This window comes from Amycolatopsis sp. NPDC050768, from assembly GCF_040654155.1.
In the GTDB taxonomy this organism is placed as follows: Bacteria; Actinomycetota; Actinomycetes; order Mycobacteriales; family Pseudonocardiaceae; genus Amycolatopsis.
In genome coordinates this window covers 1-55455 of the sequence record NZ_JBFAHL010000025.1, presented here as the reverse complement: position 1 = coordinate 55455, position 55455 = coordinate 1, and the positions used below count along the sequence as shown (strand labels likewise).

56 protein-coding genes and 2 pseudogenes (1 of these 58 only partly in view) are annotated in these 55455 nt (G+C 71.3%); 26 read left to right on the top strand and 32 right to left on the bottom strand.

The features are described 5' to 3' along the window. On the top strand, positions 1-185 hold the 3' portion of the coding sequence (locus AB0H62_RS45345) for a BTAD domain-containing putative transcriptional regulator (RefSeq protein WP_360592367.1). 2635 nt of this gene lie to the left of the window's left edge; the window shows 185 of its 2820 coding nt (coding positions 2636-2820); the start codon falls outside the window, past its left edge; it ends in the stop codon at positions 183-185. A 373-nt stretch (positions 186-558) separates the two neighbouring features. Here AB0H62_RS45345 and AB0H62_RS45340 read toward each other — a convergent pair whose 3' ends face one another. The 7 genes and pseudogenes from AB0H62_RS45340 to AB0H62_RS45310 all read right to left on the bottom strand — a co-directional run bounded on the left by AB0H62_RS45340 (position 559) and on the right by AB0H62_RS45310 (position 9653). Continuing rightward, complete coding sequence (locus AB0H62_RS45340; RefSeq protein WP_266118357.1) at positions 559-1629, bottom strand: MBL fold metallo-hydrolase; 1071 nt, start codon at positions 1627-1629, stop codon at positions 559-561. A gap of 10 nt (positions 1630-1639) precedes the next feature. After that, the gene (locus AB0H62_RS45335; RefSeq protein WP_220238249.1) at positions 1640-2674 is read right to left on the bottom strand and encodes an acyl-CoA desaturase; all 1035 of its coding nucleotides are present in this window, start codon (positions 2672-2674) and stop codon (positions 1640-1642) included. Positions 2675-2753: 79 nt separating this feature from the next. Further along, the gene (locus tag AB0H62_RS45330; RefSeq protein ID WP_360592366.1) at positions 2754-3875 is read right to left on the bottom strand and encodes an acyl-CoA dehydrogenase family protein; all 1122 of its coding nucleotides are present in this window, start codon (positions 3873-3875) and stop codon (positions 2754-2756) included. After that, a pseudogene (locus tag AB0H62_RS45325) lies at positions 3872-4618 on the bottom strand (acyl-CoA dehydrogenase family protein); the annotation flags it as partial. The pseudogene AB0H62_RS45325 and the gene AB0H62_RS45330, both read right to left, overlap by 4 nt. A 638-nt stretch (positions 4619-5256) precedes the next feature. Next, the gene (locus AB0H62_RS45320) at positions 5257-6390 is read right to left on the bottom strand and encodes an acyl-CoA dehydrogenase family protein (RefSeq protein WP_220238250.1); all 1134 of its coding nucleotides are present in this window, start codon (positions 6388-6390) and stop codon (positions 5257-5259) included. A gap of 473 nt (positions 6391-6863) precedes the next feature. Then, positions 6864-7682: pseudogene (locus tag AB0H62_RS45315) on the bottom strand (enoyl-CoA hydratase); the annotation flags it as partial. 411 nt (positions 7683-8093) lie between these two features. After that, entirely contained in the window at positions 8094-9653 is a 1560-nt protein-coding gene (locus AB0H62_RS45310; protein WP_360592365.1) for a FadD3 family acyl-CoA ligase, read from the bottom strand. A gap of 86 nt (positions 9654-9739) precedes the next feature. Here AB0H62_RS45310 and AB0H62_RS45305 point away from each other — a divergent pair, with 86 nt between their 5' ends. The 4 genes from AB0H62_RS45305 to AB0H62_RS45290 are packed head-to-tail and all read left to right on the top strand — an operon-like array spanning position 9740 to position 13355. Next, a complete protein-coding gene (locus tag AB0H62_RS45305) occupies positions 9740-10840 on the top strand; it encodes an acyl-CoA dehydrogenase family protein (protein WP_220247499.1) in 1101 nt (366 codons plus the stop codon). Then, positions 10837-11601: an SDR family oxidoreductase gene (locus AB0H62_RS45300; protein WP_360592364.1), complete on the top strand. Its 765-nt coding sequence runs from the start codon at positions 10837-10839 to the stop codon at positions 11599-11601. The genes AB0H62_RS45305 and AB0H62_RS45300 overlap by 4 nt, the downstream gene beginning before the upstream one ends. Before the next feature lie 10 nt (positions 11602-11611). After that, on the top strand, positions 11612-12211 hold the full coding sequence (locus AB0H62_RS45295; protein WP_220238253.1) for a TetR/AcrR family transcriptional regulator: 600 nt from the start codon (positions 11612-11614) through the stop codon (positions 12209-12211). After that, positions 12204-13355: an acetyl-CoA C-acetyltransferase gene (locus tag AB0H62_RS45290; protein ID WP_360592363.1), complete on the top strand. Its 1152-nt coding sequence runs from the start codon at positions 12204-12206 to the stop codon at positions 13353-13355. Before AB0H62_RS45295 ends, AB0H62_RS45290 begins: the two co-directional genes overlap by 8 nt. Before the next feature lie 104 nt (positions 13356-13459). On the opposite strand, the gene AB0H62_RS45285 is transcribed toward AB0H62_RS45290, so the two are convergent. The 5 genes from AB0H62_RS45285 to AB0H62_RS45265 are packed head-to-tail and all read right to left on the bottom strand — an operon-like array spanning position 13460 to position 16746. Next, complete coding sequence (locus tag AB0H62_RS45285; protein WP_360592362.1) at positions 13460-14785, bottom strand: NAD(P)/FAD-dependent oxidoreductase; 1326 nt, start codon at positions 14783-14785, stop codon at positions 13460-13462. Then, positions 14778-15002 (bottom strand): ferredoxin, encoded by a 225-nt coding sequence (locus AB0H62_RS45280; RefSeq protein WP_220238256.1) that lies wholly within the window; start codon positions 15000-15002, stop codon positions 14778-14780. The genes AB0H62_RS45285 and AB0H62_RS45280 overlap by 8 nt, the downstream gene beginning before the upstream one ends. Next, positions 14999-15607 carry a ferric reductase-like transmembrane domain-containing protein gene (locus AB0H62_RS45275; RefSeq protein ID WP_220238257.1) on the bottom strand — a complete coding sequence of 203 codons (609 nt, stop codon included), beginning with the start codon at positions 15605-15607 and terminating at the stop codon, positions 14999-15001. Before AB0H62_RS45275 ends, AB0H62_RS45280 begins: the two co-directional genes overlap by 4 nt. Then, a complete protein-coding gene (locus tag AB0H62_RS45270) occupies positions 15600-16337 on the bottom strand; it encodes a DUF4142 domain-containing protein (RefSeq protein WP_220238258.1) in 738 nt (245 codons plus the stop codon). The genes AB0H62_RS45275 and AB0H62_RS45270 overlap by 8 nt, the downstream gene beginning before the upstream one ends. Continuing rightward, complete coding sequence (locus AB0H62_RS45265) at positions 16321-16746, bottom strand: hypothetical protein (protein ID WP_360592361.1); 426 nt, start codon at positions 16744-16746, stop codon at positions 16321-16323. The genes AB0H62_RS45270 and AB0H62_RS45265 overlap by 17 nt, the downstream gene beginning before the upstream one ends. 397 nt (positions 16747-17143) lie before the next feature. Here AB0H62_RS45265 and AB0H62_RS45260 point away from each other — a divergent pair, with 397 nt between their 5' ends. The 4 genes from AB0H62_RS45260 (at position 17144) to AB0H62_RS45245 (ending at position 20657) form a co-directional block, all read left to right on the top strand. Next, positions 17144-17677 carry a sigma-70 family RNA polymerase sigma factor gene (locus AB0H62_RS45260; protein ID WP_360592414.1) on the top strand — a complete coding sequence of 178 codons (534 nt, stop codon included), beginning with the start codon at positions 17144-17146 and terminating at the stop codon, positions 17675-17677. 7 nt (positions 17678-17684) lie between these two features. Next, positions 17685-18434, top strand: coding sequence for a zf-HC2 domain-containing protein (locus AB0H62_RS45255; protein ID WP_360592360.1), 750 nt, complete (start codon positions 17685-17687; stop codon positions 18432-18434). Positions 18435-18675: 241 nt separating this feature from the next. Next, positions 18676-20166, top strand: coding sequence for a DUF1996 domain-containing protein (locus AB0H62_RS45250; RefSeq protein WP_220238261.1), 1491 nt, complete (start codon positions 18676-18678; stop codon positions 20164-20166). Positions 20167-20477: 311 nt separating this feature from the next. Continuing rightward, complete coding sequence (locus AB0H62_RS45245) at positions 20478-20657, top strand: hypothetical protein (protein WP_360592359.1); 180 nt, start codon at positions 20478-20480, stop codon at positions 20655-20657. 128 nt (positions 20658-20785) lie between these two features. On the opposite strand, the gene AB0H62_RS45240 is transcribed toward AB0H62_RS45245, so the two are convergent. Continuing rightward, the gene (locus AB0H62_RS45240; protein WP_220238263.1) at positions 20786-21799 is read right to left on the bottom strand and encodes an Lrp/AsnC ligand binding domain-containing protein; all 1014 of its coding nucleotides are present in this window, start codon (positions 21797-21799) and stop codon (positions 20786-20788) included. Positions 21800-21920: 121 nt separating this feature from the next. On the opposite strand from AB0H62_RS45240, the gene AB0H62_RS45235 reads away from it, so the two are divergent. From AB0H62_RS45235 to AB0H62_RS45220, 4 genes are read left to right on the top strand one after another with little or no spacing between them, the layout of a single operon-like run. Next, complete coding sequence (locus AB0H62_RS45235; RefSeq protein WP_220238264.1) at positions 21921-23120, top strand: M20 family metallopeptidase; 1200 nt, start codon at positions 21921-21923, stop codon at positions 23118-23120. 4 nt (positions 23121-23124) lie between these two features. Continuing rightward, positions 23125-23325 (top strand): hypothetical protein, encoded by a 201-nt coding sequence (locus AB0H62_RS45230; protein ID WP_220238265.1) that lies wholly within the window; start codon positions 23125-23127, stop codon positions 23323-23325. Then, the gene (locus tag AB0H62_RS45225; RefSeq protein WP_360592358.1) at positions 23325-24758 is read left to right on the top strand and encodes a sodium:solute symporter family protein; all 1434 of its coding nucleotides are present in this window, start codon (positions 23325-23327) and stop codon (positions 24756-24758) included. Before AB0H62_RS45230 ends, AB0H62_RS45225 begins: the two co-directional genes overlap by 1 nt. Next, positions 24755-25957 carry an amidohydrolase family protein gene (locus AB0H62_RS45220; RefSeq protein ID WP_360592357.1) on the top strand — a complete coding sequence of 401 codons (1203 nt, stop codon included), beginning with the start codon at positions 24755-24757 and terminating at the stop codon, positions 25955-25957. The genes AB0H62_RS45225 and AB0H62_RS45220 overlap by 4 nt, the downstream gene beginning before the upstream one ends. A 330-nt stretch (positions 25958-26287) precedes the next feature. Here AB0H62_RS45220 and AB0H62_RS45215 read toward each other — a convergent pair whose 3' ends face one another. The 5 genes from AB0H62_RS45215 to AB0H62_RS45195 all read right to left on the bottom strand — a co-directional run bounded on the left by AB0H62_RS45215 (position 26288) and on the right by AB0H62_RS45195 (position 31115). Continuing rightward, complete coding sequence (locus tag AB0H62_RS45215) at positions 26288-27676, bottom strand: S8 family serine peptidase (RefSeq protein WP_220238268.1); 1389 nt, start codon at positions 27674-27676, stop codon at positions 26288-26290. Positions 27677-27770: 94 nt separating this feature from the next. Further along, entirely contained in the window at positions 27771-28346 is a 576-nt protein-coding gene (locus tag AB0H62_RS45210; RefSeq protein ID WP_220238269.1) for a hypothetical protein, read from the bottom strand. Continuing rightward, positions 28343-29320: a squalene cyclase gene (locus AB0H62_RS45205; RefSeq protein ID WP_220238270.1), complete on the bottom strand. Its 978-nt coding sequence runs from the start codon at positions 29318-29320 to the stop codon at positions 28343-28345. Before AB0H62_RS45205 ends, AB0H62_RS45210 begins: the two co-directional genes overlap by 4 nt. A 20-nt stretch (positions 29321-29340) precedes the next feature. Continuing rightward, positions 29341-30000: a response regulator transcription factor gene (locus AB0H62_RS45200; RefSeq protein ID WP_266118359.1), complete on the bottom strand. Its 660-nt coding sequence runs from the start codon at positions 29998-30000 to the stop codon at positions 29341-29343. Then, positions 29985-31115 carry a sensor histidine kinase gene (locus AB0H62_RS45195; RefSeq protein ID WP_360592356.1) on the bottom strand — a complete coding sequence of 377 codons (1131 nt, stop codon included), beginning with the start codon at positions 31113-31115 and terminating at the stop codon, positions 29985-29987. The genes AB0H62_RS45200 and AB0H62_RS45195 overlap by 16 nt, the downstream gene beginning before the upstream one ends. Positions 31116-31196: 81 nt before the next feature. Between AB0H62_RS45195 and AB0H62_RS45190 the strand changes: the two genes are divergently transcribed. From AB0H62_RS45190 to AB0H62_RS45180, 3 genes are all read left to right on the top strand, one after another. Next, positions 31197-32363, top strand: coding sequence for a low temperature requirement protein A (locus AB0H62_RS45190; RefSeq protein WP_360592355.1), 1167 nt, complete (start codon positions 31197-31199; stop codon positions 32361-32363). A gap of 103 nt (positions 32364-32466) precedes the next feature. Further along, entirely contained in the window at positions 32467-33045 is a 579-nt protein-coding gene (locus AB0H62_RS45185) for a VC0807 family protein (RefSeq protein ID WP_220238273.1), read from the top strand. Positions 33046-33052: 7 nt separating this feature from the next. Next, positions 33053-33193 carry a hypothetical protein gene (locus AB0H62_RS45180; protein ID WP_360592354.1) on the top strand — a complete coding sequence of 47 codons (141 nt, stop codon included), beginning with the start codon at positions 33053-33055 and terminating at the stop codon, positions 33191-33193. Positions 33194-33197: 4 nt separating this feature from the next. On the opposite strand, the gene AB0H62_RS45175 is transcribed toward AB0H62_RS45180, so the two are convergent. Genes AB0H62_RS45175 through AB0H62_RS45155 form a run of 5 tightly spaced genes read right to left on the bottom strand, consistent with a single transcriptional unit; the run spans position 33198 to position 37382 of the window. Continuing rightward, positions 33198-33998: an alpha/beta hydrolase gene (locus AB0H62_RS45175; RefSeq protein ID WP_220238275.1), complete on the bottom strand. Its 801-nt coding sequence runs from the start codon at positions 33996-33998 to the stop codon at positions 33198-33200. A gap of 9 nt (positions 33999-34007) precedes the next feature. Beyond that, positions 34008-35060: a nitronate monooxygenase gene (locus AB0H62_RS45170; protein ID WP_360592353.1), complete on the bottom strand. Its 1053-nt coding sequence runs from the start codon at positions 35058-35060 to the stop codon at positions 34008-34010. Continuing rightward, positions 35057-35776: a CoA-transferase gene (locus tag AB0H62_RS45165; RefSeq protein WP_360592352.1), complete on the bottom strand. Its 720-nt coding sequence runs from the start codon at positions 35774-35776 to the stop codon at positions 35057-35059. The genes AB0H62_RS45170 and AB0H62_RS45165 overlap by 4 nt, the downstream gene beginning before the upstream one ends. Then, entirely contained in the window at positions 35773-36633 is an 861-nt protein-coding gene (locus tag AB0H62_RS45160) for a CoA-transferase (protein WP_360592351.1), read from the bottom strand. Before AB0H62_RS45160 ends, AB0H62_RS45165 begins: the two co-directional genes overlap by 4 nt. After that, on the bottom strand, positions 36630-37382 hold the full coding sequence (locus AB0H62_RS45155; RefSeq protein WP_220238279.1) for an enoyl-CoA hydratase family protein: 753 nt from the start codon (positions 37380-37382) through the stop codon (positions 36630-36632). Before AB0H62_RS45155 ends, AB0H62_RS45160 begins: the two co-directional genes overlap by 4 nt. A 79-nt stretch (positions 37383-37461) precedes the next feature. Here AB0H62_RS45155 and AB0H62_RS45150 point away from each other — a divergent pair, with 79 nt between their 5' ends. From AB0H62_RS45150 to AB0H62_RS45135, 4 genes are all read left to right on the top strand, one after another. Then, positions 37462-38190 (top strand): SDR family oxidoreductase, encoded by a 729-nt coding sequence (locus AB0H62_RS45150; RefSeq protein ID WP_220238280.1) that lies wholly within the window; start codon positions 37462-37464, stop codon positions 38188-38190. Position 38191: 1 nt separating this feature from the next. Continuing rightward, positions 38192-39088 carry an SDR family oxidoreductase gene (locus AB0H62_RS45145; RefSeq protein WP_360592350.1) on the top strand — a complete coding sequence of 299 codons (897 nt, stop codon included), beginning with the start codon at positions 38192-38194 and terminating at the stop codon, positions 39086-39088. A gap of 37 nt (positions 39089-39125) precedes the next feature. Then, complete coding sequence (locus tag AB0H62_RS45140; protein WP_220238282.1) at positions 39126-39596, top strand: pyridoxamine 5'-phosphate oxidase family protein; 471 nt, start codon at positions 39126-39128, stop codon at positions 39594-39596. A 193-nt stretch (positions 39597-39789) separates the two neighbouring features. Further along, complete coding sequence (locus tag AB0H62_RS45135; RefSeq protein WP_220238283.1) at positions 39790-40404, top strand: hypothetical protein; 615 nt, start codon at positions 39790-39792, stop codon at positions 40402-40404. Positions 40405-40410: 6 nt separating this feature from the next. Here AB0H62_RS45135 and AB0H62_RS45130 read toward each other — a convergent pair whose 3' ends face one another. After that, on the bottom strand, positions 40411-40773 hold the full coding sequence (locus AB0H62_RS45130; protein WP_220238284.1) for a VOC family protein: 363 nt from the start codon (positions 40771-40773) through the stop codon (positions 40411-40413). A gap of 31 nt (positions 40774-40804) precedes the next feature. Then, the gene (locus tag AB0H62_RS45125) at positions 40805-42001 is read right to left on the bottom strand and encodes a steroid 3-ketoacyl-CoA thiolase (RefSeq protein ID WP_360592349.1); all 1197 of its coding nucleotides are present in this window, start codon (positions 41999-42001) and stop codon (positions 40805-40807) included. Positions 42002-42219: 218 nt separating this feature from the next. Between AB0H62_RS45125 and AB0H62_RS45120 the strand changes: the two genes are divergently transcribed. Genes AB0H62_RS45120 through AB0H62_RS45110 form a run of 3 tightly spaced genes read left to right on the top strand, consistent with a single transcriptional unit; the run spans position 42220 to position 45327 of the window. Further along, positions 42220-43446 (top strand): cytochrome P450, encoded by a 1227-nt coding sequence (locus AB0H62_RS45120; protein ID WP_360592348.1) that lies wholly within the window; start codon positions 42220-42222, stop codon positions 43444-43446. 37 nt (positions 43447-43483) lie between these two features. Continuing rightward, positions 43484-44260 (top strand): transglutaminase family protein, encoded by a 777-nt coding sequence (locus AB0H62_RS45115; RefSeq protein WP_360592347.1) that lies wholly within the window; start codon positions 43484-43486, stop codon positions 44258-44260. A gap of 44 nt (positions 44261-44304) precedes the next feature. Next, positions 44305-45327: a YhjD/YihY/BrkB family envelope integrity protein gene (locus tag AB0H62_RS45110; RefSeq protein ID WP_220238288.1), complete on the top strand. Its 1023-nt coding sequence runs from the start codon at positions 44305-44307 to the stop codon at positions 45325-45327. Here the strand turns inward: AB0H62_RS45110 and AB0H62_RS45105 are convergent. From AB0H62_RS45105 to AB0H62_RS45095, 3 genes are read right to left on the bottom strand one after another with little or no spacing between them, the layout of a single operon-like run. Continuing rightward, on the bottom strand, positions 45322-46488 hold the full coding sequence (locus tag AB0H62_RS45105) for a thiolase domain-containing protein (protein WP_360592346.1): 1167 nt from the start codon (positions 46486-46488) through the stop codon (positions 45322-45324). The two genes, AB0H62_RS45110 and AB0H62_RS45105, sit on opposite strands and share 6 nt — an antisense overlap. Beyond that, on the bottom strand, positions 46485-47537 hold the full coding sequence (locus tag AB0H62_RS45100) for a thiolase domain-containing protein (RefSeq protein ID WP_360592345.1): 1053 nt from the start codon (positions 47535-47537) through the stop codon (positions 46485-46487). Before AB0H62_RS45100 ends, AB0H62_RS45105 begins: the two co-directional genes overlap by 4 nt. 9 nt (positions 47538-47546) lie before the next feature. Further along, positions 47547-48524: an OB-fold domain-containing protein gene (locus AB0H62_RS45095; RefSeq protein ID WP_360592344.1), complete on the bottom strand. Its 978-nt coding sequence runs from the start codon at positions 48522-48524 to the stop codon at positions 47547-47549. An 80-nt stretch (positions 48525-48604) separates the two neighbouring features. Here AB0H62_RS45095 and AB0H62_RS45090 point away from each other — a divergent pair, with 80 nt between their 5' ends. Further along, positions 48605-50128 (top strand): acyl-CoA synthetase, encoded by a 1524-nt coding sequence (locus AB0H62_RS45090; protein ID WP_360592343.1) that lies wholly within the window; start codon positions 48605-48607, stop codon positions 50126-50128. Positions 50129-50166: 38 nt separating this feature from the next. Here the strand turns inward: AB0H62_RS45090 and AB0H62_RS45085 are convergent, their stop codons facing one another. Further along, positions 50167-50955 carry a crotonase/enoyl-CoA hydratase family protein gene (locus AB0H62_RS45085; RefSeq protein WP_220238293.1) on the bottom strand — a complete coding sequence of 263 codons (789 nt, stop codon included), beginning with the start codon at positions 50953-50955 and terminating at the stop codon, positions 50167-50169. A gap of 61 nt (positions 50956-51016) precedes the next feature. Between AB0H62_RS45085 and AB0H62_RS45080 the strand changes: the two genes are divergently transcribed. Both AB0H62_RS45080 and AB0H62_RS45075 read left to right on the top strand, forming a co-directional pair. Further along, positions 51017-52609, top strand: coding sequence for an acyl-CoA synthetase (locus AB0H62_RS45080; RefSeq protein WP_360592342.1), 1593 nt, complete (start codon positions 51017-51019; stop codon positions 52607-52609). A gap of 8 nt (positions 52610-52617) precedes the next feature. Beyond that, positions 52618-53724 (top strand): nitronate monooxygenase family protein, encoded by a 1107-nt coding sequence (locus tag AB0H62_RS45075; RefSeq protein ID WP_220238295.1) that lies wholly within the window; start codon positions 52618-52620, stop codon positions 53722-53724. Positions 53725-53765: 41 nt separating this feature from the next. On the opposite strand, the gene AB0H62_RS45070 is transcribed toward AB0H62_RS45075, so the two are convergent. The 3 genes from AB0H62_RS45070 to AB0H62_RS45060 all read right to left on the bottom strand — a co-directional run bounded on the left by AB0H62_RS45070 (position 53766) and on the right by AB0H62_RS45060 (position 55278). Continuing rightward, on the bottom strand, positions 53766-54212 hold the full coding sequence (locus AB0H62_RS45070) for a hypothetical protein (protein ID WP_360592341.1): 447 nt from the start codon (positions 54210-54212) through the stop codon (positions 53766-53768). A gap of 120 nt (positions 54213-54332) precedes the next feature. After that, complete coding sequence (locus AB0H62_RS45065; RefSeq protein WP_360592340.1) at positions 54333-54497, bottom strand: LuxR C-terminal-related transcriptional regulator; 165 nt, start codon at positions 54495-54497, stop codon at positions 54333-54335. A 262-nt stretch (positions 54498-54759) separates the two neighbouring features. Further along, a complete protein-coding gene (locus AB0H62_RS45060) occupies positions 54760-55278 on the bottom strand; it encodes a hypothetical protein (RefSeq protein ID WP_360592339.1) in 519 nt (172 codons plus the stop codon). Positions 55279-55455: the final 177 nt, after the last annotated feature.

Genomic DNA, 55455 nt, shown 5'->3' with positions numbered 1-55455 from the left:
GGCTCTGGCTGGCGTCGCGGGGCCGGATTCCGTGGGGATTCATGGCTTTCCTCGCCGACGCGCACCGGCGCGGGGTGTTGCGTCAGGTCGGCGAGGTGTACCAGTTCCGGCACGCGAGGCTGCAGGAGCGGCTTGCCGACGCGGGATCCACAGCCGGTGGGCACCCAGTCATGAGTGACGAGTAAGGATCACTGGAGCAGCACCGTTCCATCATGCCCACGGTGATTCGCAGATGTCATCGATTCGAACACATGTTCGCACGATCGGGTGGTCACTCGGGTGAAGGGCGGCAATCGCCGCCTGGGGCGCGCTAACCTCGGATTCATCAAAGCAGCCGGACGCGGTGCGACTCCGCCCCGTCCTCATCGGCGCGGAAATCCTTCAGCAGCAACAATTTCTGCACTCGAGCAGCACATCTCGAGCAGGACACCGACACATTCACGTGAGAACGGATCAGCGATGTACCCAGCAGAGGTCGATTCGGCGGCGCGCAAGAAAGCTCGTCCCCGCTGGAGACCGGAGCGCCGCCTCACGGACGGCGAGCGAAGACCCAGGGCGTCACCCCAGGGTCTGCCACCAACCGTCCACAGCGGGCGGGTTCGCCACGTCGATCCGCTGGCCAGGCTTCGGCACGGCGAGGGCGAGGTCGTTCGCCTTGGCCTCGCGCCATACGCGGTCCGCGGGCTCGCCCCAGGGGTGCATGGCGAGGGAGAACGTCGCCCAGTGCACGGGCACGAGCAGGCCGCCGCGAACGTCGATGTGCGCGGCGATGCCCTCTTCGGGCGTCATGTGGATGTCCGGCCAGTGCGGGGCGTACGCACCGACCTGGATGAGCGTGGCGTCGAACGGGCCGTACTCCTCGCCGATCTTGGCGAAGCCGTCGAAGTAGCCGGTGTCCCCGCTGTAGAACACCTTGTGCTGCGGCCCGGAGATCACCCACGACGTCCACAGGGTGCTGTCGTTGCCGATGCCGCGGCCGGAGAAGTGCTGGGCCGGCGTGGCCACGAACCGGATGCCGGCGACCTCGGCTTCTTCGTGCCAGTCGAGCTCCACGATCCGCGAAGCCGGCACGTGCCACCGCTCCAGGTGCGCGCCGACCCCCAGTGGCACGAGGAACGGCGCGTCGTGCGCCTCGAGCAGGGCGCGCACGGTGGCGAGGTCGAGGTGGTCGTAGTGGTCGTGCGAGATCACGATCGCGTCGACCCGGCCGACCGCGTCCAGTGGCACCGGTGCGGCGTGCAGGCGGCGCGGGCCCGCGAAAGCGGCGGGCGACACCCGGTCGCTCCACACCGGATCGCACAGCACGCGGGCGCCGTCGATCTCGACGAGCGTCGAGGCGTGGCCGAACCAGGTGAGGAACAGGCCTTCGGCGGAGTCGGCGGCGGCGTCGGCCACGAGCGGGATCTCCCCGGCGGGCTTGCGGCGGTCGCGGTCGTCGCCGAAGAGCAGCTCGCGCAGGATGCCGCCCGCGGCCGAGGGCGGAGGGGTCGAGCGCGTGGGTGAGGCATTGTGGAAGACGCCGTCGGCGTACTGCGGCGAGCGGCGCATCCTCTCGGCACGCGCGCCGGTGGCCTTCGCGCCGAAGGCCACCGGGAGGTCACCGAGTGCCGAGACAGTTTTCCTGAGCATGCCCCCGAGTCTACGAACGCTTCCTGAGAGGAGCCCCAGCTTCGTGGAGGTGGGTCAGCGCCTGCCGGTAGGACTCCACGAGGCTCGTCTGCAGGTAGGGAATGCCGAGCTCGGCGCAGTAGCCCTGCACGATCGGCTGCGCGCGTCGCAAGTGCACCGATGGCATGCTCGGGAAGAGGTGGTGCTCGATCTGGTAGTTGAGGCCGCCGAGGGCGACGTCCACGACGGTGCCACCACGGACGTTGCGCGACGTGAGCACCTGCTTGCGGAGGAAGTCGAGCTGGGGGCGGCCGGTCAGCGTTGGCATGCCCTTGTGGTTCGGCGCGAAGATCGATCCCATGTAGACACCCCACAGCCCCTGGTGGACGGCGAAGAAGACCAGAGCCAGGCCCGGCGGGAGGACCACGAACAACGCGGTGAGGTAGGCCGCGAAGTGCAGCGCCAGGAGAGTGGCCTCGAGGCCACGGCGGCGCAGGCCGGGTCGGGCGACCGCGCGGATGCCGGACCAGTGCAGGTTCAGGCCTTCGAGTGTGAGCAGCGGGAAGAACAGGAACGCCTGGTGCCGCCCGATGAACCGGGGCACGCCGCGGCTGGCGCGGGCCTGGTCTTGCGACCACACGAGGATGTCGGGGTCGACGTCGGGATCCAGCTCCTCGTGGTTGGGGTTCGCGTGGTGGCGGGTGTGCTTGTCCATCCACCAGCCGTAGCTCATGCCCACGCCCAGGTTGCCGGCGAGGAGCCCGGCGGCTTCGGTCGGGCGTCGCGTGCGGAACACCTGGCGGTGGGCAAGATCGTGGGAGAGCAGGGCGATCTGGCCGAACATGAAGGCCTGGAACGCGGCGACGGCGAGCTGCCACCACGAGTCTCCGAGGAGAGCGAAGGCGAGCCAGCCGCCGGCGAACAGCGTGGTCACCACGGCGATCCTGGCCGTGTAGTAGCCGGGGCGCCGCGCGAGCAGCCCCGCGTCGGTGATGCGGCGGGAGAGGCGGGCGAAGTCGCTGCCGGGACCGGCCGCGGCCGGGAGAACGAGATTGTCTGTGGTCACCTCGTCGAGTTTTTCGGGGAAGCCGGCCGAGCAGAACCCGGCAGACCCCAGAACCCGTGCGGGGGGTGGCCCCACCCCGCTAGGGGTGGACGCGCGAAAGGTGGTGATGGGGTGCGCCGAATAGCTGCGCGGCCGCGTGTGCTCGTTTGAAGTACCGGTGCGCGGGATGGTCCCAGGTGATGGCGATGCCGCCGTGCAGCTGGATCATCTCGGCGGCGACCTCGGCGAACGCTTCGCTGCAGTGCACCTTCGCCACTGCCGCGAGCCGGGACGACGCCGGCGCAGCGTAGGCGGCGGAGCGCGCGGTCTCCACCAGCACGTGGAGGTCGGCCATCCGGTGCTTGAGCGCCTGGAAGCTCCCGATCGGGCGGCCGAACTGCACCCGGTGGCGCGTGTACTCCACGGTGAGCTCCAGCGCCCGTGACGCTGCCCCTACCTGTTCGGCGGCCAGTACGGCGCAGGCGACGTCGCGGACCCGTGCGAGGTCGACACGTCCTAGCGGACGCGCGCGGACGCGGTCGAGCGTCACGTTGGCGAGGTGGCGAGTCTCGTCCATCGTCGGCACGGGTTCGCAGCGGACGCCGGGGTGTGCGGGATCGACCTCGAAGAGAGCGGGGCCGTCAGGGGTCCTGGCGGCGGCCAGGAGGACGTCGGCTCCGGCGGCGTCGAGGACGTAGTGGGCGGTTCCGTCCACTGTGGACTCCTTGGCGGTGAAGGCGGGCTGCAGCGGGTCCCAGCGTCCGTCGGCGGTCCAGGCGAGAGCGCCGACGGTGCCCTCGGCCAAGGCCGGGAGCAGGCGGGCCAGGCCAGGGGCCTCGGTGTTGGTGGCGTTGGTGTTGGTGGTGGCGAGAAGGGAGGTGACGGCGAGGACGGAGGAACCGAGGAACGGCACGTCGGTGAGGTTGCGGCCGAGCTCTTCCGCGACGATCTGCACCTCGGTGAGGCCGATGGACTGGTCCGGATGGGCTCGGTCGGCCGAGTCGGTGGAACTGGACGGGCGGATCGGGCCGGCGCGGTGGGTTGGGTCGGCCGGATCGGCCGGCTGGGTCGTCGGTTCGGTGGCGAACCCGCCGAACCGCTCGGGCACCGTGAGGGCGGTGACGCCGACCTGAGCGCAGAGGGCGGGCCACGGCTCGGCCTCACGGTCGAGGAGCTTGCGGACGCTGGCACGGAGCTCGTCCTGCTCGGACGTGAACGTCACGGTGCGATCGCCGCCAGGACACGTCGGCGGTGTTCGGCTGGGGTGCCCCATGCGCCGACGAGGGCGCGGACGCGCGTGAGGCGCAGGCCGAGCGGGTGTTCGGCGGTGTAGCCGATGGCGCCGTGGACCTGGAGGGCCGTCCGGGCGGCGAGGTGGGCGGCGTCGCCGCAGGCGGTCTTGGCGGCGGAGACGTCGGCGGGATCGCCGGTGACTGCGGCGCCGTAGAGGAGGGGTGTCGCGAGTTCGAGGGCCGTGGCGACGTCGGCGAGGAGGTGCTGCACGGCCTGGTAGCGGCCGATCTCGCGGCCGAACTGGCGGCGGGTGAGGGCGTGGGTGACCGAGGCTTCGAGAAGCCACCGGCCGGCGCCGAGGAGCTGGGCCGCGGTGAGAAGGGCTCCGAGGTCGAACGCGCGCGCCGGTGCGAGCGCAGGGCCGACGTCGGCGCCGGGCACGGGCTCGAACAGGCGGCGTGCTGCGTCGAGAGAGGAGAGGGCATCGCCGGGTGTGAAGCGGCGGAGGCGGGTGCCGTCGACGAAGTAGCGGGCGTCGGCGATGTCGGCGTCGAGGGCATAGGGAACGTAGGGAGGGAAGGCGAGCGATACGAGGGTTTCGCCGGCGGCCACCGAGGCCAGCACGTCGCTGTCGAGCAGCAGCGGCAGTACCGCGGCGTCGGTCCACGGGCCGGGCGGGCAGAAGCGGCCGAGCACCTCGAAGGCGACGACGGCATCCACGACGTTCGCGCCTGAGTCGCCGACGTTGGCTGGAGTGTGATCATCGGCTGAGCCGCTGTCGCGGGTCGGGGTGAGATCGCCGGGTGACCCGTTGTCGCGGGCGGAAGCGCTGAGCTTGAGCGAAGCGCCGGCGCTGGCCGAACCGTGGTCGGTTGCCGAGGAGCGAGCGGCGCGCGAGGCGACATGGTTGGCTGAACGGCCGTCGGTGGCTGAAGTGCGCTCGTCGGCCGAGCGGCCGAGGTCGGTTGAAGCGGTGTGGTGGGTCGAGTGCCTGTGGGCGGTTGAAGCGAGGTGGTCGGCTGAGTGGCTGTGCGCGGTTGAAGCGACGTTATCGGCGGGACGGTCGTTGGCGGCCGAAGCGCGATCGCTGGGCCGACGGGCGCTGGTGGCTGAAGTGCGATCGCTGGGTCGAGGGGCGCTGGTGGCTGAAGCGCGATCGCTGGGCGGAAGTGCGCCCGCGGCTAGCCCGCCGTGGTGGGTGGGGATGGTGAGGGATTGGAGGCCCTGGTCGGCGAGGCGGCGCCAGATCTTCAGGCCCGGGCCGGGGTTGCCGGTGGACCAGGCGCGGGTGGCGGCGTCGCAGTCGAGGGTGTTGAGCAGGGCCGTGAGGGAGGTGGCGAAGTCGCGGTGGTCGGGGGAGAGGGTGAACCTCATCGGTCTCCTCTCGGGAGGCCGAGCAGGCGCTCGGCGATGATGCCGCGCTGGATTTGGTCGGTGCCGCCGTAGAGGGGGCCGGCGAGGGAGAAGAGCCAGCCGTCGGGCCAGGGGCCGCGGAGTTCGGCGGACGGGCCGAGGAGGTCGAGAGCCGTTTCGTGGAGGGAGAGGTCGAGGTGTGACCAGAAGAGCTTGGTGACGCTGGCTTCCGGGCCGGGTGGGGTGCCGTCGGCGAGTCGGGTGACGGTCGCGAACGTGTGGAGCTGGTAGGCGCGGGCGCCGATCCAGGCGTCGGCGACGCGGGCGGCCGTGGCGTCGGGGCGGCCCGACGTGGACCACAGGTCGGCCAGACGTCGCGCGGCGGCGAGGAAGCGGCCGGGGCTGCGGAGGGAGAGGCCGCGTTCGTTGGCGGCGGTGGTCATGGCGACGCGCCAGCCGTCGCCGGGGGTGCCGATGATGTCGGCGTCCGGGACGAAGGCGTTGTCGAAGAAAATCTCGGCGAAGGCGGGCTCGCCGTCGAGCTGGGGGATGGGGCGCACGGTGACGCCGGGCGCGCGCAGGTCGGCCATGAGGTAGGTGAGGCCGCGGTGGCGCGCCGAGCCGGGTTCGCTGCGGAACAGGCCGAAAGCCCGGTCCGCGAAGGCCGCGCGGGAGCTCCAGGTCTTCTGGCCGTTGAGGAGCCAGCCGTCGTCGGTGCGGGTGGCGTTGCTGCGCAGGGAGGCGAGGTCGCTGCCGGCCTCCGGTTCGGACCACGCCTGCGCCCACACTTCTTGTGAGCGCGCCATTCTGGGCAGGATCCGGGCGAGCTGCTCGGGGGTGCCGTGGGAGAAGAGGGTGGGGGCGAGCATGAAGATGCCGTTCTGGTTCACCCTTGCGGGTGCGCCGGCGGCGTAGTACTCCTCCTCGAACAGGACCCACTCGAGCAGGCTCGCGTCGCGGCCGCCGAACTCGCGGGGCCAGGAGACGACGGACCACCGGGCGTCGGCGAGCTTCTCTTCCCAAGCCCGGTGTGCTGCGAAGCCCTCGGCGGTGTCGAACGAGGGCAAAGCCTCGCGGGGCACGTGGGTGGCCAGCCACTCGCGGGCCTCGTCGCGGAATGCCTCGGCGGCAGGCCCTAGTTCGAGATCCACCGGGCTCACGCTCGGCTTTCGGCCGCGCCGCCGGCAGGCTCGGGTCCGGGACCGACCGAGCTGCCGCGGGTCGCGGGGCGGCCGGCGGATGCGGGACCGGTGTTGCTCGCGGTGCCGTGATCTGTGGGGCGGTCGGCGGATGCGGGACCGGTGTTGCCTGTGGTGCCGTGATCTGTGGGGCAGCCAGAGGGTTCGGGATTGGTGTTACTTGGGTTGCGGCGATCCGTGAGGTGGCCGTCGGGTTCTGGGCTATCGAGGGCTGAGGTCGGGTGGTCGCCGGGTTCGGGGCTGCTGTTGCTTGTCGTACCGTGATCTGTCGCGTGGTCGGCGGACGCGGGGCTGGTGTTGCTTGTGCTGCCCTGATTTGTGAGGTGGTCGGCGGGTTCGGGACTGGGGACGCCCGAAGCGTGGCGGTCCGTGGCGTGGTGGGCGGCGGTGGTCGGCTCTGGATGGGGCGGCGGCGGTGCGGGGTGGCGCATGGAGCGGGCGGTGTGGCCGCCGAGGGAGTCGCCGGAGGTTTCGGCGTTGTGGGCGTGGGCGAGGTGGTGGAGGGCGAATGCGGAGTCCATGCCGTTGCGCAGGCCCATAAGGTCTTCGGCTTGGTTGACGGCTTTTTTGGCGAGCGCGAGGCCGAAGCGGGGCATCTCGGCGATCTGCGCGGCCAGTGAAAGGGTCTCGGATTCCAGGGAGTCGCGGGGGACGACGCGGTTGACCATGCCCCACGCCAGCGCTTGGTCGGCGGAGAAGCGTGCGCCCGTGAAGAGGACTTCCTTGGCGGTGCGCGGGCCCAGGACCCAAGGGTGGGCGAAGTACTCGACGCCGGGAATTCCCATGCGTACCACGGGGTCGGCGAAGAAGGCGTCGTCGGAGGCGACGATGAGGTCGCACGTCCAGGCGAGCATGAGGGCGCCGGCGATGCAGGCGCCCTGGACGGCGGCGATTGTGGGCTTCGGCAGGTCCCGCCAGCGGCGGCACATGCCGAGGTAGACCTCCGATTCGCGCGCGAAGCGCTGGTCGGCGCCGGGGGCGTCGACGTGGTCCCACCAGGTGACGGCGCGGCGGGGGAACGACAAGTCGGCATCACGGCCGGGGGAGCCGATGTCGTGGCCGGCGGAGAAGTGCTTGCCCGCGCCGGCCAGGACGATGACCTTCACCTCGAAGTCCTCGACGGCGCGGGTGAAGGCATCGTCGAGGGCGTAGGTCATCGCGGAGTTCTGGGCGTTGCGGTACTCCGGCCGGTTCATGGTCACGACGGCGGTCGGGCCGCGGCGCTCGTAGAGGACTTCAGGCATCGGTGTGTTCTCCCCGGTTGCGGTGCTCCGGCCGGTTGACGGTGAGAATGGCAGTCGGGTCATGGCGTTCGTGCTCGACTTCAGACATCGCTGTGTTCTCCCCGGTTGCGGTGGTCGGGCCGGTTCACGGTGAGAATGGCGGTCGGGTCATGGCGTTCGTGCTCGACTTCAGGCATCGGTGGGTTCTCACCCGTTGCGGTGGTCGGGCTGGTCCGTGATGACGAGGGTGATGGGGCCGCAGCGTTCGTGGGGAACTTCAGGCGTCGGTGCGCTCGCCGGGGTTCCAGCGCGGGCCGATTCGCGGAGTCGGTGGGGCCGCGGTGGTTGTGCGGCAGTTCGCGCATGCCTGCGCTGCGGCTGGATGCGGTCGGGTCTGCGCGGCGTGATGGCGGGGCCGCCACGTCCAGGAACTCAGGCATGTGGGCGCTCCTGCGGTGGGGACGGGCCGGCGGTCGCTTTGTCGACGGGGTCGGGCATGGGGGTCTCGCGGAGAAGGCGTTTGAGGACTTTGCCTGACGGGTTGCGCGGGAGCGCAGGGACGAACTCGACTGAGCGCGGCACCTTGTAATTGGCCAGATTCTCCTTGCAGTACGCCAAAACAGCCTCGGCGGTCAGACCGGCGCCGGGGTGGGGGACGATGTAGGCGCGGCCCACTTCGCCCAAACGGGTGTCGGGGAGGCCGACGACGGCGGAGTCGGCGATGGCGGGGTGGGTGGCGAGCACCTGTTCGACTTCGGCGGGGTAGACGTTGAAGCCGCCGCTGACGTAGATGTCCTTGAGGCGGTCGGTGATGCGGAGGTGGCCGTCGGCGGACAAGGACCCGACGTCGCCGGTGTGGAGCCAGCCGGCGGGGTCGATGGCGGCCGCGGTGGCGGCGGGGTCGTCGAGGTAGCCGAGCATGACGTTGGGGCCGCGCAGGAGAATCTCGTCGTGGTCGCCGAGGCGGATTTCGAAGCCGGCGGTGGGGCGGCCGGAGAAGTGGGAGACGACGTCGAGGGAATCGGTCGGGCTGCTCATGGTGGCGACGACGGCTTCGGTCAGGCCGTAGGCCGTCAGCACCGTGTCGAAGCCAAGGTCGGAGTGCATGCGGGCCACTAGAGGTGCCGGGACCGACGCCGCGCCCGTGACGGCCAGGCGCAACGAGGACAGGTCCCGGCGTGAACGGTCCGGGGCGTCGAGCAGCATCCGGTAGACGGTCGGGGCGGCGGGCAGCACGGTGATGCGTTCCTGCTCGATCAAGCGCAACGTCGAGGAAGCGTCGAAGACGCGCTGCGGAACGATCGTGGCGCCCGTCAAGACGCAGGCCAGGATGCCTGCCTTGTAGCCGAAACTGTGGAAGAACGGGTTCACCACCAGGTAGCGGTCCCCAGGAGACAACCCGGCGCACGACGCCCAAGCGGCCGCGACACCGAGGGCCTGACGGTGTGCGCTCATCGCGCCCTTGCTGCGGCCGGTGGTGCCGGAAGTGAAGAGGATGTCACTCACGTCGTCCGGGGTCACCGCTGCCGAACCGAAAGTACCGTCCACATCGGACCATTCGACGACGCCCGGCACCGGCGGCTCCGCGGCTTCGACCGGCACGCGCACCACCAGGGGTGGCAAGGAGTCCAACGCAGCGAGCCGCGAAGTCCCCAGGAAACGGCCCGTGATCACCAAACCCGAGAGCCGCGCCCGCGAGAGCACATCCAGGGTTTCCCGCGCGGTGAACCGGGTGCTCACCGGAACGAGTGTCGCGCCCGCGTAGAGAATGCCCAGGCCCGCCACGACCCAGTGCCACGTGTTGGGAGAGCACACCGCGACGCGCGCGCCGGTGCCCACGCCGTGCGAAGACAAGAAGCCCGCGAAAGCCCGCACGCGTGAGCGCAGGGCGGCCCACGTCAGCCGGACGTCGCCGTCGGCCACGGCTTCGCCCGTGGGGTCCCGCTCCGCGGCCGCGTCGAGCGCTGCGGGAACGGTCAGCGGCAGCGTCATCGCAGACCTCCCTAGCAAGTGCTTGGTAGGGTAACCTACGGACGAGCCCCGGGGCCAGAGAGGAGAACGCGGTGGACGAGTTCCGGATGCGGATCCGCTCCTGGCTGGCCGAGCACCTCGACCCCGCGCTCAAGGGTCTCGGCGGGCCGGGCCGGGAGCATGAAGCGTTCGAGGAACGCCGGGCCTGGGAACGGAAACTCGGCGCCGCCGGGTGGAACGGGTTGGGCTGGCCCCCAGGGCACGGCGGGCGCGGCGCGACGATCGAGCAGCAGGTCGCGTTCCACGAGGAGTACGCCTGCGCAGACGCGCCCGCGCGGGTGGGTCACCTCGGGCAGGAGCTGCTGGGGCCGGCGCTCATCGCGTTCGGCACCGAAGCCCAGCAACGCCGGTTCCTGCCGAAGATCCTCGCGGTCGACGAGCTGTGGTGCCAGGGCTACTCCGAACCCGGCGCCGGGTCCGATCTCGCCGCGGTCGCCACGAAAGCGCGACTCCGCAACGACGAATGGGTGATCACCGGCCAAAAAGTCTGGACGTCGCTGGCCCACGTCGCCGATTGGTGCTTCGCGCTCGTCCGCACCGAGCCGGACAGCAAGCGCCACCACGGGTTGTCCTTCTTGCTCATCCCGATGCACCAGGACGGCGTGGAAGTCCGGCCGATCCGCCAGCTCACCGGCACCGCCGAGTTCAACGAGGTCTTCTTCACCGAAGCCCGCACCGCCAAGGATCTCGTGATCGGCGCGCCCGGCGACGGCTGGCGGGTCGCGATGGGCGTGCTCGGGTTCGAACGCGGCGTCGCCACGCTCGGTCAGCAGGTCGGATTCCGGCGGGAGCTGGAGGCGATCACGGAACTCGCCGAAACGTCCGGCGTGGCAAGGGATCCGCACGTCGCCGAGGCCATCGCGCGGGCGTGGGTGGGCCTCGAGGTCATGCACGCGCACGCGCTGCGCGCCCCCGGCGGACCCGGCGCCGCCTCCGTTGCGAAGCTGGTCTGGGCCGGCTGGCACCGCAAGCTGGGCGAGCTGGCCATGCTCGTGCGCGGCGCCGCGGGCCTGGTCGCGACCGAAGACCGCTGGCAACGCTTGTTCCTCTTCTCCCGCGCCGACACGATCTACGGCGGCTCCGACGAGATCCAGCGCACCGTGATCGCCGAGCGCGTGCTCGGCCTGCCCCGGGAGGCGCGGCCGTGATCACCATCCCGAAGTACCCCAGTGGCAACAACCTGCTCAAGGACAAGGTCGTCGTGGTCACCGCGGCCGCCGGCACAGGCATCGGCTCGGCCGCCGCGAAACGCTGTCTCGAAGAAGGCGCGCACGTCCTCATCAGCGACCGCCACGAACGCCGCCTCAAGCAGACCGCGCAAGCCCTCGGCGTCCCCGGCGTGCCCTGCGACGTCACCCGCGAAGAAGACGTGCAGCACCTCATCGACGCGGCCGTCGAGCACTACGGCCGCCTCGACGTGCTCGTCAACAACGCCGGCCTCGGCGGTACCGCCTCCATCCTCGACATGACCGACGACGAGTGGTCCCGCGTGCTCGACGTGACGCTCACCGGCACCTTCCGCGCCACGCGCGCCGCCCTGCGCCGGTTCGCGCAACAGGGCACCGGCGGCGCCATCGTCAACAACGCGAGTGTGCTCGGCTGGCGCGCGCAGGAGGGCCAAGCCCACTACGCCGCCGCCAAAGCCGGGGTGATGGCCCTGACACGTTGCGCCGCCGTGGACGCCGCGCCGTACGACGTGCGCGTGAACGCCGTCGCGCCCAGCCTCGCGATGCACGCCAACCTCGCGAAGGTGACCAGCGACGAGCTGCTCGCCGAGCTCACCGCGCGCGAGATCTCGGGGAGGGCGGCGCAGCCGTGGGAGGTCGCGAATGTGATGGTGTTCCTGGCCAGTGAGTACGCCTCGTACCTCACCGGCGAGGTGGTGTCGGTCAGTGCCCAGCACGCGTGAGGTGGAACGAGTGAAGAACGCCCCCGGATCCCGGCGAGCCGAGCTGCTCGCGCTCGCCGCGAAGCTGTTCGCCGAGCGCGGGTACGTGTCCACTACGGTCCGCGACATCGCCGACGCCGCGGGCATCCTGTCCGGCAGCCTCTACCACCACTTCGACTCGAAGGAGTCGATGGCCGACGAGATCCTGTCCGGCTTCCTCGACGAGCTGTTCGGGGCCTACGCGGAGATCGTCGCGGAGCGAAAAGGCCCGCGCGAGACGCTGGAAGCCGTGGTCGTCGCCTCGTTCGACTCGATCCACCGCCGTCCCGCCGAGGTCGCGATCTACCAGAACGAAGCCCAGCACCTCATGCAGCTGCCGCGCTTCGCGTACCTCAACGACCGCAACGCCGAGTTCCGCAAGCTCTGGAACGGCATCCTCACCGACGGCGTCGAGGCCGGCGTCTTCCGCCCCGACCTCGACGTGGAGCTCGTCTACCGCTTCATCCGCGACACGGTGTGGGTCGCCGTGCGCTGGTACAACCCCGAAGGCGCGCTGAGCGCTCACGACGTCGCCGACCAGTACCTCGGCATCCTGCTCGACGGCATCGCGAAACGGAGACGCCGTGGCTGAGGCCTACGTGCTCGACGCCGTGCGCACGCCCGTCGGCCGGCGCGGCGGCGCGCTCGCCGCGGTGCACCCGGCCGACCTCGGCGCGCACGTCATCAAAGCGGTCGTCGGTCGCACCGGCGTGGACCCCGCACTGGTCGACGACGTGATCCTCGGCTGCGTCGACACGCTAGGGCCGCAGGCCGGCAACCTCGCGCGCACCGCGTGGCTCGCCGCAGGGTTCCCCGACCACGTGCCGGGAGTGACGGTCGACCGCCAGTGCGGTTCGAGCCAGCAGGCTGTGCACTTCGCCGCGCAGGCCGTGCTCAGCGGCACCGCCGACCTCGTGCTCGCGGGCGGGGTGCAGAACATGTCGGCCGTGCCGATCGGCTCGGCGATGCTCGCCGGGCGCGAGCTGGGGTTCCCCGACCCGTTCTCGGGCTCGAAAGGCTGGCAGGAGCGCTACGGCGCCGAGGAGGTGTCGCAGTTCCGCAGCGCCGACCTCATCGCGCGCCACTGGGACCTCTCACGCGCACAGCTGGAGGAGTTCGCGCTGCGCAGCCACGAACGCGCGGCCGCCGCCATCGACGAAGGGCGCTTCGACGCCGAACTCGTGGCCTACGGTGACTTTCGCGTGGACGAAGGTCCCCGCCGCGACACCAGCCTCGAGAAGATGGCCTCGCTGAAGCCACTCTCCGACGGCTCCCGCATCACGGCCGCCGTCTCCAGCCAGCTCTCCGACGGCGCGAGCGCGACGCTGCTGGCCTCGGAAGCGTTCGTGCGGGAGCACAAGCTCAAGCCCCGAGCGCGCATTCACCACCTTTCGGTGCGCGCCGCCGATCCGGTCTGGATGCTCACCGGACCGATCCCCGCGACCGCGCACGCGCTGTGCAAGACCGGCCTCACGATCGGTGAGATCGACCTGTTCGAGGTCAACGAGGCGTTCGCCAGCGTGGTGCTCGCGTGGCTCGACGAGACCGGCGCGGACCCGGACCGCGTGAACGTGAACGGCGGCGCCATCGCGCTCGGCCACCCGATCGGCGCGTCGGGCACGAAACTGTTCGCCACGCTCCTGCACGAGCTCGAACGCCGGGACGCGCGGTTCGGCCTGCAGACGATGTGCGAAGGCGGCGGCACCGCCAACGTCACCATCGTCGAACGGCTGTAGCCGCGTCTGAAAACCGGAGGGCCGGTCACCACACCGCCCAGCCGCTGGGACGGTGTGGTGACCGGTGGAAGGGGGCGGCCGCCGCGCGCGGCCACCCCCGGCTCTCACCGAGCGAAGTCCTCCGCGGCGTCGAACTCGTCGGCGAACTGCGCGTAGAACTCCTGGGTGTCAAACCTCTCGTCGGGGTAGAACCGCTCATCGGTGTCGAACTGCTCGTCGGGCCAGGTCTCGACGGGCTCGGGTGCGGCCAAGGACGGCGTGTACTCCGGCACCGGCAGCCGCCGGTCGAGCTCGGCTGTCCAGTCGAGCATCGCGCGCGGCTTGTCCCACGCCGTGATGCCCACGAGCTGCCCCGCGCGGATGAACCCGGTGATGCCGTCGGCGAGCGACACGGTGTCCTCGCCGAGCGAGGGCATGCCCGCCATCTGCAGCCGTACGTCGTAGAGCGTCGACCACGCCCGCGGCAGCGGCGCGAACGGCGTGGCCGCCGACCGGCCCGCGATCAGGTTCTCCGCGGCCGCGCGCGACGACTCCACGGCGTTGATCCAGTGCTCGACGCGGCGCGGCACCTCGTCGAAGCGCAGGTTGGGCCAGCGCGCGAGGTCACCCGCCACCACCACGTCGTCGGCGCCCTCGGCGAACAGCGTCGGCTCGCACAGGACACCGTCCTCGACGTCGAGCCCTGAGCCGCGCAGGTAGTCGACCGCGGGGACGCTGCCGATCGCGAGCACCACGCAGCTGGCCACGAGCAGCTTGTTGTTCGTCAGGTGCAGCCCGACGGTGTCGTCGGTGCTGATCCAGTGCCGCACCTCCGAGCCCATCGCCAGCTTCGTCCGGTGCTCCTTGTGCAGCTTCACCACCGCGTCGGAGATCCGGCTGCCGAAGCGGTGCAGCGGCGCCTTCGCGTGGCCGACGAGCGTGACGTCGCGGCCGAGGTGGCGCATGCTCGCGGCGAACTCGTTGCCGATCAGGCCGCCGCCGATCACCACGGCCGGCTTGTTGCTCGCGTGCAGGCAGTGCCGTACGGCCAGCGCGTCGTCGATCGTGCGCAGCACCCGCACGCGCGGGTCGTGGCGCGGCGAGCCGGGCAGGTGCCGCGGCACGACGCCGGTGGCCAGCACGAGCCCGTCGTACCAAAGCGATTCACCGCCGGGCAGGTGCACGACGCGCTCGACGGTGTCGAGGTGCGTCGCGCGCGTGCCGAGGCGCCAGTGGACGTCGAGGTCGCCGTAGGCACGCAGCGTGGTGTCCGGCGGTCGCGCCGCTCCCATCACGAGCTGCTTCGAGATCATCGGCCGGTGGTACGGGCGGCGGGCCTCGTCGCCCACCACCACGATCTCGCCGTCGAAGCCGAGCTCACGCAGTCGTTCCGCCGCGCGCAGGCCGGCGACACCTGCGCCGACGATGACGATCCGGTCGCCGTCAGCCATCAAGTTCCCCTCTCAGCACGACCGCCTGCATCGGGCACACCCGGGCCGCGGCGATCGCTTGGGTCATGTCTTCGGGCTCGAGCAGGCGCTTGCGGAAGCGCAGGCGCCCGTCCCGGCCGAGGTCGAAGAGGCCGGGGGCCTCCATCGCACAGATTCCGTAGAGCTCGCACCGGTCGTTGTCGACACTCACGCGCGGCCCGCTGCCGGGGAGTTTCACGCCACCTGCTCCTCGACGAGCCCGATCCGCTCGAGCGTCCGCGGCGGCAGGAACCGCAGCAGCGCCAGCGTGACCGGGGGGACGAGCAGGGTGATGCCGACGAGCCACATCGCGGCGAGGTGACCGTTGGCGATCGCGCCCAGGAACGCGTGCAGCGCGGTAAGCGCGACGGCCGGGTACGCCAGCCGGTGCAGCCAAAGCCAACGCCGGTACGACGTCCAGCGCTGCACGCAGGTGGTGAGCGCGATGGCCAGCATCAGCTCCAGCCCGACGATGCCGAACGTGTGGCGCGCGAGCGTCCCCGGCATGAACGGGACCGTGATGTAGGCCAGCGAGAACGGGTTCACGGTGAGGTAGAGGAACCCCAGTGCGTGGAGACAGCCGAACGCGAGCGCGAGCGTCGACAGCGTCAGGTGGCCGCTGCGCAGCGCCTTGCGACCAGTGACCGAGCGCACCCAGCCCGTGGCGGTGAGCACGCCCCAGCACAGCGTGAGGCACATGAACGCGTAGGACAGCCTCGCCGAGAGCGCCGCGATGCCGCGTGCGGCCGGATCGGTGGACTGCTGAGCGAGGGTGGTCACCGCCTCGTGGACGGTGTCAACCATGGGTTTCTCCTGAGTTCGGACGGAGCCGGCCGCCGCGCAGGCGGCCCGACTTCGCGTAGCGGACTCCGAGCAGCGTCGCGCCGCCGACCAGCACGAAGAGCAGTGCGGCGGTGAGCACGTCGGAGGTCCGGAGGTCGAGCGCGCTGCCGGCGGGCGCCGCGGAATCGGCCACCGCGCTCGACGGCAGCGCGGAGAAGTCCACGTAACCGGTGCTCTCCAGCAGCGTCATGTGCCGCAGCACGGCCTGGTTCGCGACGGTCGCGTACGCGCGGATCTCGGGGTTGCGGGTGCCGGCGCGGACCTGGGCGATCACGGAGAACACCTGGCCGTGGGCCGCGCGCAGCAGGTTGGCGAAGAGGCGGTCGAAGTCCTGCGGGGTGGGGGCCTTCTGCAGTTGGTCGAGCCAGCCCATCTGCTGGGCCGACGGCTCGGCGGGCAGCACGACGCCGAGCTTCGCGGCGAGCTGGCGGGTGAGCACGTCGAGCCGGCCGTGGTCGACCATGATCGCCGCGCCGACTTCGCGCACCTTCGGGTCCGCGCCGCGGGTTTCGGCCCACGTGCCGGCCGGCATCTCCCACAGCCCGGCTTGGCGCACCTTCACGAGCAGCAGCTGGTCCCCGGCGTCGACGCTCGTCTGGGCCGACGCGGGGGCCGGCACCATCACGAGCGCGGCGAACACGACAAGCACGAGACGCAGGGCCTTGCGGAGGCGATCAGATCCGGAACGCATCGGCCCGCCAGGTATCGGTGGTGGTCTCGATCTTGCCGCCCTCGGGCGTCAGCGGGAACCACGCGCGGCCGGTGCCCTGCCCGGCGGTCTGCCCCGGCATCTCGTCGCCGGTGTAGCGGTAGAGCGGCCAGCCGGCGAGAGTGACCTGATCCGTGCCGTCGGGGCGAGTGACGCTGCCCACGAGATCACGGTCGATGCCGGTGAGTTTCACATCACCACTGGCACGCACAGGCAGCCACTTCTCGGCGCACTCGTCGGTGCAGCGCGAACGCGAGGGCTTCGCGCTGTCGCGGTCGTAGCGGTAGACGGCGAAACCGCTACCGTCCACGACAACGTCTCCGAGGTCGAACGCGCGGGCGGCCCGCAGCTCGGCTTTCGCCGGGTCGGTCTGGTCGGCCGGCATCTGCATCGGCATGCTCATCGGGCCCGCGGGGCTCGGGAGATAGCCACCGGGAGCGGTTCCGGACTGACATGCGGTCAATACTGTGAATGCGGCCAGGCACACAGCGGGGGGTGCCGCTGTGCGGAACAAGCGGTTCACGGCTTCCTCCAGGGGGCGGAACTGCGCGCCGTCGCGGGGGAACGACGGGAAAAGGGCGCAATTGATCCACTGTGGACAGTAAGCCCAGGGTGAATGCGGTGCGTCGCGGGGGGAACGGCGCGTTGTCGGGGTCTTCGACGGGGGATACGGACACAGGTTCGACACGGTTCAAAAAACTTTCGTGACCAAAGCCTGTGATTTTGGTACTGGACGAAATGGCGTCGTTGCCACAAAGATGTCCCGCGTGGGACGGCACAATCGAACGCTGAGCCCGACGGACGATCATGAAACCGAAACCCCCGGAGTTCATGACGACCTGGCCAAAGCGTTGTACCAAGAGTTCGGCGGAGCCTTGATGGGCTTCGCGCTGCGCCTGACCGGTCACGACCGGCAGTGGGCGGAGGACGTGGTGCAGGAGACGTTGATCAAGGCTTGGCGCAACGCCGACAAGCTCGACCGGAGGCCGGCGATGCTGCGCGCGTGGCTGTTCACCGTCGCTCGGCGCATCGTCATCGACGGCTGGCGCAGCCGCAGTGTCCGTCCGCAGGAGCTCGAGGAGATCGAGTCCGACTCCGTGTTCGTGTCCGACGAGTCGGACAAGACGGTGGCGGCCATGATCCTCTACGAGGCGCTGCAAGGGCTTTCGCCCGAGCACCGGGAGGCGGTGCAGCAGACGTACCTGGCCGACCGGACCGTGAACGAGGTCGCCGCCACCCTGGGGGTGCCGCCCGGCACCGTCAAATCGCGAATCCACCACGCCGTCCGCGCCCTGCGGAAGGCCATGCGCGAGCGGGGGTGAGGTGACCGTGCCCGGGCCCCCGCACACCGACCTCGCCGCGTACGTGCTCGGCGTGCTCAGTGAAGCCGACAACACGCGGTTCGAGGAACACCTGCTCGACTGCCCGCATTGCCAGCTCGACCTCGTCGAGCTTCACCAGCTGCCCGACGTGCTCGACCTCGTGAAGAAGAACTGGCCGGAGCCGCCGGTACCGGTCACGCCGGGGCGCACGCTGGCGCCCGGCCCTCGCGTGCTGCGCGCGCTGATGGCCGAGGCGACGGTGAAGCGCAAGCGGCGCCGGCGCATCGGGCTCGTCGCCGCGGCGGCCGCGGCCGCGCTCGTGGTGGCGGGTCCGCTCGTGACGCTCGCGGTGCGCCCAGCCGACGCCGCGGGTCCCACCGTGAGTCTGGCAGCGCCGACTTCGGTCCCGCCGGCGCCGTCTTCCTCGCTGTCCGCGCCCGGTGGTGGCACGTCGTCTGGTCAGGGCGCTTCGGCCGTGACAGCGCGCGTGTCCGTGACGCCGCGCGAGTGGGGCAGTTCCGTGGACCTCGAGCTGAGCGGGGTCGCGGGACCGATGAACTACCAGCTGCTCGCCATCTCCTCAGCCGGAGACATCCGCACGGTCACGGGCTGGTCCGTGCCCGCGAAGGGCTACGGGATCCCCGGCTCGCCGGGCCCGCTGAAGGTGACGGGCGGCACGTCGCTGCCTGCCGGCCAGATCACGCGATTCGAGGTCCGGGCCGACGACGGCACGCTGCTCGTGGTCGTCGACCGCTGACCCTCCCCGCTGGGGAAATACTCTGTCCTTTATGGATTTTCGGGGCTGACCTGCCGATCACGTGCGGATAACGCGGCGATTTCTTTTTGAACCACTTCGCCTTCCCGTCCGTATTCCCCAGTGCCGGCACCGGATTCCCCCGCATCCGAGCTGCCGAGCGTCTCGACTCCAAGTAGTTCACACCCGGGCCGCGGCCGTAGTTCGGCGCGCCCGGAGGATCGAACGAGGTGAGCACAGCACCATGACCAGGAACCATCCCCGTCACCGGTCGGCGAAGCGCGTCACGATCGTCACCGGTGCGCTCGGCCTGGCCCTCGCGGTCGGCGCGCTGGCCGTGAACGCGACGTCCGGCCAGCCCGACCGCGCCGGCGCCGACCCGGCCGACAAGTCGTTCTTCCTGGACATCACCAAGGTCCCGAAGGGCTCGAACGTGAGCCGGACGCAGAACCGCGGCGCGCGCGGCACGTTCACCGTCGACTGTGGACGCAACGAGAACGGCCACTTCAACCCCGACAACTTCATCGCGCAGCCGGGTGTGCGCAACGGCGCCCAGCACCTGCACGACTACGTCGGCAACCTTTCCACGAACGCCGACTCGACCAACCGCAGCCTCGCCCGCGCCGGCACGACGTGCAAAAACGGCGACAAGTCCACCTACTACTGGCCGGTGGTCCGCATCGACACCGACGACGAGGAGGAGGAAGCCCCGGCGTCTTCGGAAGCCGCCGCCCCGGCCGAGGGTGACGACGTGGCCGCGGACCGCGCCGACGCGGCCAAGGACGCCGCCGAGCCGCAGGTCGAGTGCCCCGACGTGGCGAGCGAGCTGCCCGATGTGCCCGACGCGGCCATGGACGCGGTCAACACCGAGCTCGACGCGATGGACTCGCAGGTCGACCAGGCCGACAAGCAGGTCGAGGCCGGGCAGGACGCCGATGCGGTGCTGAAGTCGTTGAAGGGCAAGCGGTCCGCGTCGCTGAAGAAGATCTCGGACACGATGTCCGCGCAGGGCGCGAAGCCGGAAGACTCGGACTCGCTGGCCGGCTGCGCCGTGCAGGACTCCGACAGCACGGGCCTCGACAACGGCGGCGCCAACAGCGATCCGGACGCCGGCGAGAGCGCCAGTGACCAGAAGCAGAAGCAGGACAACGGCGCGGCCGCTGAGCTCCCGGGCGTGAACGGCGAGAACGAGGTCGCCGGCAACGACGGCGAAATCCAGCGCGTGGTGTCCGCGACGCTGTCCTTCGGCAGCGGTGGCGCTCGCAAGGTCGTGGCGATGCCGCGGTTCCTGCGTGTGCTCTACGGTGACGCGAAGGAAGGCGCCAACGGTCCCGCCAACGCCCGCGCGAGCTGGACATGCTCCGGCTTCGAGGACCGGCTGACCGACCACTACCCGATCTGCCCCGACGGCAGCAAGGTCGAGCGCATCCACGCCTTCCCGAACTGCTGGGACGGCAAGAACATCGACAGCGCCAACCACCGCACCCACATCGTCTTCTCCGACGCGAACGGCAACTGCAAGCGCGGCTTCAAGGCCGTGCCGCAGCTGAAGATCACCCTGGTCTACAACATCCCACACGACGTGCAGGTCAAGGGCCAGTACAAAGTGGACGCGTTCCCCGAGGAGAAGCACAACCCCCGCTCGGATCACGACGACTTCGCCAACGTCATGACGCAGTCCCAGATGAACCGCGTGGTCTCCTGCATCAACACGGGCAAGCGCTGCAAGGAATGACCCGGGACCGGCGGCCCGGTGCGGTGCCTCGCTCGGGCACCGCTGGGACCCGGGCCGCCCCCGCCCGGCGCCACACCCCCTCACGGCACCCGTGGCGCCGGCCGATGCAGACCCGACCAGACTGGAAAAGGAGTTTCGATGCGGATCTCCCCGAGCCACGCGGAGTTCACGGCCCGACGGGGTCGGCATTGGGTGGGAACCCGGGTGCTGCGCTTCCGCCGCCCGGACCGGCGGCGCGGTGTGGTGCCTCGCTCGGTTTCTGAGCGAGCACCCTTGGCGTTGACGGAACACGGAAACATCCAGGAGCAGTCATGAATTTCCCTTACCACGCCGAGGATTTCGACCGCGACGGTCGCGAGGATCCGGCCGGCGCGGTGCGCGACACCGCTGCCGAGCTGCCGTGGCGTGAGGGCAGCGGAAGGGCAGCAGGTTCCGGGCGGTTCTCCGGTGTGTTGCCGGTGTCGCAGGTGTCCACATCGGAAACCGGCTGACCCCTCCCCAAAAAGCTCCGATTCGGCGAGGTTCCCTCTCCTTCACCCACCCCCCACTCGCCGGGTCGGGTTCCTTACCGGTCCGGCGGGCGCTTCCCTCCCACATCCCCCCGCACCCGCCGGACCGGTCAAGGGTTTTTCGTCACCGCGGACCAGAAGTCCAGGGGGAGGTGGCCGGCGGCGAGGCCCTCGTCGTCGAGCAGGTGGCCCATGAGCTTGATCCCGCGCAGTGTCACGGCGCGGTCGACGATCTCCAGCCACGGCAGCTTGGCCGCGAGCGAACCCTCCAGCGGCAGCAGGTCGTGCTGGGAACCCAGCCACACCACCAGCATCAGGTTCGCCGCCCCGCTGAGGGCGGCGCACATGCGTACCTCCGGCAGCATCGCGAGCGAGCGCGCGGTCGTCTCTAGCTTGTCGGGCGGAACGCGCAGCCAGAGCATCGCCGTGACGGGCGCGGGGGACAAGGGCCGCGCGATCTCGCAGCGCAGCCGGACGGCGCCGCGGGCCAGCAGGGCGTCGAGACGGCGCCGGACGGTGCTCGCGCCCACGCCCAGCTCCACCGCCAGCGAAGCGGCCGACGCCCGGGCGTCCTCCCCGAGCGCCAGGATCAGTGCCCGGTCCAGCTCGCCGAAGCGCAAAGGTCCGGACGTCCGCGCCGAGGGCGACACCAGAGCCTCCCGCTCGCCCGGTGAGATCGCGCGGACGCGCCACCGGCTGCCCTCGGTGAACAAGCGCGGCGACACCACCGTGCGCGTCGCCGTGACGCCCGGCAGCGCCGACAGCCGGTGCAGCACGTAGTCGGAGATCGCGCGCAGCGTTGGCGCCACCAGGTGGATGTGCAGGTCGCAGTGCCCGGCCAGGTACTCCACCGTCGCCACGTGCGGGTCGGCCGCGAGGCGCTGGGCCACCGCCAAAGCCGAACCCGGCGCGCAGTCGATCTCCACGAACGCCAGCGCCAGCTGCGCCACCAGCTCGCCGCCCGGGTACGCGGTGAGCCAGGCCTGCCCGCGCGCCACCAGCGCCTCCCAACGCCGCGCGGCCGTCACCGCCCCGATGCCCAGCGCCTGGCCCAGTACGGCCCACGTTGCGCGCGGCCGGGTCTGCAGCGCGTCGAGGAGTTTGAGGTCGCTCTCGCTCAACATGGCCGATCCTTCGTCCGCGCGGCGCCGATTTGGCGGATTCCTGCGATCCGGCCGGCAGGAGCGTTCCACACTCGCATCATCTTCGGGCCAGCATATGTCGATGTTCCAGCGAGGGAGACCCATGTCCTTGCGCTCCGACGCCACAGCGCTCCGCCCCGACCTCATCGCGCTCCGCCGATCGCTGCACCGAACCCCCGAGATCGGTCTCGACCTGCCCCGCACCCAGGAAAAGGTGCTCCAGGCCCTCGACGGCCTCGGCCTCGAGATCAGCCTCGGCCGCGACCTGTCGTCGGTGACCGCCGTGCTGCGCGGTGGCGGCGGACCCGGCGGCACCGTGCTGCTGCGCGGCGACATGGACGCGCTGCCCGTCACGGAAGCCTCCGGCGAGGAGTTCTCCTCCGAGATCGACGGCGCCATGCACGCCTGCGGCCACGACCTGCACACGGCCGGGCTCGTCGGCGCCGCGCAGCTGCTCGTCTGCCGCCGCGACCAGCTGGCCGGCGACGTCGTGTTCATGTTCCAGCCCGGCGAAGAAGGCTGCGACGGCGCGAGCTACATGATCGACGAGGGCGTGCTCACCGCGTCCGGCCGCCAGGTCGACGCCGCCTACGGGCTGCACGTTTCGTCTTCGCGCCACGCGCGGGGCCTGTTCACCTGCCGGCCCGGGCCGCTCATGGCCGCGTCCGACGCGGTGAAGGTGCGCGTGGTCGGCGCCGGCGGCCACGGTTCGGCGCCGGAGGCTTCGCGTGACCCCATCCCGGCCGCGTGCGAGATGGTCACCGCTCTCCAGACGCGCATGACCCGGGCGTTCGGCGCGTTCGAGCCGGTGGTGCTCACCGTCGGCAGCTTCCACGCCGGCACGCGGCGCAACGTGATCCCGGACGACGCCGTGTTCGAGGCGACCGTGCGCTCGTTCGACCCGGAGGTGCGCGAGCGCATCCGCGCGCAGGTCGTGCGCGTGTGCGAGGGCATCGCCGCCGCGCACGGCCTGGACGTCGAGATCACCTATGACGCCGAGTACCCCGTGCTGGTGAACCACGACTCCGGCCACGAGTTCATCGCCGGCACGGTGCGTGAGGTCTTCGGCGAGGAACGGTTCGAGCTGCTGGAAGATCCGATGACGGGGTCGGAGGACTTCTCCCGGGTGCTCGGGAAGGTGCCGGGCGCGTTCGTGTTCCTCGGCGCGTCGCGGTCGGACGATCCAGTCGGCGCGCCGAACAACCACTCGCCGCGCGCCGCGTTCGACGACTCGGTGCTCGCCGACGGCGCGACCCTGCTCGCCGCGCTGGCGTGCCGGCAGCTCGCGGTCCTGGCAGCGTGATCACATGCGCAGCTACCACCTCCCGCCGATCATCCCGGTGATCGCGCTGGTCCTCATGCCGTTCCTGCCGTTCGTCAACTCCACCGGGCTGTGGCTCGGCCTGCCGAAGATGCTGGTGTGGGGCGCTTTCTGGTGCCTCATGTTCACCCCGGCCCTGCTGCTGAGCGAGCGCATGATGGCGCGCGCGGGGGCGGGTGACGACTGATGATCCTGACCTTCACGCTCATCGGCATCGTCCTCATCGGCGTGCTCGGCTTCGTCGGGCGGCGCAAGCCCGCGGCGGATCTCAGCGAGTGGACCGTCGGCGGCCGCAAGTTCGGCGCGCTCACGATGTGGTTCCTGCAGGCCGGCGAGGTGTTCACCACCTTCACCTTCCTCGGCATGGCGGGGCTCGCCTTCTCCGGCGGCGTCGCGGCGATGTACGCGCTGCCGTACGTGCCGATCGCCTACGTGGTCCTGTTCTTCCTGGCCAAACGCCTGTGGCGGATGGGCAAGGACCGCGGGTACCTCACGCAGGGCGATTTCCTCGAGGACCGCTTCTCCAGCAAGTTCCTCGGCACGCTCTCGGCCGTGCTCGGCGTGATCTTCGTGCTGCCCTACCTGCAGCTGCAGATCACCGGGCTCGGCCTGATCGTGCGGCTCGTGACCGGCGACGCGGCGTCGGGCAACCTGAGCATGGTGCTCGGCAGCGTGCTGATCGTCGCGTTCGTGCTGTGGGCCGGGCTGCGGGGCGTGGCGGCGACGTCGTACTTCAAGGACGCGATCATGCTCGTGGTCCTCGTGGTGCTGATCATCGCGGTGCCCGCGCACTTCGCCGGCGGCGTCTCGGGCGTGTTCCACAAGATCGAGCAGCTGCACCCGGAGAAGCTGTTCATCCACGCCGGCAGCAACGACCACACGTGGTTCATCACCAGCATGATCGTGAGCGCGATCGGCGTCGGCCTGATGACGCTGCCGCACTCGTGGCCCGCGCTGATGGCCGCGCGCGACCCGAAGGTGCTGCGGCGCAACTACACGTGGATGCCGATCTACGAGCTGTGCCTGCTGCTGCCGATGATCATCGGTTTCGCCGCGATCCTCGTGGTGGACAAGACCAGCGACCCCAACGGCGTGCTCCTGACCCTGAGCAAGGACGCGCTGCCGGGCTGGGTCACGGGGCTGGTCGTCGTGGCGGCCACGGCCACCGCGATGGTGCCCGCGGCCGGCATCCTCATCGGGATCTCGTCGCTGGTGGCCCGCAACATCGTGCGGGTGCGCGGGGAGCGCAGGCAGTTCTGGATCAACCACGGCACGGTCGTGCTCGCGAGCGCGCTCGCGTTGGTGCTCGGCATCTTCCGGCCCGACCTGCTCGCGAACCTGCTCCTGCTCACGTACTCCGGCTCGGTGCAGCTCGCGCCGGCCAACCTGCTGGGCTTCCTCAAGAAGGTGCCGGTCGGTAAGGGCCCGGTGCTCGCCGGGCTGATCGCCGGCGAGATCGTGGTCATCTGGCTGACCTTCTTCGACACGGAGTTCGCGGGCACCGTGAACGTCGGCCTGATCGGGCTCGCGGCCAACGTCGTGGTGCTCGCCGTGGCCACCGGCATCGAGCGGGCCGTGACGCGGCCCGGTGTTCCCGTGAAGACAGGAGAACCGGTATGACCCGCACGGTGTTCAGCGGCGGCTCGGTGTTCGACGGCACCGGCAGCGCCCCCGCTCCGGCCGACGTCGTGGTGGAAGACGGCCGGATCGTCGAGCTCGGCACCGGCCTCGACGGCGACCGTTCGGTCGACTGCACCGGCGCGACGCTGTTGCCCGGTTTGTTCGACTGCCACGTGCACGTGACGGTGTCGGACCTCGGGTTGCTGCCGCGCGTGCAGAAGCCGTTCTCGTACCAGTTCTACGAGGCCGCCCGCAACCTCTGGACCACGCTCAAGCTCGGCATCACGACCGTGCGCGACGCGGCCGGCGCCGACCTCGGCATCAAGCAGGCCGTGGCCGACGGGCTGATCCCCGGGCCGCGGCTGCAGATCGCCATCGGCCTGATCAGCCCCACCGGCGGCCACGGCGACGGCTGGATGCCCTCGGGCCACTGCCTTCCGCTGTCGCTGCCCCACCCCGGCCGCCCCGACGCGACGGCCGACGGCCCGGACGAGATGCGCCGCGTCGCGCGGACGTTGCTGCGCGCCGGCGCGGACGTGCTGAAGGTCTGCACCACCGGCGGCGTCCTGTCACCCCGCGACGACCCGCGGCACTCGCAGTTCACACTGGAGGAGCTCGACGTCCTCGTCACCGAGGCCCAGATGCAGGGCCGCGCCGTGATGGCCCACGCTCAGGGCGCGGAGGGCATCAAGAACGCCGTGCGCGCCGGCATCCGCTCCATCGAGCACGGCATCTACCTCGACGACGAGGCCATCGAGCTCATGCTGGCCCGCGGCACCTGGCTTGTGCCGACGCTGGTGGCGCCGGTCAACGTCATCCGCGCGGCCGCGGCGGGTGCTTCGCTGCCGGACGCCGTGGTGCAGAAGGCCAAGGAGGTCGCGGAGGTCCACGCCGACTCGGTGCGCCGGGCGGTCGCCGCGGGCGTGCGGATCGCGATGGGGACGGACAGCGGGGTGGGTCCCCACGGGACGAACCTGGAGGAGCTGGAGCTGATGCGCTCGTGCGGTATGAGCCCGGCCGACGTGCTCGTGGCGACCACGTCGTCGGCCGCCCGGTTGCTCGGCATGGAGGGCGAGCTGGGCCGGCTCGCTCCCGGTCATCGCGCGGACATCGTGGTGGTGGCCGGGGATCCGTACGACTTCGCCGACCTGGCGGCCAACGTCCGCGAGGTCTGGCAGGACGGCGTGCGGGCGGTGTGACGCTTCGCGGTGCTTCGGCTCGTCCGGGGCCGAGGCACCGCGGTGTCGTCGCCGGCATGCTCGGCTGATGGGCATGAGCAGAGTCCCGAAGTGCGCCCGGGCGCCCAAATCACCGCCCAGGAAATCTGCTGCTGCCGGTTCTCCGGCGCCATCGCCGAGGACTGCGAGCTCTCTGCACAGGCGCGGCCACCGCTGTCAGCCGCGCTGGGTGCCGGGGATCAGGGCTGATCATCCGCGGATGCTCGCGAATCGGGGCACCACAACGAAAGCCGCCCTCTTGCCGATGCTCGACGGGTTCGCCGTCGAGCGGTGCCTCCTCATCTCGTCCGGCTAGAACGCGCCGAGTCCCACCGGGACGCCCAGACCGGTCGGGCCGTCCCAGCCGAGGCCGGCGGAGCAGACGACGGGCTTGAACTGCGCGCAGTCGGCGGGGCCGTGCTGGGCGTTGGAGCCGGAGGAGACGTCGGCGATCGTGCCGGGAGGGGCGCTGTACAAGGTGTTCGGACCGTCCACACCGGACAGCCGACCGCCGCGGGCGTAGAGGCCGGCGACGAAGGGCGAGGCGGCGCTGGTGCCGCCGACGATGAGCCAGCCGGCTTTGCCGCCGTTGGGCGCGTAGGAGCGGTAGACGGCGACGCCGGTGAGCGGGTCGGCGACCGCGGAGACGTCGGAGCCCGCGCGGTGGCCCGAGCAGTTGGCGGCGATGGCGGCCGGCTGGCCTTGCGCGGGACCGAGGTCGAGGGCGCAGCCGCTGCCGGCGCCGACCCAGCGCTGCTGCTCGCCGTGTGGGGTGAACAGGCTGCCCCAGGCCTTCTGCACGAACGAGCCGCCGGAGCCGCTCAGCGACGTGCCGCCGACCGACGTGACCCACGGCAGTTCTTGCGGCCACAGCTGCGGCCCGCCGAGATAACCCTTGTCGCCGGACGCGGCGACCACTGCCATGCCCGGGTGGTGCAGCGCCACGGCGGGCGCGCCGGCGCCGAGGTAGTCGCCCTGCAGTCCGGTGGGCACGCCGTAGCTCATGCTCACGGCGCTCGAACGCAGGCTCGCCGCGTAGCTCACGGCGGTGCCGAAGTCGTCGGCGAGCTGGCCGGGCAGCTGCAGCAGCACGGCGTTGAGCAGGCGCCCGACGTCCATCGGGATCTGGACCATGGTGATGCGGCACATCGGGCACGCGGCGGAGGCGAGGTCGACGTCGAGCGCGGTCTCGGTGGCGTAGGCCTCCTCGATCTCGCCGAGCCCGTCGACGGGCTTGAGCGCCGGCCCGCCGTGGTAGTCGGTGATCTTGAGGCAGCCGTCGGCCGTGGTGCACTCGGGCAGGCCGAACTGGCCGCGGTAGGTCGTGAGGTCGGCCTCCAGCGTCGGGTACGCGCCGATGCCGACGATCGTCACCATGCCGCGTTCGCCGGTCTTCGCGTCCGGCAGGTGGTAGGCGCGCGCCAGATCGGCGGGCGAGAACCCGGCCGGCGCGGGGGTGGTGAGGGGATCGGCCGACGCCTTGTCGCGCGTGACGACGTTCGTCAGGCAGCCGAGATCCACCTGGTGCCCCTGTACGACCCCGGTGCACGAGTCGGCGACGCCGTGGTCCTGGCCCAGCGTGCCCGCGCGCACCGCCTGCGCGACCTGGGCCGTGGCGGCGTCCGGCGGCGTGGCTGTGGCAGGTGCGGCGAGCGGAACAGCGACGACAACGGCCAGTACGAGCGCCCGACCCAGCTTCATGCTCACTCCCCTCGGCGGCGACCTCCTCAGGCCTACACCGCCGAGCCGGGCGCGGCAGGGGCGGACGCGTCCTCGCACCCGCACGAGTGAACAGTCACCGGCCGAACGTGACCGCCGCCCGAACCGCGGCGGGGACTTTCGCGCGCAGCTCGGGGTCCGGAGCCGCGCCGAGGGCGTCGTTGACCGTCGCGAACGCCAGCCGCAGCGCGATCCACGTGGTGGCCTCGAAGATCTCGCGGTCGTCCAGACCGGCGGCGCGCAGCGCGGCCACGTCCTCGGCAGTCGTCGCATTCGGGTCGCCGAGGACTTTTCGGGCCCACCCCGCGAGCGCCGACTCCCGTTCGGACACCTGCGCCGGCTCGCCGCGCAGCACGGCCGCCGCGGTGGCGTCGTCGGTCAGGCTCGCCAGCCGGGCGCCCCACGCGAGTGCGCAGTAGGAGTCGCCGCGCGCGGCCGCAGTGGCGGCCACCAGCACCGCCGCCTCCCGCGCGGACAGGCCCGAGGAACCCATGAGTGTCGCGCGCAGTTCGCTGAACGCGACGAGCACATCGGGCCGCCAGGCCCACACGCGCGTGAGGTTGTTGACGTACCCGTCGGAACCGAGGTCCTCGCCGTACACCGCTTCGACGGCGAGGCCCGGGGGAGGTTCGGTGAGGAAGGAGTGTCTCATCGAGTCAGTGTGCGCGCGTCCGTCCGGTCGCGACAGTCCCACCAATCCAGCACCCGCATCGCATGAAAGGTCAGCCACTTCGACGGTTCCCCGCCCGGCACGTCGATCTCGAACCAGACTTCACCAGGATGACGCCGGGCCTGCAGCCATGTTCCGTCGGGCTGCCGTTCCGTGCGGATGATCTCGACGGCTTCGGCCATCCGCGGATCCGGGGCGGTGCCGTCGAACAGCGCGGCGGCGCGGAAGTAGTCCGCCGCGTTGAGGAGGTTGTAGAACCAGCGGAACGGGTAGCCGAAGTGCCGGACCCACGGCGCGATCGGCTCACCCGTCGACAGCCGCCGGAACAGGCTGCGGGACAACAGGTACTCCTCGCCGCCGCGGCGCGCGTCGTCGACAGAGCCCACCGGACCGCCGGCTTTCTCGTAGTCCAGCAAGGCCTTCAGCGCGTTGAGGGTCGAGTGGACGGACGAGCGCTCGGCTCCCTCGACCCAGAGGCAGTTCCAGCCGCCGTCGACCAACCGGTGCTCCATGAACCACCTAGCGATGCCGTGGACGTCGGCGCCCAGCCACAGGCCGTTGGACAGCGTCCACGAGTTGATGCAGACGTCGACCTCGCCGTCCCAGTACGGCAGGTTCTCGTACTCCCACCGGCTGTTGCGCGCCAGCAGTTCGGCCGTGCCGTTGAGCACCGACGCGTCGAGGCCCCAGTCGCGCAGCGAGTTGAGCGACCACGTGGTCGCGGTCCACGGCTGGCCGTCTTCCGGCGAGCCCTGGAACTCGGCGGGGAAGAACGCGCCGCCGGCCCACTGGCCGTCCGGGTCCTGCAGGGCGAGCAGCCGCGCGCCGAACCCCTCCGTGGCGACGCGGGCGCGCGTCGCCTCCCAGACCTCCGGTGGCGAGCCCGCGAGGTCGCGTTCGACCTGCCAGCGCAGCGCCGGGTCGGAGTCGAGCAGCCACGGAAGCACCTCAGCCATGGGCCGACTCTACGGCGGCCTCAGCCCGAAGTCAGCCCGTGGCGGTAGGCGTATCCGACGGCCTGCGCCCGATCACGTGCGCCGATCTTGCCGAGGATGCGGTTGATGTGGCTCTTCACCGTGGCTTCGGCCACGAAGAGCCGGTGCGCGATCTCGGTGTTGGACAGGCCGTCGGCGATCAACGTCAGCACGTCCACCTCGCGTGGCGTCAGGCCGTCGGGCGCTTCGGCGGACGGCGGGCGGGGCGCGCCGGCCGTGAGCGCGTCCACGAGGTGGTGCTGCACCGCGGGGTCGATCACGGCCGCGCCGCGCGTCACCTGGCCCAGGGCGCGGCGGATGTCGTCGGCCCCGGCGTCTTTCGTGAGGTAGCCGCGGGCGCCGGCCTGCAACGCGTCGAGCACGGACTTGTCGTCGGCGTACGTGGTGAGCGCGACGACCTGCACGTCGTGGTCGCGGGCGCGGATGCGGCGCGTGGCCTCGATGCCGTCGCAGCGCGGCATGCGCAGGTCCATCAGCACGACGTCCGGCTTCAGCTGCCCGGCCAGCTCGGCTGCCTGGTCGCCGTCGGCCGCCGTGCCGACGACCTCGACGCCCGGGAGCAGCCCGAGCAGCATCGACAGGCCGTCGCGCACCACGCGCTGGTCGTCGGCCACCAGCACGCGGATCACGCCGGTGCCCACAGGCTCACCCGGAACCCCGTGCCGGTCGGCGCGGCCTCGAGCTGCCCGCCCAGCAGCTCGGCGCGCTCGCGCATGCCGCTCACGCCGTAACCGTGGTCGCCGGGTGCCGCACCCGGGCTGCCGAGATCCTCGACGGTCAGCAGCGTGCCGCCCGGTTCGTAGCTCAGCCGCAGGTCCACGCGCTCGGCGTCGGCGTGCTTGCGGACGTTGGTCAGCGCCTCCTGCGCCACCCGGTACAGCGTCAGCCGCGTCTGCGCGGCCAGCTCCGGCGCCTGCCCGCTCACGGTGACCTCGCACGGGATCCCGGTGTCGCGTTCGAACTCCGCCGCCAGCACCGGCAGCCGCTCCGGGCCCGGCAGGTCCTCGCCGCGCAGCGCGCCGATCGCCTGGCGCGCCTCGGCGAGCCCGCTCTGCGCGAGCTGGTGGGCGCGTTCCACGGTGTCGGTCAGCCGCGGGTCCGCTCCACTGTGGACGGACAGCAGCCGGGCTCCTTCGAGGTGCAGCAGCAGACCGGACAGCGAGTGGGCGAGCACGTCGTGCATCTCTCGCGCGAGCCGCTGCCGCTCGGCCAGCGCCGCCGCCCGGACCTGGGCCGCGCGGGTCTGTTCGAGCTCCTCCGTGCGTTCACGCAGCTTCCGCATGTAGACGCCCAGGCGGTAGAACGCCAGCACGCCGAACGCGCTCAGCAGCGTCGGAACGGCCTCGTGGCGCGCGCCGAACAGGCTCGCCGCCACGAGCGTCGCCACGACCAGGCCGGCGACGATCCCGCCCCTGCGCGGAGTCAGCCGCGCCGACGCCGTGGCCGCCAGCAGGAACCCGCCGAAGAACCCCGTGCCGTTGGGCTCGAGCCACACCAGCGTCACGGAGCTGGCCAGCACGAGGAGGAACAAGCCGATCTCGACCGGCACCGGCAGCCGCCACTGCTGCACGCCGTACATCAGCATCGCCCCGCCGAGCAGCACGCCGAGCAGGCCGAGCAGCACCCCGAGCCCCTGGCCGTGCAGCGCGGGGCGTGGTTCGGACTTCGCCGCGAGCCACGTGAGCAGCACCAGGATGAGCACCGAGACCAGCCGCTGGACGCGGTGGTCGGCGCTGTTCACGTGTGCGTCGGACACCCGGCCGACGATATCGGCGGTGTACGCGGGAGTCGTCAACCCTCGGGTGTAGATCCGCGGGCCGCGGCCATACTGTCGGCCATGACCACGATCGAGAAGAGCGAGGAGCGGCACGCCTCCTGGCTCGAACTGTTCTTCGACCTGGTGGCTGTGGCCGGGGTCGCGCAGCTGGCGCACCTGGTGCACGGCAGCACGTCCTGGGGCGACGTCGGACTGTATGTGGTGTGCTTCCTGGCTTTCTGGACGGCGTGGATGTGCTTCACCGTCTACGGCAACGTCGCGAAGGGCGCCGCCCGCACGATGCCCGTGCTGCTGGCGATGGCCGGGCTCGCGTTCATGGCCGCGTCCGTGGAGGGCATCCACGGCGAGCACGCGAAGGTGTTCGCCATCGCCTACATCGCCGTGCGCGCCCTGGCCGACCGCGTGTGGGAGAGCCGCCGCGGCGGTGTGCGCGTGATCGTCGACTGGCCGGTGGCTCAGCTGGGGTTCGGCGTGGTGCCGTGGGTGGCCTCGCTCTGGGTCGACTCGCCGTGGCGCTACGGGCTGTGGGCGCTGGGGCTGGCGCTCGACCTGGTGATCACGTTCGCGGTTTCCGGCGACCGGCTCGTCGCCAACATCACCGGGAAGCTCGCGCACCGCGACGGCCCCCGCCCGCGCCCGACGCTCGCCCGCCTCGACACCGTGCACTTCGGCGAACGGCTGGGCCTGTTCACGATCATCGTGCTCGGCGAAGGCGTCCTCAACGTCACCGACGCGATGGCCGCAATCCCCGAATGGAACCACTCCCGCGTGTTCCTGACGGTGATCGCCGCGCTGGCCCTGCTCGCGACCCTCTGGGGAACCTCGCTCAACCAGGGCTTCGGTGGCATTCCGTACCTGGCCGCCGACGCTCTCGGGCCGCGCCTGTTGCTGCCCCTGCACTGCCTGGTGGCCGGCTTGCTGGCCGCGTTCGCGGGGGCGCTGGGCGACGCCGTCGAGTCGGTCTCCGAGGGCCATCTCCCCACGTCCACGCGCTGGCTCCTGTGCGGCAGCATCGCGGCGTTCGCGGTGATCGGCTCCCTCGCCGGGCTGGCGGCGGGCCGCGGGGTCCAGTGGGCCGTGGTGACGGTGATCCCGGGCCTGGCGATCCCGCTGACGCTGGGACTGGCGGGTCAGACGCTGGCCCCGGGGGTGTTCCTGTGGCTGCTGGTCGTGGCCGCGGGCGCGGGCCTGCTGCGACGCCGTTCCGCGGAGCCGGCGGCCGCGTAGACCCGTGGGTGGAGAAGGATTTCCCACCCTGGAGCCGACGCGGTGAGGGGGCGCCGAAAGCCACGCTGAGCAGGTCCGAATCACCGAAGGGGAGGACCTGCTCGTGAAACCCGAACTGCTGCGCCGGCTGCTGCCGAGCCTGGTGCTGAACATCGCGCTGCCGCTGGTGGTGTACGTGGTGCTGAAGCCTGTCGTGGCGAGCGAGGTGGTGGCGCTGGCGATCTCCGCGGCCATCCCGCTGCTCGTCACGGTCGGCGAGTTCGCCGTCCGGCGGCGGCTGGATCCGGTCGGGGTGGTGGCGATCGCGGGGTTCGTGGTGATGCTCGTGGTCCTGGGGCTCACGGGCGGCAACGAGCTCGTGCTGAAGCTGCAGGACGCCGTGCTGACCGGGCCGGTGGGGATCGTGCTGATCGGCTCGGCGGTGGTCGGGAAGCCCTTGCTGCTCCTGGGTCTCCGGTTCACGGGCCGCCCCACGCCCGCACCGGCTCAGCGCAGGGGGATCACCGTGATGACGGCTCTGCTCGGCGGGGTCCTCGCCCTCCACGCGGCGGTGCTGCTGGTGCTGGCGATCTCCCTGCCGACCACGACGTTCCTGGCCGTGGGCAAGCCCGTCGGCTGGGCCGTGATCGGCGCCGGCTTGCTGGCAATGTTCGTCTACCGCAACCGGCTGCGTGCGGCGTGAGTGAGCCGTGGGTCGTGCGGAGGTCAAGCGGCTCTTCGCCGACCCACGGCTCGAGCCGGACCTGCGCCTCGCCGTGCCGGCCGACGACCCGCGGTTGCGCGCCGACGTCGGGCACACGGCGTTCGCCGAGCTGCCCGTGACGTGGTGAGCGGTCAGGCCTGCGCCGACGCGAGCAGCTCGCGCAGGGCGGCCGCGAACTTCGGCGCGTTGCGTTGCGGCGCCAGGTGCGCGCCGGGGACCTCGACGAACGGCAGGCCCAGCTCGAGCGCCAGGATCTTCGCCGGCTGGTAGTGGTAGCGGCCGCGGCTGGCTTCGCCGGCGACGGGAACGATCTCGGTGCTCGCGCGGCGCAGGGCGCGCAGGTCCGGCAGGTAGTCGAAGAACTCGGCGAGCTCGCGGTCGAACAGGCGCAGCCAGTCGGCCTCGTGCGGCAGACGAAGATTGGGCAGATCGGGCAGCGCCGCGCCAGCGATGCCGTCGGAGAAGCGCGTGACGGCGCCCATCAGATCACCCGAACGGGCCAGCCGGATCTGGTCGTTCGCGGCCTCGAGCCAGCCCGTGGCGTCGGGCATCAGCTGCACCGCGGGCGGTTCGTGCGCGACGAGCACGGAAACCCGGTCGGGGTGGCGCCCCACGAGGTCGAGGCCGATCTGCGCGCCGGCGCTGGTGCCGAACACAGGGACCGGGCCGGCGCCGACATGGTCGAGCACGGCGAGCGCGTCGTCCGAATGCAGCGAAACCGGCACCGGGCCCGTGGTGGTGTCGGTGCTGGCGAAGTGGCCGCGCCGGTCGTAGGTGACCACGGTGTGGTCCGTCTGCAGTTGCTTGACGAGCGCGCGCAGCGAGTCCGCGCCGCCGGTGCCCCCGGGGATGAGCAGCAGCATCGGGCCCTCGCCACCGATGCGGACGGCGAGCTCGCCCTCCGCGACCGGGCAGCGGCTTTCCGAGATCATGCCTTGAAGTCAAGCACAACCGCCGTCGCCGAGGCGGCGCAGGATCGCCTCCGCGTCGGCCACGATTCCCCCGATCAGGTCCGCCACCGACGGCAGGTCGTGCAGCAGCCCGACGACCTGCCCGGACGCCAGCACACCGGCCGCCGGGTCGCCGTCGACGAGGCCCGCGCGCAGCAGCATCGGCGTGTTGGCGGCCATCAGCACTTGCGCCCGCGTTCGCCCGCTTGTGCGCAGCCGCAGGCCCTCGCGCACGAGCGCGGCCCACGAAAGCCCGCTCGACCGGCGGAACCGGGCGGCGTTCCCGGCGGCGCGCGCGAACCCGGCGAGCGGACCGGACTTCTCCAGCGCGTCGACGAGTTCGGTGCGCAGGACGCGGTGCGCGACGCCGTCGACCTTGCGCGTGACGACGGTGCCGGCGAGGTCGTGGTCCAGGTACAGCTGCTTCACCGCGTCGGGCACCGTGCTTTCGCGCGTGAGCAGGAACCGGGTGCCCATCGCGATCCCTGCCGCGCCGTAGGCGAGCGCGGCCGCCAGGCCCCGGCCGTCGAAGAAACCGCCCGCGGCGACCACGGGGATGTCGACGGCGTCGAGCACAGCGGGCAGTAGCAGCGTCGTGGCGACGCCGCCGGTGTGCCCGCCGCCTTCGCCGCCCTGCACGACGACGGCGTCGGCGCCCCAGGCCGCGACCTTCTCCGCGTGCCGTGTCGCGCCGACCGACGGCACGACGACCACGCCGTGGTCCTTGAGCTTGGTGAGCAGCTCCCGCCTTGGAGCCAGCGCGAAGGACGCGACTTTCACGCCTTCGGTGATCAGCAGATCGACGCGCCGGGCGGCGTCTTCGGCGTCGGCGCGGAGGTTGACGCCGAACGGGTTTTCGGTGCGGGACCGGGTTTCCTTGATCGCGGCGGCCAGCTCGTCGTAGGTCATGGTGGCCGAGGCGAGGATGCCGAGGCCCCCTGCTTCGGCGGTCGCGGACACGAGCCGGGGGCCCGCGACCCAGCCCATGCCGGTCTGGACGACGGGGTGGCGGACGCCGACGAGGTCGGTCAGCGCGGTTCTCACGACGGAACTTCCTTGTCGCGCAGGAACTTCGGGTCCAGGACTTCTCGGATCAGCCGTAGTTCGTCGTCGCCGGGTGCGCGGGTCTGTCCGGTGCCGGAGGTGTCGAGCGGGAACGACGTCGCCGCGGTGGCGTCCTCGACGGAAACCCCGGGGTGCACGGAAAGCAGCCGCGGCGCGTGGTCCGCGCCGCCGAAGTCGAGTAGGCCGAGGTTGGTCACCACGCGGTACACGTCGTGGTACGGAAGGGAAGCCGCCCGCGCGTAGCCGACGCCGGACACCACGTCCACGCGGTCGACGAACACCCGCCGGCTGTGGCGTGGCACCCAGTAGCTCGTGCGGTGGTTCACGGTGTTGCCGGGTCCGCCGCGTACGCCGAGAAGCTGCTTCGCGGGCTTCGCGTGCGAGCCGATGGCGGAGATGTTCTGGTTGCCCTCGCGGTCGATTTGGTTCGCACCCATCACGACGTGCCGTTTTCCGTGCGGCACCACGGTGTCGAGCACCTTGCGGAACGGCTGCCAGCCTTCGACGACGCCGTCGGCCGTCACGAGGGACGCCTCGCCGTCGGTGAGCAGCAGATCAGGCTCGAACGTCAGCCGGGCGAGTTCCGCACCCAACGCCGGGACGAAACCCATGGGGCTGACCACGATCTCGCCGTCGCCGCGGAACAGCTCGGCGCACGCGATCACGGCGTACTCGGCGCGCGTCACGTCGGTCATGCCGCCTCCTCGGCGAAGCGGGCCACTTCGCGTTGGTATCGGGCTTCGTCGCCCGACAGGAACCGGTCCGCGAAACTCGGCCACCTGCCCGTGTCCTTGGCCGAGGCCGCGTAGTGGCGCTGGAAGTTCTCGTCGCGGCCGTAGTCGGGCACGGCGCTGGTGAAGTGCGCGCCGTGCGGGGTTTCGACGACGCCGTGCACGCTCGCGCGGTTGAGCAGCAGGCTCTGCAGGGGCGCGGCGGACAGTTCCGCAGTGGGGACAACGCGTTCGACGGAGACGTAACAGCGGTCGGCGGCGAGGGCGAACAGCTCGTCGAAGTACGGGTCGGGGCCGAGGTACTGGGCGTTGCCGCGGGCGTCGGCGCGGTTGAGGTGGACGAGCGCCGCGTCGAGCTTGAGCGCGGGGACGGCCAGGAACTCCTCGCCGTCGGCGTAGGGGGAGCGGATCGTGCGCAGGTGCGGGTTCAGCGTCACGACGTCGGAGCCGAGGCCGGCGCGGGTCGGGAGGAACGGAAGCCGTTGGGCCGCGGCCGATAGGCCGGTGCCGAGCACGCCCTCGTCGTACTCCGTGACCTCGAACGCGCCGGCTTCGCGGGCGCGGGTGAACCACGGGTCGTACGGGATCGAGTCGAGCGTGACGAACCCGAAGACCAGCCGGCGGATCTTGCCCGCGGCGGCGAGGAGGCCGACGTCCGGGCCGCCGTAGGAGACGACGGTGAGGTCCTTCAGCGGGGAGCGCAGAATCGCGCGGACGAAGGCCATCGGCTTGCGCCGCGAACCCCAGCCGCCGAGGCCGACGGTCATGCCGTCGCGCAGCTCGGCGACCACCTCGTCGGCTGTCATCCGCTTGTCGCTCAAGGCTTCACCCCTCCGTCGAGGAACTGCTGCCGGGCGGCGCCGGACACGCCGGCGAGGTTGAGCTGGAAAGTGAAGCCCTGCTCGAAGCGGTAGCTGCGGTGCACGGGCTGCACGTCGATGCCGTTGATCGCTTGTTTGGCCGCGCGGATCACGCGGGTGTCCTTCGCGGCGATCCTGCGCGCGAGGGCCAGGGCTGTCGCGTCGAGCTCTTCGCGGGGTACGACCGCGTACACGGAACCGTGGTGGTGAAGCTGCTTCGCGGAGATCGTTTCGGCTGTGTAATACAGCGCGCGCATGAGGTGCTGCGGGACGAGCCGCGCGAGGTGTGTGGCCGCACCGAGCGCGCCGCGGTCGACCTCGGGCAGGCCGAACTCGGCGTCTTCGCTGGCCACGACGACGTCGGCGTTGCCGGCCAGCCCGACCCCGCCGCCGAGGCAGAACCCTTGCACGGCCGCGATCACCGGGACCGCGCAGTCGTACACGGCGGAGAAGGCGGCGGCGCAGCCCTCGTTCGCGCCGATGAGTGCGGTGTGACCGGGGTCGTGCTGGATCTCCTTGATGTCGACGCCGGCGTTGAAGCCGCGGCCCTCGGCGCGCAGCACCACGACGTGGGTTTCGGGGTCGCGGCCCGCGTTCGTGACGGCTTCGGCGAGGGCGAACCAGCCGTCCGCGGTGAGCGCGTTGACCGGCGGAGCGGCCACCGTCACCACGGCGACGCCGGGCTCCGGGGAGTGCGTGGACACGGTCATGGTCACCTCTGACGGGTTACAAACCTAGCACTTGCTTGGTACGTTAGCACGGCAACGGCGACGCGGCGGGAGGGCGTGAGTGGCACTGGATCTACAGCTCGACGGCGCCGTCGTGCTGGTCACCGGCGGGACGCGCGGGGTCGGGGCAGGGATCGCCGCGGTGTTCCGCGACGCGGGTGCACGGGTGGTCGTGTGCGCGCGAAGTGGTGCCGGCGCGGATTTCGTGCGGTGCGACGTGCGTGAGCCGGCGGAGGTCGCGCGGCTGGTTTCTTTGGTGGTGACGGAGTACGGACGGCTGGACGTGCTGGTGAACAACGCCGGAGGAGCGCCGTTCGCGGACACAGCCACGGCGTCGGCGCGGTTCCACGAGAAGGTGGTCGCGTTGAACCTGCTGGCGCCGCTGGGGGTTGCGCAGGCGGCGAACGCCGTGATGCAGCAGCAGGAAGGTGGCGGGGTGATCGTGAACGTGAGCAGTGTCAGTGCGACGCGGCCTTCGCCCCGGACGGCGGCGTATGGGGCGGCCAAGGCGGGGCTCGACAACTTGACGGCGACCTTGGCGGTGGAGTGGGCGCCGAAGGTGCGGGTGAACGCGCTCGACGTGGGGATGGTCGGGACCTCGCCCGAGTTGTATGACTCCTCGGTTGCCGCGACCGTGCCGTTGGGACGGTTGGCGACGCCGGCGGAGGTGGGGGCGTGTGCGGTGTTTTTGGCTTCTCCGTTGGCTTCGTACGTGAGTGGTGCGCGGCTGGCGGTGCACGGCGGTGGTGAGGCGCCGGCGTATCTGCGGGCCGGTTCGGAAGGGGTGTGACGTGGGGCTGGTCGACGGTCGGGTCGTGGTGGTCACCGGTGCGGGGCGCGGGATCGGGCGGGCGCACGCGCTGGCGTTCGCGGCCGAGGGCGCGCGGGTGGTGGTGAACGACGGCGGGGCTTCGCCGGACGGCAGCGGGGGTACGGCGGGTCCGGCGGGGCTGGTGGTGTCGGAGATTCGCGCTCTCGGCGGGGAAGCGGTGGCGAACACGGACGACGTCGCCGATTGGGACGGTGCGGCGCGGCTGGTGTCGGCGGCGGTGGACTCGTTCGGTGGGCTGGACGTGCTCGTGGCCAACGCCGGGTTCCTGAGGGACCGGATGCTGGTGAACCTGTCGGAGGAGGAGTGGGACGCCGTCGTGCGGGTGCATCTGAAGGGGCACTTCGCGCCGTTGCGGCATGCTGCCGCGTACTGGCGCGCGGAGGCGAAGGCGGGGCGCGCGCGGTCGGCGCGGGTGGTGCTGACGAGCTCGGGCGCGGGCCTGTTGGGGAGTGTCGGGCAGGGCAATTATTCGGCGGCGAAGGCGGGGATCCTGGGGCTCGCTTCTGTCGCCGCGGCCGAGCTGGCGCGGTACGGGGTGCTGGTCAACGCGATCGCGCCGGCCGCGCGGACGCGGATGACGGAGGGGACGTTCGACATGACGGCGCCGGCGTCGGGGTTCGACGCGATGGCGCCGGAGAACGTGTCGCCTTTGGTGGTGTGGCTGGGTTCCGTCGAGTCGGCCGGCGTCACGGGGCGGGTGTTCGAAGTGGACGGTGGCCGCGTGTCCCTCGCGGACGGCTGGCGCCACGGCCCGTCGCGCGACAAGGGCACACGCTGGGAGCCGGCCGAACTGGGCCCGGTGGTGGCGTCGTTGCTCGCTTCCGCGCCTTCACCTGAACCGGTGTACGGCGCTTGAGCTTGTTTTGTCGGTGGCGCGTGCTTGACTCGTTCGCATGACCACCTGGCAGACCTTCGCGGCGGCCGCCCCCTCGCTGGCCGAGCGCATCCACGAACGCTTCCTCAGCGGCGAGTCCCACGTCCTGGCCACCCTGCGCCGCGACGGCTCACCTCGCGTGAGCGGCTCCGAAGTCTCCTTCCGCGACGACGGCTCCCTGTACGTCGGCTCGATGCTCGACGCCCGCAAAGCCCGCGACCTCCAACACGACGGCCGCTTCGCCCTCCACGCCTTCCCCGGCATCGAAGAAAACGGCCCAGGCGATGCGAAACTCGCCGGTGTCGCCCGGGAAATCACCGACGACCGCGCCGACTCCGGCAGCCACCTCTTCGAACTGGACATCGACGAAGCGGTCTACACGTGGGTCGCGGACAACACGCTGTTCGTCGAGTCTTGGCACGCGGGGGGTGCTTGGGTGCGTTTCGCGCGACCGGACAACGGCCCGGTGGAGCGCACGGTGCTGGGTTGAGTGTTGCGCGGTTGCGCGAGGGCTGCCGCGGCGGTCGTTCGGGACAGGCGGTGCCGGGGTGCTTGAGCCCGATCGGTTTTGGCTGAGTGCGTTGGGGTGTCTTCCGGTGGCCTTGGGTAACGCCGGGTTCGGCCTGTCCGCCGGTGGATCACGCGTGCGGTGACGGCGCTGGGCCGGGTGGTTGAATGCGGGGATGCGTCTGGTGGAGGACCTGGTCGACGAGCCCGGCACGCTGCTGATCATCGGGCCGTCGAAGGCCAAGGTCACCGGCGGCAGTCCCAGTCCGGCGGCTCGTGCGGACTGGCCCGAGGAACTGCTCCGGGCTCGTGAGGAACTCCTGCCCCGGTCCGCTGTCGACGACCGGACGCGGCTGCCGGCGTGGCAGCGCTACAACGGTCACTTCTACCGGCACGTCGGCGACGCGCTGCCCGACGCCGCGGCGTCCGGACGACTGCTCATCCTCAGCGGTGGCTACGGCGTCGCGAGGGCGGACGAGCCGATCGCGTTCTACGACCGGAAACTCCGCCTGCGCGACTGGCCGCCCGGCACGCTCGAGGCCGCGATCCAGTACGAGGTGCACCGGCTCGGTGCCCGGCGGGTCCTCGGGTTCGGGTCCGCGAGCGCGGACTACGCGAAGCTGCTGCGCCGCGTGCCCTGGGAGGTCGAGGCGACGTTGGTGACCGTCGACTTCCACGGAGGCGGCGCGCAGGTCGAAGTTCCGAAGCGGCTCGCCCACGCCTTCGCCGCGGCGTGGCGGCGTGAGCCTGGGCGGAGGCCGCCGGGGGTCGTCGCCGTGCCGCTGTCGTGAGCCGGTTCAGGCCCGGACCCACAGGCAGAACGGGTGCCCGGCCGGATCGAGGTACACGCGGACGTGCTTCTGCGGCTGGAACGGCGCGAGCCGCGCCCCGGCCGCGACGGCTTTCGCGCCTGCCTGCGCCAGATCGTCGACTTCGATGTCCAGGTGCAGCATCATCTGCTGGTACCCGGGCTCCTGCGGCCACCTCGGCGGCACCAGCTCACGTTCCAGCTGGAAGGACAGGCCGGGCCCACCCTCGGGCGGCCGCAGCGTGACCCAGTCCGGCTCGTCCACGCCGAGGGGCCACCGCAGCAGCGCCTGGTAGAACTTCGCCAGCGCCCGCGGGTCGGGCGCGCCGAGCACGGTCGCGGTCAGTTTCATCGCCCCAGCGTAAGCCGATCCGCGCGCGGGATCAGAGGCGTTCGATGATCGTCGCGGTCGACATCGCGCCGCCGGCGCACATGGTGATGAGGGCGGTTGCGGTGTCGCGGCGTTCGAGTTCGTGCAGCGCCGTGGTGAGGAGGCGGGCGCCGGTGCTGCCGACGGGGTGGCCGAGGGCGATGGCGCCGCCGTTGACGTTCACGCGCGTGGGGTCGGGGGAGTGAGTGCGTTGCCAGGAGAGGACGACGGAGGCGAACGCTTCGTTGACTTCGAACAGGTCCGGGTCGCCGATGGTCATGCCGGCCTGGGCCAGCACGCGGTCGGTGGCCTGGATGGGGCCGTCGAGGTGGTAGTACGGTTCGGCGCCGACCAGGGCCTGGGCCAGGATGCGCGCACGGGAGCGCAGGCCGAGGGAGCGCGCCAGCGTGGCGTCCATGAGCAGGAGCGCGGCGGCGCCGTCGGAGATCTGGGAGGACGTGCCGGCGGTGTGGACGCCGTCGGGCAGCACGGGTTTCAACCGTGCCAGACCGTCCACAGTGGTCTCTCGAAGGCCCTGGTCCCGGCTGATCAGGCGGGGTTCCCCGGATGCCGGGTCGGGGGCCTTCACCGGGACAATCTCGCGGTCGAACCGACCGGCCGCCCACGCGGCTGCGGCCTTCTGCTGCGAAGAAGCACCGAACTCATCGACGTCCGCGCGCGTGAGGCCGCGCCGCACCGCGATGCGTTCGGCCGCGCGGTACTGGTCCGGCATGTCGATCGACCACGACTCCGGCCGCGGCGATCCGGTGGAGACGCCGGAGCCGGCGGGGGCATCCGCCCCGGCCCGCCGGTTCGCCCCCAACGGCACCCGGCTCATCGACTCCACCCCACACGCCACTCCGGCCGAAATGGCACCAGCCGAGATCAGCCCGGCGATCAGGTGCGTGGCCTGCTGAGCCGAGCCGCACTGCGCGTCGATGGTGGTGGCGCCGGTGGTCGGCGGCAGGCCGGCGTGGAGCCAGGCCGTGCGGGTGACGTTGCCGGCCTGTTCGCCGGCCTGGGTCACGGCGCCGCCGATGACCTGCTCGACCAGTGCGGGGTCGATGCCGCTGCGGTCGAGCACCGCGAGGTGCGCCGCGCCCAGCAGTTCGGCCGCGTGCAGGCCCGAGAGCCAGCCGCCGCGTTTGCCGATCGGCGTGCGCACCGCCGCCACGATCACGGGCTCGCCGGGAGAGCTAACAGTGTTCACCCACCCAAAATTAGAACATGTTCCAGTTAAACACAAGAACTCCCAGCTGCCGGACAATCTTGATCTTCACCAACTGAGCGCTCGTTCACCAGCGCAGAATCGGTAAAGTAAACGGGTATTACCAAACGGGGTTCCGTAAGTTAACACCGTATGCTCCAATGATCCATAGAACGTGTTGCAGTGCGCGAATCATCGCCGATCCCGTGCAGGAGGCAGCCGTGGCCGCTCCGCTTTTGCCCGCCGGTTTCGACTTCACGGACCCGGACCTCTACGCGAACCGCCTGCCGCTGGAGGAGTTCGCCGAGCTCCGGCGCACGGCGCCCGTGTGGTGGAACCCGCAGCGCCGCAACACCGCCGGCTTCGGCGACGACGGCTACTGGGTTGTCACGCGCCACGCCGACGTCAAGGAGGTCTCGCGCGACAGCCAGCTGTACTCGTCGTGGGAGAAAACCGCCATCATCCGCTTCGACGACCAGATGACGTCGGAGAACCTCGACGCCAACCGCCTCGTGCTGCTCAACATGGACGCCCCGCAGCACACGAAGCTGCGTCGCATCGTCTCGAAGGGCTTCACCCCGAAGTCCATCGCCAAGCTCGAGGACACTCTGCGCGAACGCGCCGAGCGCATCGTCGCCGAAGCCCGCAGCAAGGGAGAAGGCGACTTCGTCACCGACGTCGCGTGCGAGCTGCCCCTGCAGGCCATCGCCGAGCTCATCGGCGTGCCGCAGGAGGACCGCATGAAGATCTTCGACTGGTCCAACCAGATGGTGGCCTACGACGACCCCGAGTACGAGCTCGAACCCCTCACCGCGAGCGCCGAGCTCGTCGGCTACGCCTGGAACATGGCCGAGGAACGCCGCCGCTGCCCGGTCGACGACATCGTCACCAAGCTCGTGCAGGCCGACGTCGACGGCGAAGCGCTCGGCTCCGACGAGTTCGGCTTCTTCGTGATCCTGCTGGCCGTCGCGGGCAACGAGACCACACGCAACGCCATCACCCACGGCATGAAGGCCTTCCTCGACCACCCCGACCAGTGGGCGCGCTACCGCGCGGAAAAGCCCAAGACCGCGCCCGATGAAATTGTCCGCTGGGCCACGCCCGTGGTCGCGTTCCAGCGCACCGCCACGCGCGACACCGAGCTCGGCGGCGCGCACATCCGCCGCGGCGACCGCGTCGGCATGTTCTACAGCTCCGCCAACTTCGACCCCGACGCGTTCGACGAGCCCGAGCGCTTCGACGTCTTCCGCGAGGACAACCCCCACGTCGGCTTCGGCGGCACCGGCTCGCACTACTGCCTCGGCGCCAACCTCGCCCGCCTCGAGATCGACCTCATCTTCTCCGCGATCGCCGACGTCATGCCCGGCATCGCCGAGGTCGCGCCCCCGCGGCGCCTGCGCTCCGGGTGGCTCAACGGCATCAAGCACTACCCGGTCCGCTACGCCTGAGCAGGCCTGATCCGCCCAAAACCGGCATGATGGCCAGGTGGCGCAACGCGTGACGGTCGACGTCGAGTTCGGCGTCCGGGTGGCGAAGCCCGGTCTCGCCGCGATCTCGGTCGCCGCCGTCCACGCCGACACCGACGAGCTCACCGTCTCCGCCGCCGGCGCACCCCGCACCGTCGAGCTCGACCACGGCACGCGCGCCGAGGTGTTCGACCTCCCCACCGGCGAGCACCGCGTGACCTACCACGGCGAACGCACGCTCTGCCGCGCCAGCGCCGAGTCCGTCACGCTCGCCGACCTCGCGCGCTACACCCGCCCGAGCCGCTTCTGCCCGTCCGACCGCATGGCCGCCCTGAAACCGGACCACGGCGACGACCGCGTCCGCGTCCGCGCCATCGCCGACCACGTCCACGAGCGGCTGAGCTACCTCCCCGCCACCCCCGAAGGCCGCGACGCCGCCGCCACCCTGAAAGCCGGCGAAGGCGCCTGCCGCGACTTCGCCCACGCCTGCATCGCGCTCTGCCGGGCCGTGGGCATCCCCGCCCGCTTCACCACCGTCTACGCCCCCGGCCTGAAACCCATGGACTTCCACGCCGTGTTCGAGGCCGGCGTCGGCGGGCGCTGGCTCGTGTTCGACGCGACCCGCCTCGCCCCGCGCCCCGTGATGCTCCGCATCGCCACCGGTCGCGACGCCGCCGACACCGGATTCCTCACCCCGCTCGGCTGCGAGCTCGACTTCCTCGGCGCCACCGTGTTCGCGACCACCGACGCCGTGCCGCCGCCCGACGATCACGACAAACCCGTGGTCCTGGCGTGAAAGGTGTGTCCGGTGCGACAAACCCGGCCGCGGCTGGGTAGACAGTGACCGTGAACCGTCAACTGCCTGGGCCGAGCCGGTGGGCCCGCGCGCGTGCCCGGTACCGCTGGCTCGACCACCTCGCGCTCGCCACAAACCGGTACCTCGAGTACGGGGGCTACCACTACGTCGCCTCGATCACGTACTTCAGCCTGCTCTCGCTGGTGCCGATCCTGATGCTGGCGTCGTCGGCCGCGGGGTTCGTGCTGGCCACGCAGCCGCACCTGCTCGACCAGATGCTGCACGCCATCTCCGGCACGCTGCCCGGGGCGCTGGGGGAGAAGGCCTCGGACCTGCTGACGGGGTTCGTGGAGCAGCGCACCAGCGTCGGCGTCGCGGGTCTCGTCGTCGGGCTGTACTCCGGGTGGAACTGGATGAACTCCCTGCGCGACGCGCTCACCGCCATGTACGGCCAGAACCGCTCCGACGGGCCGCTGCTGCGCACGATTCTCATGGACGTGCTCGCGCTGCTGGGGCTCGCGGCCGCGCTGCTGGTGTCGTTCGGCATCACCGTGTCGGGCACGGCCATGGGCCGTTACCTGCTGAAACTAGTCGGCGTCGACGACACCAGCTGGGGCCACTCCGTGCTCTCGGCCACGTCGGTGCCGCTCGCGTTGCTGGCCGACTGGCTGGTGTTCCTGTGGGTGCTCACGCGGCTGCCGCGCGAGCGCGTCGGCTGGCGCAGCGCGATGCGCGGCGCGGTCGCTGCGGCGCTGGGCTTCGAGCTGCTGAAGCAGGCGGGCGGCATCTACCTGAACTTGATCAGCGCGTCGCCCTCGGGCGTCGCGTTCGGCTCCGTGATCGGTCTGCTGTTCTTCATCTCCCTGATCGCGCGCATGCTCGTGTACATCACGGCCTGGACGGCCACTGCTCGAGACGCGCCGCAGAAACCGGTCCCGCCGCCGTCGCCCACGGAGCTGCGGCCGGTCATCGCACCGCGCCAGCACACGGCCGGTCCCCTCGCGCTGGGCGCGGTGCTCGGGGCGCTGGGCACGTTGTTCGCGCTGCGCGGCCGCCGCCGGTCATGAGCCGGGCTTGGCCGAGCCCACCACCCACATGCTGAAGTACTGCGAGCCGCCGCCGTACGCGTGGCCGAGCGCGACACGCGCGCCGTCGACCTGGTAGTCGCCCGCGCGGCCCATCACCTGCTTGGCCGCCTCGGAGAACCGCAGCATCCCCGACGCGCCGATCGGGTTCGACGACAACACCCCGCCCGACGGGTTCACCGGCAGCCGGCCACCGAGCGCCGTGTCGCCGGCCTCGGTGACTTTCCAGCCCTGGCCCTCCGGCACGAACCCGAGGTTCTCCAGCCACATCGGCTCGAACCAGGAGAACGGCACGTAGATCTCGGCGACGTCCACTTCGGACAGTGGATCGGTGATCCCGGCCTCGTGCCACAGCGCTTTCGCCGCGTCGCGCCCGGCCTGCGGGTTCACCTGGTCGCGGCCGGCGAACGTGGTGGGCTCCGTGCGCATCGCCGTGGCGTGGATCCACGCGGCCCCGCCCGGCACGGCGTCGCCCGCGGCTTCGTTGCCGAGCACCATGGCGCAGGCGCCGTCGGAGGAGGGGCAGGTCTCGTCGTAGCGGATCGGGTCCCACAGCATCTGCGACGCCTGCACCGAGTCCACGGTGATGTCGGCCTGGCGCAGGTGCGCGTACGGGTTGAGCGCCCCGTTGCGCCGATCCTTGGCCGCGACGATCGCCCCGACGTGCGCCGGCGCGCCGGAGCGCCGGATGTAGGAGCGCACGTGCGGCGCGAAGTACCCGCCCGCGCCGGCGCCCACCGGCATCTGGAACGGCGGCAGGATCGAGAGTCCCCACATCGCGTTGGACTCCGACTGCTTCTCGAACGCCACCGTCAGCACGCGGCGGTGGACGCCGGCCTGGATCAGCGACGCGGCGACCAGCGCGGTCGAGCCGCCGACCGAACCCGCGGTGTGCACGCGCAGCAACGGTTTCCCGGTCGCGCCCAGCGCGTCGGCCAGGAACAGCTCGGGCATCATCACGCCTTCGAACAGGTCGGGGGCCTTGCCGAGCACCACGGCCTCGATGTCGGCCCAGCCGACCTGCGCGTCGTCCATCGCGCGGTCGATGGCCTCGCGAAGCAGGCCGGGCATGGACACGTCGGTGCGCTTCGCGCGGTGGTGCGTCTGGCCGGTGCCGAGCACGGCGGCGAGCTGCTTGGTCATCGCGCCTCCAGCACGGCGAGGAGGTTCTGTTGCAGGGCCGGGCCGCTCGTCGCGTGGGCGAGCGCCTTGCCCGCCTCGCCGCGGTGGATGCGCGCGGCCGCCTCGCCGATGCGGGCGAGGCCGGCGGAGAACATCGGGTTGCCCGTGAGCGCGCCGCCCGAGGGAGTGATCCGCACACTGTCGCCGAGCCCGAGCGCGGTGCGGACGATGAGCTCCTGGTGCGTGAACGGCGTGTGCAGCTCGGCCAGCTCGACCCCGTCGAGATCGAGGTTTCGGGCGGCTCGTTCGATTGACGGTGACCGAGTCAGGTCGCGGGCTCCGAGCACGGGGGAGTCGACGCGGTGCTCGACGCCGGTCAGGATGGCCGGCCGGTCGACGAGGTCCTTCGCGCGTTCCGCGCCGGCCAGCACGAGCACGGCCGCGCCGTCCGTGACGGGCGCGATGTCGTGTGCTCGCAACGGATCCGCGACGTACGGGGTGTCGAGCAGGGCGGCGACGTCGACCTCGCCCCGGAGCTGCGCGGCGGGGTTGCCGGCGGCGTCGGCGCGGCTGCGGGCGACGACCTCCGCGAGGTCCTTTTCGGACCACAGCCCGGCGTCCAGGCCCAGGCGCGCTTGCAGACCGGCGATGGCGAGCGAATCGGGCCAGAGGGGAGCGAGCACGTACGGGTCGAGCTGCAGCGCGAGCACCCGGCGCAGCTGCCCGGCGCTGGCCTTGCCGAAGCCGTAGACGAGCGCGGTGTCGACCTCACCCATGCGGATCTTCAGCCAGGCCTCGTACAACGCCCACGCGGCGTCCATCTCCACGTGCGACTCGTGGATCGGTGGGAAGGCGCCGATGGCGTCGACGGCCGCGATGAAGGAGAACGCGCGCCCGGCCAGGTAGTCCGACGAGCCGGAGCACCAGAACCCGATGTCCTCTTTGGATAGACCCGTGGCGGCGAACACCTCGGCCAGGATCGGCACGAGCATCTCGACGCCGTTCGTGGTGCCGGCGGTCTCGCGGACGTTCGGTGCCTGCGCGAACCCGGCGACGGCGACTTCGGGCATGCGTCCCCCTCACAGGTGGCGGGCGAAGGATTCGAACGGCGCGTCGGGCTCGCCGGTCGGTTCGAAGTGGCTGATGTTCTCCAGCGACGTCCACCACTCGTCCCGCGGGCGCCACGCCGCGCGCACCCGCATCCCCATCCGCACGTCCTCGGCGGCACAGCCGAGCACGAGGTGCAGGAAGGCGATGTCGGCGCCGTCGAGCAGCACGTAGGCCGCGACGTACGGCGGTTTGATGCGCTGGCCGAGGAAGGGGACGTTGACGATGCAGAAGGTGGTGACGATGCCGGTGTCGGGCAGCTCGACCTCGTCGGTGGTCGGCACGCCGTCGGTGGGGCACGCGCCGCGCGGCGGGATGTAGACCTTCGCGCACGCGGGGCAGCGCTGGCCGATCAGGCGGCCTTCCGCGAGCGCGCGCAGGTAGCGGCTTTCCTCGGGTGACGCGGAGTGGCGGTAGTGCAGGTGGACCGGGGTGATGACCACCTCGACGGGGGCGCCTTCGTCGCGTTTCGCCACCGGGGGTGGGGGTTCGGTCGGTTGTGTTTCGGGTGCTTCCGCGGGCAGGAAGTACGCGATGTCGCGGATGTGGCCGACGGTTTCGGTCGCCCAGCGCACTTTGACGCGCTGTCCGGTGTGGACGTTGGCGGGTTCGCCGGCGTCGAGGGAGTGCAGCAGGGTGGTGTCGGCGCCGTCGAGCTTGACCAGGACCCACGCGAACGGACGGGACAGCGGCTGGCCTTCGAGCGGGTTGGCGCACCACGACCAGGAGACGACGGTGCCCTCGGCGCTCACCGGCACGAACTCGGTGAGTGCTTCGGCGGTCACGGGGTCGTACTCGGGCGGGGGCACGTGGACGCGCCCGTCGCTGCCCCGGATGCCTTCGATCCGTCGCTCGCGCAGGGCGTTCACGAACCGGCCGAGCACGGGCCCGGTCGAGCGGGTGTAGTCGAATCCGACGTCGAGCGGCGCCGAGAGCGGGGTGTCCGTCACGTTTCCGAGTGAAACACGTTCTCGAATTCGAGGCAAGATGGCTGTTGTGCGTATGTGGAACGCGTTCTAGATTTGGAGTCATGGACCTGGGACTGTGGACGATCGCCGCGGCCGAGCCCGACCGCGTGGCACTGGTGGACCCCGGCGGCCGCGAGGTCGGCTACGGCGAGCTGGCGGCGAAGGCCAACCGCTACGCGCTGGGCCTGCGCGAGCTCGGGCTCGAGGCCGGCGACGCGATCGTGCTGCTGCAGCCCAACGGCGACGAGCTGCTGGCCGCGTACTTCGCCGCGATCCAATCGGGGCTGTACGTGGTGGTGGTCAACTGGCACCTCGTCGCGCCGGAGGTCGCGTACATCCTGGCCGACAGCGGCGCGAAGGCTTTCCTCGCACACGAGCGGTTCGCGGACGTCGCCGTGGCGGCCGCGGACGAGGCCGGGATCACGGCACGGTTCGCCGTGGGCGACGTGCCCGGCTTCCGGAGGATGGAAGAGCTGGGCGCGGGCCTGGGCGACGGGCGGCCGTCCGACCGGACGGCGGGGTCGCCGATGCTCTACACGTCGGGCACCACGGGCCGGCCCAAGGGCGTCCGGCGGCCGCTGACGGGCGCCGACCCGGACGAGGTGCCGGCGGCGTCGACGTGGTTCTTCGGGATCTTCGGCCTGGCGCCTTTCGACGGGCACGTACACCTGTGCGGTTCGCCGCTCTACCACACGGCCGTGCTGAACTTCGTCGCGATTTCCGTGCAGCTGGGCCACACCGCGGTGCTCATGGACCGCTGGGACGCGGCCGACATGCTGCGCCTGATCGAGCGCCACCGCGTGACGCACAGCCACATGGTGCCCACGCAGTTCCGCCGCCTTCTCGCCCTGCCACCCGACGTGCGGTCGGGTTTCGACCTTTCCTCGCTGCGCGTGATGATCCACGGCGCCGCCCCCTGCCCGCTGGAGGTCAAGCGCCGGATGCTGGACTGGTGGGGCCCGGTCGTCACGGAGTACTACGCCGCCACGGAAGGCGGCGGCACCGTCATCGTGGGCGAGGAGTGGCTGCGCAAGCCGGGCTCCGTCGGCCTGCCCTGGCCGGGCTCGACCGTGCGCGTCCTGGACTCCGCCGGCGCCGAGGTGCCCGCCGGCGAAGTCGGCACGGTGTACTTGAAGATGGGCGACTCGTCCTTCGAATACCACCGCGACAGCCTGAAAACGCAACGCTCCCGCGTCGGCTCACTCTTCACCCTGGGCGACATCGGCCACCTCGATTCCGACGGGTACCTGTACCTCCACGACCGCGCCGCCGACCTCATCATCTCGGGCGGCGTGAACATCTACCCGGCCGAAATCGAGGGCGAGCTCGTGATGCACCCGAAGATCGCGGACATCGCGGTGTTCGGCATCCCGCACGAGGACTGGGGCGAGGAGATCAAGGCGGTGGTGCAGCCGGCTCCCGGCGTCTCTCCTTCTGCCGACCTGACTTCGGAACTCCTGGCCTTCGCCGCGACGCGGTTGGCGCGGTTCAAACTGCCGCGGTCGGTGGATTATCTGGAGGAGCTGCCCAGGGATCCGAATGGGAAGCTGTACAAGCGGAGGTTGAGGGAGCGGTACGTGTCCTGAGCGGTGAGGCCGGGTCCCGGCCTCACCGGACGTCCGGCTCAGCGACCCTCGAACCGTGGCTTCCTCTTCTCCGCAAACGCCCTCGGCCCCTCCTTCGCATCTGCCGAGGCGAAGACCTCGATGCCGTACTTCGCGTCCAGTTTGAAGGCGTCGTTTTCCGGCAGGGCTTCCGTGTCGCGCAGGGTGCGGAGGATGGCGCGGACGGCGAGGGGGCCGTTGGCGTTGATGAGCGACGCCAGCTCCAGCGCGCGGGACAGGGCGGTGCCGTCCGGGACGACGTGGCCGATGAGGCCGCAGGCCAGAGCTTCGGAGGCTGACAGGTGGCGGCCGGTCAGCAGGAGGTCCGCCGCGAGCGTGTAGGGGATCTGCCGGGGGAGGCGCACGGCGGAGCCGCCCATCGGGAACAGGCCCCAGCGGGCCTCGGAGACGCCGAAGCGGGCGGACTCGCCGGCGACGCGGATGTCGGTGGCCTGGAGGATTTCGGTGCCGCCGGCGATGGCGGGGCCCTCGACGGCGGCGAGGAGCGGTTTCGTCAACCGGCGGCCTTTCAGCAGGCCGTCGATGCGGCTCGGGTCGAAGGCGCCCGAATCGAACGCGTCCGACGGGGCGTTGCGGGACATCGACTTCAGGTCGGCGCCCGCGCAGAAGGCGCCGCCGGCGCCGGTGAGGATGCAGGAGCGCACCTCGGGATCGGTGTCCACGCGGTCCCACGCCGAGGTCATGATCGCGAGCATCTCGCCCGTGAGCGCGTTGCGGGCCTCGGGGCGGTTCATCGTGACCACGAGGGTCTGGCCTTCCAGGGACACGAGAGCGTGGGGCGCGGCCAAGGAAACCTCCCGGAGAACGCGGGCATTGCCCAGAACGATAACATGTTCTACTTTGAGTGGTGTGGCACTCAACATCGCGGATCTACTCGAGCACGCCGTCGACGCCGTGCCGGAGCGTGTCGCGGTCGTGTGCGGGGCGAGGCAGGTGACGTTCGCCGAGCTGGAGGCTCGCGCGAACCGCCTGGCGCACCACCTCGCCGCCCACGGCGTGGGACCCGGGTCCCACATCGGTGTCTATTCCCGCAACTCCATCGAGGCCCTGGAGTCGATGTTCGCCGCGTACAAGCTGCGCGCCGTCGCGGTGAACGTGAACTACCGATACGTGCACGGCGAGCTGAAGTACCTGTTCGGCAACGCGGATCTGGTCGCCCTCGTGCACGAGCGCCGCTTTGCCGACAAGGTGGCGAAAGTCCTCCCCGAGACGCCGAAACTGAAACACGTTGTCGTCGTCGAAGACGGGTCGGACGCGCCCTTCGAAGGCGTTGCGTACGAGGAAGCGCTGGCGCAGAACGACCCCTGCCGCGACTTCCCCGAACGCAGCGCCGACGACCTCTACATCCTCTACACCGGCGGCACCACCGGCTACCCGAAAGGCGTGCTCTGGCGCCACGAGGACATCTGGCGCGCGCTCGGCGGCGGCATCAACTTCGTCACGGGTGAGTACGTGCCCGACGAGTGGACGCTCGCCGAGCAGGGCAAGGCGGGCGCACTCGTCCGGCTGCCCGCCGCGCCGCTCATCCACGGCGCCGCGCAGTGGGCCGCCTTCGGTGCGCTGTTCGCCGGCAGCCCGGTGGTGTTCGTGCCGCAGTTCGACGCGCACGACGTGTGGAAAGCCGTGCAGGAGCACAAGGTCCAGGTGCTGACCATCGTCGGCGACGCCATGGCGCGCCCGCTCGTGGAGGCCTACCGTGAGGGCGGCTACGACGCTTCGTCGCTCGTCGCCGTGTCCAGTCACGCCGCGCTGTTCTCGCAGTCGGTGAAGCAGGAGCTGCTCGGCCTGCTGCCCGGCGTCGTGCTCACCGACGCGATCGGCTCGTCGGAAAGCGGTTTCACCGGGATCGGCATGGTGGGCAAGGACTCCGACCACAGCGCCGGCCCGCGGGTCGTGTTCGGCAAGGACGCGATCCTGCTCGACGAGGACGGCGCGGTCGTCGAGCGGAAGCCCGGCGCCGTCGGGCTCATCGGCCGCCGCGGCCACGTGCCCCTCGGCTACTACAACGACCCCGAGAAGAGCCGCACGATGTTCGCCGACGTCGACGGCGTGCGCTACGTCGTGCCCGGCGACTACGCCCGCTACGAGGACGACGGCACCGTCACCCTGCTCGGGCGCGGCTCGCAGTGCGTGAACACCGGCGGCGAGAAGGTGTACCCCGAAGAGGTCGAGGGCGCGCTGAAATCCCACCCCGACGTGTTCGACGCGCTCGTGATCGGCGTGCCGGACGAGCGCCTCGGCCAGCGCGTGGCCGCCGTGGTGCAGCCGCGGCCTGGGGTGGCGCCCGACCTCGCGGCAATCGAGGCGCACGTGCGCACCGAGATCGCGGGCTACAAGGTGCCGCGCACGGTCTGGCTCGCCGACGAGATCGGCCGCTCGCCCAGCGGCAAACCCGACTACCCGTGGGCCCAGCGCTACGCCGCCGAACACGAACCCGCCTAGGAGCGCGCATGCGAACTTCCCTCTGCGACCGGCTGGGCATCGAGCTGCCGATCGTCGGCTTCACGCCGTCGGAGCACGTCGCCGCCGCGATCAGCCGCGCGGGTGGCCTCGGCGTGCTCGGCTGCGTGCGGTTCAACGACGCCGCCGAGCTCGACTCCGTGCTGTCCTGGATGGACGAGAACACCGGCGGAAAGCCTTACGGCGTCGACATCGTGATGCCCGCGAAGATCCCCGCTGAGGGCACCCAGGTCGACCTCGCGAAGCTCATCCCCGACGCCCACCGGTCCTTTGTCGACAAAGTGCTGCGTGACCTCGCCGTGCCCCCGCTGCCCGACGACACCGACGAACGCGCCGGCGTGCTCGGCTGGCTGCATTCGGTCGCGCGGTCCCATGTGGACGTCGCGCTGAAGCACCGCATCAGCCTCATCGCCAACGCGCTGGGCTCGCCGCCCGAAGACGTGATCGAGCGCGCGCACGCCGCCGGTGTGCCCGTCGCGGCGCTCGCGGGCAAGGGTGAGCACGCGGCCCGCCATGTCGCCCGCGGCGTGGATCTCGTGGTGGCACAAGGGTACGAGGCCGGCGGGCACACCGGCGAGATCGCGTCGATGGTGCTGGTGCCGGAGATCGTCGACGCCGTCGGCGCACAGGTCCCGGTGCTCGCGGCCGGCGGCATCGGCTCCGGCCGGCAGGTCGCGGCCGCGCTGGCGCTCGGCGCGGCGGGGGTGTGGATGGGCTCGTTCTGGCTCGCCACCGAGGAGTACCGCCGCACCATGCCGGGCTCCGGCGCCATGCAGACGGCGCTGGTCAACGCGACGTCGGCCGACACCGTCCGCACCCGCATCTACACCGGCAAACCCGCCCGTCTGCTCAAAACGCGCTGGACGGACGCCTGGGCCGCGCCCGACGCGCCCGAGCCCCTGCCGATGCCGCTCCAGAACCTCCTGGTTTCCCACGCCCACAACCGCATCCACGCCGCGGACGACCCGGCCGTGGTGTCGATGCCGGTCGGGCAGATCGTCGGCCGGATGGACCGGGTCCGCCCGGTGGCCGAGGTGATGGCAGAGCTGGTGAGTGGCTACGAGGAAACGTTGGCACGGCTCGACAAGACGCGGTGAGGTCCTTTCAGGACGATCCGCCTGAAAGGACCTCGCCCCCGTCAGCCGCAGGCCACCGGGCCAGAGCTGAAGCTGAAGTGGTCGATCGAGTGCGTGCCCATCACCAGCGTGCCGCTCACGTGTGCGCAGTGACCGTTGGTGCCGGTGACCAGCACGCCGCCCGCGTAGGTCTCGAAGGTGCCCGAGTCCTGTCCCGAGCCGGGAATCCCGTCGACCGTCATGGTCACGCTCATGGCGTGCTTGCCTGACGCGTTGTCGTAGACCTTCGCGCAGTTCGTGCTCCCGTTGGCACTGGAATACCTGAGCTCGACGGTGCCCTGCGTCTCGTCGACCGCGTTGTGCAAAGTCTTCGGGAAGCCACTGACCATGCTGCCCGGGCACGTGCTGACGATCGAGTACCGCCCGGCCGCCTGTCCGGCCGGTGCTGCCGCCAAGACCGCGGTACCGATGAGCGCCACGGCACTGGCGAGCGTGAGAATCCTGCGCATTGAAATCCTTCCCCAGACCGGGTCGCCCCTCGACCCGTTCGTCCCGCCTTCGCGGCTGCCGGAGAGACGCGGCGAGTGATTTTCCGGCCAATGTCCGGTTCCGGCCACAGGGTGACCGCGCTACACCCAGCCGCGCTTGGCGGCAGCCACACCGGCGGCGAATCGGCTCTCGACCCGCAGGATTTCGAGGATCGCGCACACGTGCCGGCGCACGGTCCGCTCGCCAGTGCCGGTGCTGCGGGCAATCGCCTCGTCGGTCAGCCCCGCGGCGAGCAGGGACAGCACCCGGCGACGGGCGGGGGGTGAGCTCGTCGCCGTCGGCACCGTCGAGCGGCACGGTGTCCGGCGCGGCCCACAGTGCGTCGAACAGTGTCTTCGGCCCCGGCTCCGCCGGGGCGTGCGAGATCGCCTTTGAGCCGGCCTCCGGATTGTGCGGTCGGATCGGCCGGGGGCCGATCGCACCGCACAATCCGGAAGCCGGCGCGATCTCGCGCGTGGGGTGACGGCGTCGTCCACGTGCATCATCGGCATCCTCACCTGCTCCGACTTATGGACCTGCGCCCGCCGCGAGGGCGTCGGCGGGCGGCAGCAGCACACCCTCGCTCACCCGGTGCCCGCCAGTGCTGCCGGTGAACGTGGCACGCAGCAGCTGCCGCGGGGAGCGGTAGAGGCCGGACGCGAGCCGGGTCAGCTCGTCGTGGTCCTCGATAGCGCGAACCCCTTCGCGGTCGACCGCGGTGAAGCCGCCGGTCGGAGCGACGAGTGCGGTGAACCGTTCCCAGGTGCCCGCGAGATCGGCCTGCAGTTCGGAAATGTGCCGGTGCTGCCGATCGAGCAGTCGCCGCAACGCGACGGCCGGTGGTACGGCACGCGCGAACCGGTCCGCGCCCGAACCGCCGAAGCTGATCACCCCCGCCTCCTGCAGCTCACGCTCGGCCGGGGGCGTCCGGGTCGAATGCGTCCACGCCGACCGGCAGCCGGCCTGCGGCGTGAAGCCGGTCGTACGCCCCGCCGCCTCGGCCGAGACCAGGCCCGCGAGGACCTCCGTCCGTGTGCTCCCGCGCATGCCGCCCCCTGTGGTTCGCCCCTTTCCGGCAAGTCGGGTAATCGGCTGCTCACGTTACGGAAGCGGGGGGGGGGGGCGGGGGGGGGGGCGGGGGGGCCGCGGGGGGGGGGGTGTTAGTGGACGCGCCCGCCGGGGCCCGCCCCCCCGCCGACGCCGCGGGGTTGGGGCCCGGCGCGG

What these genes read in the sequence shown, in the direction of transcription:
- AB0H62_RS45340 (WP_266118357.1), bottom strand. Translation starts at nt 1,629, where the DNA reads ATGCTCAGGAAAACTGTCTCGGCACTCGGTGACCTCCCGGTGGCCTTC.
- AB0H62_RS45310 (WP_360592365.1), bottom strand. Translation starts at nt 9,653, where the DNA reads ATGACGCTGCCGCTGACCGTTCCCGCAGCGCTCGACGCGGCCGCGGAG.
- AB0H62_RS45305 (WP_220247499.1), top strand. Translation starts at nt 9,740, where the DNA reads ATGCGGATCCGCTCCTGGCTGGCCGAGCACCTCGACCCCGCGCTCAAG.
- AB0H62_RS45285 (WP_360592362.1), bottom strand. Translation starts at nt 14,785, where the DNA reads ATGGCTGACGGCGACCGGATCGTCATCGTCGGCGCAGGTGTCGCCGGC.
- AB0H62_RS45275 (WP_220238257.1), bottom strand. Translation starts at nt 15,607, where the DNA reads ATGGTTGACACCGTCCACGAGGCGGTGACCACCCTCGCTCAGCAGTCC.
- AB0H62_RS45270 (WP_220238258.1), bottom strand. Translation starts at nt 16,337, where the DNA reads ATGCGTTCCGGATCTGATCGCCTCCGCAAGGCCCTGCGTCTCGTGCTT.
- AB0H62_RS45265 (WP_360592361.1), bottom strand. Translation starts at nt 16,746, where the DNA reads ATGCAGATGCCGGCCGACCAGACCGACCCGGCGAAAGCCGAGCTGCGG.
- AB0H62_RS45250 (WP_220238261.1), top strand. Translation starts at nt 18,676, where the DNA reads ATGACCAGGAACCATCCCCGTCACCGGTCGGCGAAGCGCGTCACGATC.
- AB0H62_RS45245 (WP_360592359.1), top strand. Translation starts at nt 20,478, where the DNA reads ATGAATTTCCCTTACCACGCCGAGGATTTCGACCGCGACGGTCGCGAG.
- AB0H62_RS45240 (WP_220238263.1), bottom strand. Translation starts at nt 21,799, where the DNA reads ATGTTGAGCGAGAGCGACCTCAAACTCCTCGACGCGCTGCAGACCCGG.
- AB0H62_RS45235 (WP_220238264.1), top strand. Translation starts at nt 21,921, where the DNA reads ATGTCCTTGCGCTCCGACGCCACAGCGCTCCGCCCCGACCTCATCGCG.
- AB0H62_RS45230 (WP_220238265.1), top strand. Translation starts at nt 23,125, where the DNA reads ATGCGCAGCTACCACCTCCCGCCGATCATCCCGGTGATCGCGCTGGTC.
- AB0H62_RS45225 (WP_360592358.1), top strand. Translation starts at nt 23,325, where the DNA reads ATGATCCTGACCTTCACGCTCATCGGCATCGTCCTCATCGGCGTGCTC.
- AB0H62_RS45220 (WP_360592357.1), top strand. Translation starts at nt 24,755, where the DNA reads ATGACCCGCACGGTGTTCAGCGGCGGCTCGGTGTTCGACGGCACCGGC.
- AB0H62_RS45215 (WP_220238268.1), bottom strand. Translation starts at nt 27,676, where the DNA reads ATGAAGCTGGGTCGGGCGCTCGTACTGGCCGTTGTCGTCGCTGTTCCG.
- AB0H62_RS45210 (WP_220238269.1), bottom strand. Translation starts at nt 28,346, where the DNA reads ATGAGACACTCCTTCCTCACCGAACCTCCCCCGGGCCTCGCCGTCGAA.
- AB0H62_RS45205 (WP_220238270.1), bottom strand. Translation starts at nt 29,320, where the DNA reads ATGGCTGAGGTGCTTCCGTGGCTGCTCGACTCCGACCCGGCGCTGCGC.
- AB0H62_RS45190 (WP_360592355.1), top strand. Translation starts at nt 31,197, where the DNA reads ATGACCACGATCGAGAAGAGCGAGGAGCGGCACGCCTCCTGGCTCGAA.
- AB0H62_RS45175 (WP_220238275.1), bottom strand. Translation starts at nt 33,998, where the DNA reads ATGATCTCGGAAAGCCGCTGCCCGGTCGCGGAGGGCGAGCTCGCCGTC.
- AB0H62_RS45165 (WP_360592352.1), bottom strand. Translation starts at nt 35,776, where the DNA reads ATGACCGACGTGACGCGCGCCGAGTACGCCGTGATCGCGTGCGCCGAG.
- AB0H62_RS45155 (WP_220238279.1), bottom strand. Translation starts at nt 37,382, where the DNA reads ATGACCGTGTCCACGCACTCCCCGGAGCCCGGCGTCGCCGTGGTGACG.
- AB0H62_RS45140 (WP_220238282.1), top strand. Translation starts at nt 39,126, where the DNA reads ATGACCACCTGGCAGACCTTCGCGGCGGCCGCCCCCTCGCTGGCCGAG.
- AB0H62_RS45135 (WP_220238283.1), top strand. Translation starts at nt 39,790, where the DNA reads ATGCGTCTGGTGGAGGACCTGGTCGACGAGCCCGGCACGCTGCTGATC.
- AB0H62_RS45130 (WP_220238284.1), bottom strand. Translation starts at nt 40,773, where the DNA reads ATGAAACTGACCGCGACCGTGCTCGGCGCGCCCGACCCGCGGGCGCTG.
- AB0H62_RS45105 (WP_360592346.1), bottom strand. Translation starts at nt 46,488, where the DNA reads ATGACCAAGCAGCTCGCCGCCGTGCTCGGCACCGGCCAGACGCACCAC.
- AB0H62_RS45100 (WP_360592345.1), bottom strand. Translation starts at nt 47,537, where the DNA reads ATGCCCGAAGTCGCCGTCGCCGGGTTCGCGCAGGCACCGAACGTCCGC.
- AB0H62_RS45090 (WP_360592343.1), top strand. Translation starts at nt 48,605, where the DNA reads ATGGACCTGGGACTGTGGACGATCGCCGCGGCCGAGCCCGACCGCGTG.
- AB0H62_RS45075 (WP_220238295.1), top strand. Translation starts at nt 52,618, where the DNA reads ATGCGAACTTCCCTCTGCGACCGGCTGGGCATCGAGCTGCCGATCGTC.
- AB0H62_RS45070 (WP_360592341.1), bottom strand. Translation starts at nt 54,212, where the DNA reads ATGCGCAGGATTCTCACGCTCGCCAGTGCCGTGGCGCTCATCGGTACC.
- AB0H62_RS45060 (WP_360592339.1), bottom strand. Translation starts at nt 55,278, where the DNA reads ATGCGCGGGAGCACACGGACGGAGGTCCTCGCGGGCCTGGTCTCGGCC.